Origin of the sequence: Streptomyces sp. NPDC012825, from assembly GCF_042900925.1 — a bacterium.
GTDB lineage: Bacteria > Actinomycetota > Actinomycetes > Streptomycetales > Streptomycetaceae > Streptomyces.
In genome coordinates this window covers 57,473-115,143 of record NZ_JBIBBZ010000016.1, presented here as the reverse complement: position 1 = coordinate 115,143, position 57,671 = coordinate 57,473, and the positions used below count along the sequence as shown (strand labels likewise).

Annotated in this window: 43 protein-coding genes and 1 riboswitch (2 of these 44 running past the window's edge); of the genes, 12 read left to right on the top strand and 31 right to left on the bottom strand. The window is 72.6% G+C overall.

Annotated elements, in window-relative coordinates:
* Positions 1–173, bottom strand: the beginning of a protein-coding gene (locus tag ACFY7E_RS26555; RefSeq protein ID WP_389488968.1) for a GNAT family N-acetyltransferase. The gene continues 2,863 nt to the left of window position 1, outside the view; the window shows 173 of its 3,036 coding nt (coding positions 1–173); the start codon lies at positions 171–173; the stop codon falls past the left edge of the window.
* A 174-nt stretch (positions 174–347) separates the two neighbouring features.
* On the opposite strand from ACFY7E_RS26555, the gene ACFY7E_RS26550 reads away from it, so the two are divergent.
* Positions 348–629 (top strand): HPr family phosphocarrier protein, encoded by a 282-nt coding sequence (locus ACFY7E_RS26550; protein WP_030222698.1) that lies wholly within the window; start codon positions 348–350, stop codon positions 627–629.
* A gap of 166 nt (positions 630–795) precedes the next feature.
* On the opposite strand, the gene ACFY7E_RS26545 is transcribed toward ACFY7E_RS26550, so the two are convergent.
* The 4 genes from ACFY7E_RS26545 to ACFY7E_RS26530 all read right to left on the bottom strand — a co-directional run bounded on the left by ACFY7E_RS26545 (position 796) and on the right by ACFY7E_RS26530 (position 5,723).
* Positions 796–1,479, bottom strand: coding sequence for a GntR family transcriptional regulator (locus tag ACFY7E_RS26545; RefSeq protein WP_389488966.1), 684 nt, complete (start codon positions 1,477–1,479; stop codon positions 796–798).
* A 279-nt stretch (positions 1,480–1,758) separates the two neighbouring features.
* A complete protein-coding gene (locus tag ACFY7E_RS26540) occupies positions 1,759–2,529 on the bottom strand; it encodes a M23 family metallopeptidase (RefSeq protein ID WP_389488963.1) in 771 nt (256 codons plus the stop codon).
* 12 nt (positions 2,530–2,541) lie between these two features.
* Positions 2,542–2,705: riboswitch (cyclic di-AMP (ydaO/yuaA leader) on the bottom strand.
* 277 nt (positions 2,706–2,982) lie between these two features.
* On the bottom strand, positions 2,983–4,350 hold the full coding sequence (locus tag ACFY7E_RS26535; protein ID WP_389489015.1) for a M16 family metallopeptidase: 1,368 nt from the start codon (positions 4,348–4,350) through the stop codon (positions 2,983–2,985).
* A gap of 26 nt (positions 4,351–4,376) precedes the next feature.
* The gene (locus ACFY7E_RS26530; protein WP_389488961.1) at positions 4,377–5,723 is read right to left on the bottom strand and encodes a M16 family metallopeptidase; all 1,347 of its coding nucleotides are present in this window, start codon (positions 5,721–5,723) and stop codon (positions 4,377–4,379) included.
* Between the two features lie 181 nt (positions 5,724–5,904).
* Between ACFY7E_RS26530 and ACFY7E_RS26525 the strand changes: the two genes are divergently transcribed.
* Positions 5,905–8,364, top strand: a complete 2,460-nt coding sequence (locus tag ACFY7E_RS26525; RefSeq protein WP_389488959.1) for a DNA topoisomerase (ATP-hydrolyzing) subunit A — start codon at positions 5,905–5,907, stop codon at positions 8,362–8,364.
* Positions 8,365–8,395: 31 nt separating this feature from the next.
* Here ACFY7E_RS26525 and ACFY7E_RS26520 read toward each other — a convergent pair whose 3' ends face one another.
* Complete coding sequence (locus ACFY7E_RS26520; protein WP_389488957.1) at positions 8,396–9,451, bottom strand: CobW family GTP-binding protein; 1,056 nt, start codon at positions 9,449–9,451, stop codon at positions 8,396–8,398.
* Positions 9,452–9,649: 198 nt separating this feature from the next.
* On the opposite strand from ACFY7E_RS26520, the gene ACFY7E_RS26515 reads away from it, so the two are divergent.
* Complete coding sequence (locus ACFY7E_RS26515; protein WP_389488955.1) at positions 9,650–11,323, top strand: ATP-binding protein; 1,674 nt, start codon at positions 9,650–9,652, stop codon at positions 11,321–11,323.
* Positions 11,320–12,024 carry a response regulator gene (locus ACFY7E_RS26510; protein ID WP_389488952.1) on the top strand — a complete coding sequence of 235 codons (705 nt, stop codon included), beginning with the start codon at positions 11,320–11,322 and terminating at the stop codon, positions 12,022–12,024. The genes ACFY7E_RS26515 and ACFY7E_RS26510 overlap by 4 nt, the downstream gene beginning before the upstream one ends.
* Positions 12,025–12,055: 31 nt before the next feature.
* On the opposite strand, the gene ACFY7E_RS26505 is transcribed toward ACFY7E_RS26510, so the two are convergent.
* The 3 genes from ACFY7E_RS26505 to ACFY7E_RS26495 form a co-directional block, all read right to left on the bottom strand.
* Positions 12,056–13,648: a cation acetate symporter gene (locus ACFY7E_RS26505; RefSeq protein ID WP_383435035.1), complete on the bottom strand. Its 1,593-nt coding sequence runs from the start codon at positions 13,646–13,648 to the stop codon at positions 12,056–12,058.
* Positions 13,645–14,130, bottom strand: coding sequence for a DUF485 domain-containing protein (locus ACFY7E_RS26500; RefSeq protein ID WP_389488950.1), 486 nt, complete (start codon positions 14,128–14,130; stop codon positions 13,645–13,647). The genes ACFY7E_RS26505 and ACFY7E_RS26500 overlap by 4 nt, the downstream gene beginning before the upstream one ends.
* A 201-nt stretch (positions 14,131–14,331) precedes the next feature.
* A complete protein-coding gene (locus ACFY7E_RS26495) occupies positions 14,332–16,449 on the bottom strand; it encodes a type IIA DNA topoisomerase subunit B (RefSeq protein WP_389488948.1) in 2,118 nt (705 codons plus the stop codon).
* Positions 16,450–16,884: 435 nt separating this feature from the next.
* Here ACFY7E_RS26495 and ACFY7E_RS26490 point away from each other — a divergent pair, with 435 nt between their 5' ends.
* Positions 16,885–17,115, top strand: a complete 231-nt coding sequence (locus tag ACFY7E_RS26490) for a hypothetical protein (RefSeq protein ID WP_030211728.1) — start codon at positions 16,885–16,887, stop codon at positions 17,113–17,115.
* 225 nt (positions 17,116–17,340) lie between these two features.
* Here ACFY7E_RS26490 and ACFY7E_RS26485 read toward each other — a convergent pair whose 3' ends face one another.
* Together ACFY7E_RS26485 and ACFY7E_RS26480 are read right to left on the bottom strand one after the other, a co-directional pair.
* On the bottom strand, positions 17,341–18,159 hold the full coding sequence (locus ACFY7E_RS26485; protein ID WP_389488946.1) for a S1 family serine peptidase: 819 nt from the start codon (positions 18,157–18,159) through the stop codon (positions 17,341–17,343).
* Positions 18,160–18,330: 171 nt separating this feature from the next.
* Complete coding sequence (locus tag ACFY7E_RS26480) at positions 18,331–19,875, bottom strand: RNA polymerase sigma factor (RefSeq protein ID WP_389488943.1); 1,545 nt, start codon at positions 19,873–19,875, stop codon at positions 18,331–18,333.
* Between ACFY7E_RS26480 and ACFY7E_RS26475 the strand changes: the two genes are divergently transcribed.
* The gene (locus ACFY7E_RS26475; protein ID WP_356547278.1) at positions 19,808–20,038 is read left to right on the top strand and encodes a hypothetical protein; all 231 of its coding nucleotides are present in this window, start codon (positions 19,808–19,810) and stop codon (positions 20,036–20,038) included. The genes ACFY7E_RS26480 and ACFY7E_RS26475 overlap by 68 nt on opposite strands.
* A gap of 216 nt (positions 20,039–20,254) precedes the next feature.
* On the opposite strand, the gene ACFY7E_RS26470 is transcribed toward ACFY7E_RS26475, so the two are convergent.
* From ACFY7E_RS26470 to ACFY7E_RS26450, 5 genes are all read right to left on the bottom strand, one after another.
* On the bottom strand, positions 20,255–21,142 hold the full coding sequence (locus ACFY7E_RS26470; RefSeq protein WP_389488941.1) for a FadR/GntR family transcriptional regulator: 888 nt from the start codon (positions 21,140–21,142) through the stop codon (positions 20,255–20,257).
* Between the two features lie 160 nt (positions 21,143–21,302).
* The gene (locus tag ACFY7E_RS26465) at positions 21,303–23,138 is read right to left on the bottom strand and encodes an ATP-binding cassette domain-containing protein (protein WP_389488938.1); all 1,836 of its coding nucleotides are present in this window, start codon (positions 23,136–23,138) and stop codon (positions 21,303–21,305) included.
* A gap of 121 nt (positions 23,139–23,259) precedes the next feature.
* Entirely contained in the window at positions 23,260–24,030 is a 771-nt protein-coding gene (locus ACFY7E_RS26460) for an NUDIX domain-containing protein (protein WP_389488936.1), read from the bottom strand.
* 121 nt (positions 24,031–24,151) lie between these two features.
* A complete protein-coding gene (locus tag ACFY7E_RS26455) occupies positions 24,152–26,209 on the bottom strand; it encodes a glycogen debranching N-terminal domain-containing protein (protein ID WP_389488934.1) in 2,058 nt (685 codons plus the stop codon).
* Between the two features lie 115 nt (positions 26,210–26,324).
* The gene (locus ACFY7E_RS26450) at positions 26,325–27,764 is read right to left on the bottom strand and encodes a DUF4192 domain-containing protein (RefSeq protein WP_389488931.1); all 1,440 of its coding nucleotides are present in this window, start codon (positions 27,762–27,764) and stop codon (positions 26,325–26,327) included.
* Between the two features lie 317 nt (positions 27,765–28,081).
* On the opposite strand from ACFY7E_RS26450, the gene ACFY7E_RS26445 reads away from it, so the two are divergent.
* Together ACFY7E_RS26445 and ACFY7E_RS26440 are read left to right on the top strand one after the other, a co-directional pair.
* Positions 28,082–29,197 carry a winged helix DNA-binding domain-containing protein gene (locus ACFY7E_RS26445; protein WP_389488929.1) on the top strand — a complete coding sequence of 372 codons (1,116 nt, stop codon included), beginning with the start codon at positions 28,082–28,084 and terminating at the stop codon, positions 29,195–29,197.
* A 223-nt stretch (positions 29,198–29,420) separates the two neighbouring features.
* Complete coding sequence (locus ACFY7E_RS26440) at positions 29,421–30,956, top strand: ATP-dependent DNA ligase (RefSeq protein WP_389488927.1); 1,536 nt, start codon at positions 29,421–29,423, stop codon at positions 30,954–30,956.
* A 253-nt stretch (positions 30,957–31,209) separates the two neighbouring features.
* On the opposite strand, the gene ACFY7E_RS26435 is transcribed toward ACFY7E_RS26440, so the two are convergent.
* Complete coding sequence (locus tag ACFY7E_RS26435) at positions 31,210–33,369, bottom strand: RecQ family ATP-dependent DNA helicase (RefSeq protein WP_389488925.1); 2,160 nt, start codon at positions 33,367–33,369, stop codon at positions 31,210–31,212.
* 358 nt (positions 33,370–33,727) lie between these two features.
* Between ACFY7E_RS26435 and ACFY7E_RS26430 the strand changes: the two genes are divergently transcribed.
* Positions 33,728–34,357, top strand: coding sequence for a hypothetical protein (locus tag ACFY7E_RS26430; RefSeq protein WP_389488923.1), 630 nt, complete (start codon positions 33,728–33,730; stop codon positions 34,355–34,357).
* A gap of 200 nt (positions 34,358–34,557) precedes the next feature.
* Here the strand turns inward: ACFY7E_RS26430 and ACFY7E_RS26425 are convergent, their stop codons facing one another.
* The 5 genes from ACFY7E_RS26425 to ACFY7E_RS26405 form a co-directional block, all read right to left on the bottom strand.
* Positions 34,558–35,190 carry a hypothetical protein gene (locus ACFY7E_RS26425; RefSeq protein ID WP_389488920.1) on the bottom strand — a complete coding sequence of 211 codons (633 nt, stop codon included), beginning with the start codon at positions 35,188–35,190 and terminating at the stop codon, positions 34,558–34,560.
* A gap of 104 nt (positions 35,191–35,294) precedes the next feature.
* Positions 35,295–36,011, bottom strand: a complete 717-nt coding sequence (locus ACFY7E_RS26420; RefSeq protein ID WP_389488918.1) for a ribonuclease HII — start codon at positions 36,009–36,011, stop codon at positions 35,295–35,297.
* Between the two features lie 376 nt (positions 36,012–36,387).
* The gene (locus tag ACFY7E_RS26415; RefSeq protein WP_383434991.1) at positions 36,388–37,296 is read right to left on the bottom strand and encodes an ADP-ribosylglycohydrolase family protein; all 909 of its coding nucleotides are present in this window, start codon (positions 37,294–37,296) and stop codon (positions 36,388–36,390) included.
* 12 nt (positions 37,297–37,308) lie between these two features.
* On the bottom strand, positions 37,309–37,968 hold the full coding sequence (locus ACFY7E_RS26410) for a histidine phosphatase family protein (RefSeq protein WP_389488916.1): 660 nt from the start codon (positions 37,966–37,968) through the stop codon (positions 37,309–37,311).
* A gap of 72 nt (positions 37,969–38,040) precedes the next feature.
* Positions 38,041–38,646: a YdbC family protein gene (locus ACFY7E_RS26405; protein WP_389488913.1), complete on the bottom strand. Its 606-nt coding sequence runs from the start codon at positions 38,644–38,646 to the stop codon at positions 38,041–38,043.
* 360 nt (positions 38,647–39,006) lie between these two features.
* On the opposite strand from ACFY7E_RS26405, the gene ACFY7E_RS26400 reads away from it, so the two are divergent.
* Positions 39,007–39,537: a TerD family protein gene (locus tag ACFY7E_RS26400; RefSeq protein ID WP_383434982.1), complete on the top strand. Its 531-nt coding sequence runs from the start codon at positions 39,007–39,009 to the stop codon at positions 39,535–39,537.
* A 59-nt stretch (positions 39,538–39,596) separates the two neighbouring features.
* Here ACFY7E_RS26400 and ACFY7E_RS26395 read toward each other — a convergent pair whose 3' ends face one another.
* Together ACFY7E_RS26395 and nrdR are read right to left on the bottom strand one after the other, a co-directional pair.
* Positions 39,597–42,494: a vitamin B12-dependent ribonucleotide reductase gene (locus tag ACFY7E_RS26395; RefSeq protein WP_389488911.1), complete on the bottom strand. Its 2,898-nt coding sequence runs from the start codon at positions 42,492–42,494 to the stop codon at positions 39,597–39,599.
* A gap of 178 nt (positions 42,495–42,672) precedes the next feature.
* On the bottom strand, positions 42,673–43,182 hold the full coding sequence (gene nrdR / locus ACFY7E_RS26390) for a transcriptional regulator NrdR (protein ID WP_383434977.1): 510 nt from the start codon (positions 43,180–43,182) through the stop codon (positions 42,673–42,675).
* 495 nt (positions 43,183–43,677) lie between these two features.
* Between nrdR and lexA the strand changes: the two genes are divergently transcribed.
* Entirely contained in the window at positions 43,678–44,466 is a 789-nt protein-coding gene (gene lexA, locus ACFY7E_RS26385; RefSeq protein ID WP_383434974.1) for a transcriptional repressor LexA, read from the top strand.
* A gap of 93 nt (positions 44,467–44,559) precedes the next feature.
* On the opposite strand, the gene ACFY7E_RS26380 is transcribed toward lexA, so the two are convergent.
* The 5 genes from ACFY7E_RS26380 to ACFY7E_RS26360 form a co-directional block, all read right to left on the bottom strand.
* Positions 44,560–46,533, bottom strand: coding sequence for an ATP-dependent DNA helicase (locus tag ACFY7E_RS26380; RefSeq protein WP_383434970.1), 1,974 nt, complete (start codon positions 46,531–46,533; stop codon positions 44,560–44,562).
* A 37-nt stretch (positions 46,534–46,570) separates the two neighbouring features.
* Complete coding sequence (locus ACFY7E_RS26375) at positions 46,571–48,406, bottom strand: IucA/IucC family protein (protein ID WP_389489013.1); 1,836 nt, start codon at positions 48,404–48,406, stop codon at positions 46,571–46,573.
* Positions 48,407–48,600: 194 nt separating this feature from the next.
* Positions 48,601–49,428, bottom strand: a complete 828-nt coding sequence (locus ACFY7E_RS26370) for a GNAT family N-acetyltransferase (protein WP_389488908.1) — start codon at positions 49,426–49,428, stop codon at positions 48,601–48,603.
* Positions 49,429–49,536: 108 nt separating this feature from the next.
* Positions 49,537–51,489, bottom strand: a complete 1,953-nt coding sequence (locus ACFY7E_RS26365) for an IucA/IucC family protein (RefSeq protein WP_389488906.1) — start codon at positions 51,487–51,489, stop codon at positions 49,537–49,539.
* Positions 51,490–51,530: 41 nt separating this feature from the next.
* Complete coding sequence (locus tag ACFY7E_RS26360; RefSeq protein ID WP_389489010.1) at positions 51,531–52,904, bottom strand: diaminobutyrate--2-oxoglutarate transaminase family protein; 1,374 nt, start codon at positions 52,902–52,904, stop codon at positions 51,531–51,533.
* A gap of 600 nt (positions 52,905–53,504) precedes the next feature.
* Here ACFY7E_RS26360 and ACFY7E_RS26355 point away from each other — a divergent pair.
* Complete coding sequence (locus ACFY7E_RS26355) at positions 53,505–54,680, top strand: trypsin-like serine peptidase (RefSeq protein WP_389488903.1); 1,176 nt, start codon at positions 53,505–53,507, stop codon at positions 54,678–54,680.
* Positions 54,681–54,998: 318 nt separating this feature from the next.
* Here the strand turns inward: ACFY7E_RS26355 and hflX are convergent, their stop codons facing one another.
* Both hflX and ACFY7E_RS26345 read right to left on the bottom strand, forming a co-directional pair.
* Positions 54,999–56,492: a GTPase HflX gene (hflX, locus tag ACFY7E_RS26350; protein ID WP_389488900.1), complete on the bottom strand. Its 1,494-nt coding sequence runs from the start codon at positions 56,490–56,492 to the stop codon at positions 54,999–55,001.
* A 219-nt stretch (positions 56,493–56,711) separates the two neighbouring features.
* Positions 56,712–57,671: the 3' portion of a M1 family metallopeptidase gene (locus tag ACFY7E_RS26345; protein WP_389488898.1), read on the bottom strand. Its footprint extends 552 nt past the window's final position; only the last 960 of its 1,512 coding nucleotides appear in the window; the start codon falls outside the window, past its right edge; its stop codon occupies positions 56,712–56,714.

Here is a 57,671-nt window from a genome sequence, read left to right as displayed (position 1 = left end):
CTGACGAGCCGGTCGGCGTCGTCGGCGGTGATGGGGCGGATGCGCGCGGTGCCGCCGTCGCGGAGCACCACGTCCGCCTCCCAGTGGTCGGGGTAGGCGTGCTCCGGTGGGGCCGGCCGTGCCGGCGTGGTCTGCGGTTCCGCCGCTTCCGACTGCTCCGACGCGCTCTGCATGGGGTCAGCCTACGGCCGCGACACGGCCGGGGCACCGGTCGCGCGGTGCGGGTGCGCGTTGCAAGGTGGGAGAGCCGAGAGGCGGTCCGGTCCGGGCCGGAGGTCGGTGTGAGCACCTCGCATCCCGTGAGAGACTGGTCTAGACAACCCGCTTGAGACTTGAAGGGCAACACCATGGCTGAGCGCCGCGTCAACGTCGGCTGGGCCGAGGGCCTGCACGCCCGCCCCGCGTCCATCTTCGTCCGTGCCGCCACGGCTTCCGGCGTTCCGGTGACGATCGCCAAGTCCGACGGCACCCCCGTGAACGCCGCCTCCATGCTCGCGGTGCTCGGCCTGGGCGCGCAGGGCGGCGAGGAGATCGTGCTCGCGTCGGACGCCGAGGGCGCCGAGGCCGCCCTGGACCGTCTGGCGAAGCTGGTCGCCGAGGGCCTGGACGAGCTTCCCGAGACCGTCTGACCCCGCGCGGTTCCCACACTTCGAAAGGCCGTGCCCGCCGGAATTCCGGCGGGCACGGCCTTTCTCTTTCCCGCCCCCCGGCTCTCTTTCCCATTCCCCGGCGTCCCGTTTCCAGGCAGCACGAAAAGCCCCGTGGAATTCCTCTTCTTTGTATACGGTGCGCGTGTTAATTCCGGGCACTCGTCGTGTTGACGACGTGTTGCGAAACCCTCACACGCCCGTGCTCCGGCCTCTTGAGCCGGTGCAGCGACACCGATCGCTCCGCGTGCAGCGCGGTGAGGGCCCTCGCCCGCTCGGCGTCCCCGCGTGCCACGGCGTCCACGATCGCGCCGTGCTCGGCCCAGGCCTCCACCGGCCGCTCGGGCTGTTCGACGGCGTACATCCAGGCGATCTTGTGCCGCAGCTGGGTGAGCAGCGCCGTCAGCGGCGGGCTGCCGGAGGCCTGCGCGAGCGTCTCGTGGAACCAGCCGCCGAGCGAGCGCAGGTCCTCGCCCCGGCCGCGCCTGGCCCGCTCCTGCCCCAGCCTGACCAGGCCGCGCAGCACCTTGAGGTGGGCGTCGGTGCGGCGCTGCGCGGCCCGCGCGGCTCCCAGCGGTTCGAGCAGCGCCCGCATGTCGAGCAGGTCGGCCGCCTCCTGCTCGGTGGGCTCGGCGACGTGCGCGCCCGCGTGGCGGCGGGTGAGGACGAAGCCCTCGGACTCCAGGGTGCGCAGCGCCTCGCGGACCGGGACGCGGGAGACCCCGTACCGGCGGGCGAGCTGCTCCTCGGTCAGCCGGCTGCCCCGCTCGAAGACGCCGGAGACGATGTCGTCCCGGATCGCCGTGCATACCGAATGCGCGGGAATGCGCATGTCCGACCTCCGCCTTGGTCCGCGCGAGACAATTCGAGCGGCGCCTGTTCTGCGCCTGATCCGCGACTCTATTGCAGCACGGCGGAATTTCCGATGCCCCCATGGAATCCATGGCCGCCTCTTGACGGACGGCGTGCCGAAGAAAAGCCCCGGCTCAGTACGAGCCGGGGCTTTTGCGACGCGGAGACCCCCGGTGGTCGGGGGGGCGCGGACGTCAGGGGTGTGCGGGCGTCAGGAAGGGTGCGCAAACGTCGGGGGCGGACCGGACGGTGACGCGGGTCAGACGGTGACGCCGCGGGAGCGGAGGTAGGAGACCGGGTCGATGTCGGAGCCGTACTCGGCGCTCGTGCGCGCCTCGAAGTGGAGGTGCGGCCCGGTCGAGTTGCCGGTCGAGCCCGAGATGCCGATCTGCTGGCCCGGCTCGACGGTCTGGCCGACGTACACCCCGATGGAGGAGAGGTGACCGTACTGGGTGTACGTGCCGTCGTGCATCCGGATGACGATGTTGTTGCCGTACGCGCCGCCCCAGCCGGCCTCGACAACGGTGCCGGAGCCGACGGAGACGACCTGGCTGCCGTAGGCGGCGTGGAAGTCGACGCCGGAGTGGCTGCCGGAGGACCAGAGCGAGCCGCCGGTCTGGTAGCCGGTGGACACGTAGGAGCCGACGACGGGGAGCTGGAAGGAGTTCAGGCGGCGGCGCTCGGCCTCGCGGGCGGCGCGGGCCCGCTCCTCGCGGATCTCCTTGGCGCGGGCCTCGGCCTTGCGCTTCGCCTCGGCCTCGGCCTTCTGCTGGGCGACGGCCTCGAAGGCCTCCCGGTCCTGGGCGTCGGCCTGGGCGTTGAGCCGGTCGACGAGGGAGTCCTCCGTGATCACCTGGGTGAGGCCGGTGTCCTCGGGGGAGCGGTTGTCCGTGTCGGCGGCGAGCGCCGGGGAGGCCAGGGTTCCGATGACGCCGGTGGTGGCGAGCGTCGCCACGCCCGCGATGCCCGCGCCGCGGCGCGCCATCCGGCTCGGACCACGATGCTTCCCGGTGGCACGGGTGAACGCCATGAAGACGTTGTTCCTTTCCTTCCTTCTCGCCTACCGGGTTAGCTGACGGGTTCGGAGCAGGAAGGTCTCCTACGGGCCCCTCCGTACGGAACGAAGGCGTCCGATTCACCCCAGGGACTGTGTGGGTCCCCGGCTCCCCAGGCTCGCGCCTGACGGGGACTCGGCGATGACTGCCCGGTGCCGCGGATGCGGCGGGTGCAACTGGCGGACAGCCGCACCGACGCTATGCGGACCGCCAGTCGATCACCAACCGAACATGACCTTTTGTAAGGCATGCCACAGGCCAGATGATCACTCTTACCGCCAATACGGACAATTCAGTGGGGCGTCTCCGGTGCGGCTCTCACGCCGACGGACGGAGGACCCCGACGATGCGTCATGTCGGGGTCCTCCGTCCGGTCGGCCGGTCGTCCGGCCGGGCCGTCCGGTCGAGCCGGGCCGGACCGGGTCCAATCAGCCGGTGACGACGGTCACTTCACCGATGCCGAGCGCCCGCACCGGCTCCGCGATCTGCGCCGCGTCGCCCACCAGGACCGTGACGAGCCGGTCCACCGGGAAGGCGCTGACCACGGCCGCGGTCGCCTCGACGGTGCCGGTCTCGGCCAGGCGCGCGTACAACTGGGCCTGGAAGTCGTCCGGGAGGTGCTGCTCCACCTGGTCGGCGAGCGTCCCGGCGACGGAGGCGGCGGTCTCGTACTTGAGCGGCGCCACCCCCACCAGGTTCTGCACGGCCGTCTCCCGCTCGGCGTCCGTCAGCCCCTCGGCGGCCAGGGTCCGCAGCACCTTCCACAGGTCGTCCAGGGCCGGGCCCGTGTTGGGGGTGTCGACGGAGCCGCTGATCGCGAGCATCGCGGCGCCGTTCCCCTCGGCGTCCGAGCGGAGCACCTGTCCGAAGGCCCGCACGCCGTACGTGTAGCCCTTCTCCTCGCGCAGGACCCGGTCCAGACGCGAGGTCAGGGTCCCGCCGAGGCAGTACGTGCCGAGGACCTGGGCCGGCCAGGCGCGGGCGTGCCGGTCGGGACCGATCCGGCCGATGAGCAGCTGGGTCTGGACGGCGCCGGGGCGGTCCACGACGACGACCCGGCCGGTGTCGTCGGCGGTGATCGGCGGCATCGGCAGCGCCTCGCCGGGCTCGCCGGTCCAGGCGCCCAGCGTCTCCGCGAGGACCTTCTCCAGGTCGACGCCGGTCAGGTCGCCGACGACCACGGCGGTGGCCGTGGCGGGCCGCACGTGCGCCTCGTAGAAGGCGCGGACCGCGGCGGCGTCGATCGCCGCGACGGTCTCCTCGGTGCCCTGGCGCGGCCGGGACATCCGGGAGTCGGCCGGGAACAGCTCCTTGGAGAGCTGCTTGGCGGCGCGCCGGGCCGGATTGGCCGTCTCGTGCGGGATCTCGTCGAGGCGGTTGCGCACCAGGCGCTCGACCTCGGTGTCCAGGAACGCCGGGGCGATCAGGGCCTCCGCGAGCAGCCCGAGCGCCTTGGGCAGCCGGGAGACCGGGACCTCCAGGGAGACCCGTACGCCGGGGTGGTCGGCGTGTGCGTCGAGGGTGGCGCCGCAGCGCTCCAGCTCGGCCGCGAACTCCTCGGCGCCGTGCTGGCCGGTGCCCTCGGAGAGGGCGCGGGCCATGATGGTGGCCACGCCGTCGAGGCCGGCGGGCTCGGCGTCCAGCGGGGCCGGCAGGAAGAGCTCCACGGCGACGACCTGCTGGCCGGGGCGGTGGCCGGTGAGGACGGTCAGACCGTTCTCCAGGGTGCCGCGGTCCGGGGCCGGGAAGGCCCAGGGGCGGGCGGTGCCCGGCGTCGGCTGCGGGTGGAACTCCATGCTCGTCAAAGACGCGGCAGTGTCGGTCACCGGTCCGCCCCCTCTTCCTCGTCACTGTCGCTCTGTTCGGTGGCCACCGGCTCGTAGACCAGGACCGCGCGGTTGTCCGGGCGCAGCCGGGCCGCGGCGGCCTCCCGCACCTCGTCGGCGGTGATGTCGAGGACGCGGTCGACGGCGGTGAGGGCGAGCTGCGGGTCGCCGAACAGCACGGCGAACCGGCACAGTTCGTCGGCGCGGCCCGCGACGGTGCCGAGCCGGTCCAGCCACTCGCGCTCCAGCTGGGCCTGCGCGCGCTCCATCTCCTCCGGGGTGGGACCCTCCGCGGCGAACCGGGCGAGCTCCTCGTCGACGGCCGCCTCGATCTCCGGGACCTCGACGCCGCCGGACGTCTTGACGTCCAGCCAGCCGAGCGAGGGCGCCCCGGCGAGCCTCAGCAGCCCGAAACCGGCGGCGACGGCCGTGCGGTCCCGGCGGACCAGGCGGTTGTGCAGCCGGGAGGACTCCCCGCCGCCCAGGACCGTCAGGGCCAGGTCGGCGGCGTCGCACTCGCGCGTGCCGTCGTGCGGCAGCCGGTAGGCGGCCATCAGGGCGCGCGCCGGGACCTCCTCCTCGACGACCTCGCGCAGCTGCTCGCCGATGACGTCGGGCAGCGAGCCGTCGCGCGGGGCCGGCTTGCCGTCGTGGGACGGGATGGACCCGAAGTACTTCTCGATCCAGGCGAGGGTCTGCTCCGGGTCGATGTCGCCGACGACGGACAGCACCGCGTTGTTCGGGGCGTAGTACGTGCGGAAGAAGTTCCGCGCGTCCTCCAGGGTGGCCGCGTCCAGGTCGGCCATGGAGCCGATGGGCGTGTGGTGGTAGGGGTGGCCCTCCGGGTAGGCGAGCGCGGTCAGCTTCTCGAAGGCCGTGCCGTACGGCACGTTGTCGTAGCGCTGGCGGCGCTCGTTCTTGACGACGTCCCGCTGGTTCTCCATGGACTCGTCGTCCAGGGCGGCGAGCAACGAGCCCATGCGGTCCGCCTCCAGCCAGAGCGCGAGCTCCAGCTGGTGGGTGGGCATGGTCTCGAAGTAGTTGGTGCGCTCGAAGCTCGTCGTGCCGTTCAGCGAGCCGCCCGCGCCCTGCACCAGCTCGAAGTGGCCGTTGCCGTGGACCTGCTTCGAGCCCTGGAACATCAGGTGCTCGAAGAGGTGGGCGAGCCCCGTGCGGCCCGCGACCTCGTGGCGCGAGCCGACGTCGTACCAGAGGCAGACCGCCGCGACCGGGGTCAGGTGGTCCTCGGAGAGCACCACGCGCAGGCCGTTCGCCAACCGGTGCTCGGTCGCTGTGAGGCCGCCGGAGCCGGCCTCGGCCGTGGCCGTGTGACCCATGGGCATGTACGTCCCTTCGATGGCGATGTGAAAAAGTCCTGCCACTGTATGCAAGCGCGCCGACACCTGGCGAAGTTCCCGTCCCCGCGAGATGTCCCTCTTCCGGGTCGCGGTCGGCGTTGTCGGTGGCACGGTCCACAATGGTCCGCGTCAGATCAACCTTGTTGGTGAAGGAGCCGCAGCCGCGATGGCCCGCCGCAGCACGAAGACACCGCCGCCGGACGACGCGTACGAGGAGAGGATCCTCGACATCGACGTCGTCGACGAGATGCAGGGCTCCTTCCTCGAGTACGCGTACTCGGTGATCTACTCGCGCGCGCTCCCGGACGCCCGCGACGGGATGAAGCCCGTCCAGCGCCGCATCGTCTACCAGATGAACGAGATGGGGCTGCGTCCCGACCGCGGCTTCGTGAAGTGCGCCCGGGTCGTCGGCGAGGTGATGGGCAAGCTGCACCCGCACGGCGACGCGTCGATCTACGACGCGATGGTCCGCATGGCGCAGCCCTTCTCCATGCGCCTCCCGCTCGTCGACGGCCACGGCAACTTCGGCTCCCTCGGCAACGACGACCCGCCGGCCGCCATGCGGTACACCGAGTCGCGGATGGCCCCGGCCGCGCTGCTCATGACCGAGTCCATCGAAGAGGACACGGTCGACTTCGCGCCGAACTACGACGGCCAGGAGCAGGAGCCGGCCGCGCTGCCCGCCGCCTACCCGAACCTGCTGGTCAACGGCGCGTCCGGCATCGCGGTCGGCATGGCGACCAACATGCCCCCGCACAACCTCGGCGAGGTCGTCGCGGCCGCCCGCCACCTGATCCGGCATCCGAACGCCGACCTCGAGACGCTGATGCGCTTCGTGCCCGGCCCGGACCTGCCGACCGGCGGCCGGATCGTCGGCCTCTCCGGCATCAAGGACGCGTACGCGTCGGGGCGCGGCTCCTTCAAGATCCGCGCCACCGCGACCGTGGAGACCGTCACGGCGCGCCGCAAGGGCATCGTCGTGACCGAGCTGCCGTTCACGGTCGGCCCCGAGAAGGTCATCTCCAAGATCAAGGACCTGGTCGGTTCCAAGAAGCTCCAGGGCATCGCGGACGTCAAGGACCTCACCGACCGCAGCCACGGCCTGCGCCTGGTCATCGAGATCAAGAACGGCTTCGTGCCCGAGGCCGTCCTGGAGCAGCTCTACAAGCTGACGCCGATGGAGGAGTCCTTCGGCATCAACAACGTGGCGCTCGTCGACGGGCAGCCGCTCACCCTCGGCCTCAAGGAGCTCCTGGAGGTCTACCTCGACCACCGCTTCGAGGTGGTCCGCCGCCGCTCCGAGTTCCGCCGCACCAAGAAGCGCGACCGGCTCCACCTGGTCGAGGGCCTGCTCGTGGCGCTGCTCGACATCGACGAGGTCATCCGTCTCATCCGGGAGAGCGAGAACTCCGCGCAGGCCAAGGAGCGCCTGATGGAGCGCTTCTCCCTGAGCGAGATCCAGACGCAGTACATCCTGGACACCCCGCTGCGCCGCCTCACCAAGTTCGACCGGATCGAGCTGGAGGGCGAGCGCGACCGCCTCAACGGCGAGATCGACGAGCTGACCGGGATCCTGGACTCCGACGCGGAGCTGCGCAAGCTGGTCTCGGCGGAGCTGGCCGCGGTCGCCAAGAAGTTCGCCACGGACCGCCGGACCGTCCTGCTCGAATCGGCCGGCACGCCCGTCGCGGCCACGTCCCTCCAGGTCGCGGACGACCCGTGCCGGGTCCTGCTGTCCTCGACCGGTCTGCTGGCGCGTACGGCGACGGAGCAGCTGCCGCCCGCCGACCCGGACGCGAAGCGGGTCAAGCACGACGTGATCCTGTCGGCGGTGGCCGCCACCCAGCGCGGCGACGTCGGCGCGGTGACCTCGGCCGGCCGGCTGCTGCGGATCGCGGTGATCGACCTGCCGCAGCTGCCGGACACCGCGTCCGCCCCGAACCTGGCGGGCGGCGCGCCGCTGTCGGAGTTCCTCTCCCTGGAGGCGGAAGAGACGGTGGTCTGCCTGACGACCCTCGAGGAGGCCTCGCAGGGTCTCGCCCTCGGCACGCTCCAGGGCGTGGTGAAGCGGGTGGTGCCGGACTATCCGGCGAACAAGGAGGAGCTGGAGGTCATCACCCTCAAGGACGGTGACCGGATCGTCGGCGCGACCGAGCTGCGGACGGGCGAGGAGGACCTGGTCTTCATCACCTCCGACGCCCAGCTGCTGCGCTACCCGGCCTCCCAGGTGCGGCCCCAGGGCCGGCCCGCGGGCGGCATGGCGGGCGTCAAGCTGGCCGCGGGCGCCGAGGTCCTCTCGTTCACGGCGGTCGACCCGGCGTCGGACGCGGTGGTCTTCACGGTCGCGGGCTCCACGGGCGCCCTGGACGCTTCCACCGGTACCTCGGCGAAGCTGACGCCCTTCGACCAGTACCCGCGCAAGGGCCGCGCGACCGGCGGCGTCCGCTGCCAGCGCTTCCTGAAGGGCGAGGACGTCCTGATCCTGGCCTGGGCGGGCGCCACCCCGGTCCGCGCCGCCCAGAAGAACGGCACCCCGGTGGGCCTCCCGGAGATCGACCCCCGCCGCGACGGCTCGGGCACGCCCCTGCCGAAGCCGGTGGACGTGCTGGCGGGTCCGGTCGGCTAGGACGCGTCGGGGCCGGGAGCCGGAGGAGACCTTAGAACAGGGTCTCCTCCGGCTCCCGTTCCGTCTGCGGCACGTATCGCAGGACGCCCCACATGCTGGGCTCGTCGGGGACGTCCCGCGGGCCGTTCAGCTCGCAGGCGGCGAGTTCCTCGCGCAGGCCGGCCGCGTCGACGCCGGAGCCGATCAGGACGAGCCGGGTGAGGCGCTCCTCGCCGGCGGGCCAGGGTTCGGGGTAGAAGCGCAGGAAGCGTCCGACGGCGTGCACGGTGTAGCGGTTGGCCGGGTCGGCGGTGCCGAGGTCGACGAAGCCCTTGATCCGGTAGAGCCCCTCGGGGCGGGAGTCGAGGAACGCCATCAGACGGCGCGGGTGGAGCGGCGTCGCGGCCGTCAGCGAGACGGTCTCGTAGGACGCGTGCACGTGCTCGGCGTCGTCGTCGGAGCCGTACAGGACGTCCTCGATCGACATCTGGCCCTCGATCTCGCCGTCCGGCACGACCCGGTCGAAGAGCAGTTCCGGGTCGACGCGGCCGTGGGAGGCCTCGATCACGGCGGCGCGCCCGGCGAGGCCCGCCACCGTCTCCCGTACGCTCCGCAGCTCGTCGGCGGAGACCCGGTCGGCCTTGTTGACGACCACGAGGTCGGCGACGGCCAGGTGCCGGTCGGTCCCGGGGTGCCGCTGCCGGGTGGCCCCGAACTCCGCCGCGTCGACGACCTGGACGAGCCCTCCGTACACGATCCGCTCGTTCTCGCTGGCGAGCACCATGCGGACCAGTTCCTGCGGCTCCGCGAGTCCGCTCGCCTCGATCACGATCACGTCGAGCCGGGACTCGGGCCGGGTCAGGACCTCCAGGTACTCGTCGAGTTCACTGGCGTCGACGGCGCAGCACAGGCAGCCGTTGCCGAGGGAGACGGTGGAGCCGACCTGGCCGGCGACGGTCATCGCGTCGATGCCGATGTCGCCGAAGTCGTTGACCATGACCCCGATGCGGGTGCCCCGGGCACTGCGCAGCAGATGGTTGAGGAGCGTGGTCTTCCCGGCCCCGAGGAACCCTGCCAGGACGACGACGGGGATCTGCTGCGTGGTCAAGGAACGTGCCTCCGGTCGTGCTCGGTCGTGGTCCCCGCGGCGTGCCGCTCCGCGGGAAAGGCCCAGGATAGGCGGGCCGCGGCCCCACGGCGGGCTTCGGTCCCCCGGGCTCTACCCCCGCTCCGGCACCGCACGCCTTCCCGCCCCCGCCCGCCGCTCGTTTCCGGTGCCGGGCCGTGTCCCCGTACCTTTTCGGGCATGACCCCCGTACGGACCGGATCCCCGCGCCCCCTCACGCGCCGTCGGCGGTTCGGGTGGCCCCGGCGGGTGTTCTCGCAGGTCCTGCTGATGCAGCTGGCCGTCGCGACCGGGGTGACCGTCCTCGCCACCGGCCTGTTCCTGGCCCCGCTGAGCGCCCAGCTCGACGACCAGGCCATGCGGCGGGCCCTGGCCGTCGCCGGGACCACCGCGTCGCCCCGGCTCGCCGCGGACCTCACCGGCGGTCCGCCGTCCGCACGGGGCCCGGTGCAGGCGGAGGCCGAGCGGGTCCGGACCTCCACGGGCGCCGAGTACGTCGTCGTCATGGACACGCACGGGGTGCGCTGGTCGCACCCCGACCTCGTGCGGATCGGCCGGCCCGTCTCCACCGACCCGAGCGCGGCCCTGGCCGGGCGGGAGGTCATGGAGATCGACAGCGGCACGCTCGGCCGGTCGGCGCGCGGCAAGGTGCCGCTGCGCGACGCGGACGGGCGGATCGTCGGCGCGGTCTCCGTCGGCATCGCGTACGACAGCGTCCGCGACCGGCTCCTCGGCGCGATCCTCGGCCTCCTCGCCCACGCGGGCGGCGCGCTCGCGACCGGGGTCCTGGCCGCGTACCTGATCTCCCGGCGGTTCCAGCGGCGGACGCACGACCTGGCGTTCTCCGACATCTCCGCGCTCCTGGCCGAACGCGAGGCCATGCTGCACGGCATCCGGGAGGGCGTGGTGGCCCTGGACCGCAACGGTTCCGTGCGGCTCGTGAACGACGAGGCGCAACGGCTCCTCGGCCTCGGCCCCGAGGCGGCGGGCCGGCCGCTCGACGAGGTCCTCGGCCGGGGCCGCACCGCCGACGTCCTCGCGGGCCGGGTCACCGGCGAGGACCTGGTCACGGTCCGGGGGCGCCGGGTGCTGATGGCGAACCGGATGCCCACGGACGACGGGGGCGCGGTGGCGACCCTCCGCGACCGCACCGAGCTGGAGGACCTCGGACGCGAGCTGGACGCCACCCGGGGTCTCATCGACGCCCTGCGCGCCCAGGACCACGAGCACGCCAACCGGCTGCACACCCTCCTCGGCCTCCTGGAGCTGGAGATGCACGAGGAGGCGGTGGAGTTCGTCACCGAGGTGGTCGGGGTGCACCGGGCCACCGCCGAGCAGGTCACCGAGAAGGTCCACGATCCGCTCCTGGCCGCGCTGCTCGTCGGCAAGGCCACCGTCGCCGCCGAGCGCGGCGTCTCGCTGCGGCTCGCACCGGACTCGCTCCTTCCGGACCGGCTGGTCGACCCGCGCGAACTGGTCACCGTCGTCGGCAACCTGGTCGACAACGCCCTGGACGCGGCCGCGGGCACCCCGGACGCCCGTGTCGGCGTCTCCTTCGTCCGCGAGGGCCGTACGGTCGTGCTGCGGGTCTCGGACAGCGGCCCGGGGGTGCCGGAGGAGCGGCGCGAGCCGATCTTCACCGAGGGCTGGACGACGAAGGCCCTCCCGTCCCACGGGAAGCGGGGGCTCGGCCTCGCCCTGGTGCGCCGGCTAGCCGAGCGCCGGGGCGGCTCGGCGACCGTGGCCGCGGGGCCCGACGGAGGAGCCGAGTTCACGGTCGTCCTCCCCGACGCCCTGAGCGACACCCCGGAAAGCCTTCCGTCCGTCCCGGAACCCGCCGAGGAGGCGCGATGAGCGACGACGTGCCCATCGACGTGCTCGTGGTGGACGACGACGTGCGGGTGGCACGGATCAACGCCGCCTACGTCGCCAAGGTGCCCGGCTTCCGGGTCGTCGCGACCGCCCATTCGACCGCCGGGGCGCTCGCCGCCCTGGACGAGCGGCCGGCGGACCTGATCCTCCTGGACCACCACCTGCCGGACGAGAACGGTCTCGCGGCGGTACGGAAGCTCCGCGCGCGCGGCCACCAGTGCGACGTGATCATGGTGACGGCGGCCCGGGACGTGGCCACCGTGCAGGCGGCGATGCGGCACGGCGCCCTCCAGTACCTGGTCAAGCCGTTCAGCTTCGCCGGTCTGCGCGGCAAGCTGGAGGCGTACGCGACGCTCCGCCGCACCCTGGAGGGCGGGGGCGAGGCCGAGCAGGCGGAGGTGGACCGGATCTTCGGGGTCCTGGCGGCGGGTACCGTCGCCCCCGACCTGCCTAAGGGGCACTCCCCCACCACGGCCGGACTGGTCCGGCAGGTGCTGCTCGCCGCCGACGGGCCGCTGTCCGCGCAGGAGATCGCCGAGCGGTCCGGCGTCAGCCGCCAGACCGCCCAGCGCTACCTCAAACTCCTGGAACGGACCGGCCGGGTGCGCCTCTCGCTCCGGTACGGCGAGACGGGCCGTCCCGAGCACCGGTACGCCTGGGTGAGCCCACCGCCCACCGCCTGACGCCTCTTCCCGGCCCCGTGTCCGTGCCCCGTCAGACCGCTCCCGCGCCGGTCAGCGCCCGGACCTCGGTCTCCGCGTGCCGTGCCTCGTCGGGCGGCTCGGTCGAGGTGGCCGTGCCGATCCACCCGGCGAGGAAGCCGAGCGGGATGGAGACCAGGCCCGGGTTCTGCAGCGGGAAGACGTGGAAGTCGACGCCGGGGAAGAGCGACTCCGGGCTGCCGGAGACGACCGGCGAGACCAGGACGAGCAGGACGGCCGGGACGAGCCCGCCGTACACCGCCCAGACCGCGCCCCTGGTCGTGAACTTCCGCCAGAACAGCGAGTAGAGCAGCACCGGCAGGTTGGCGGAGGCCGCGACGGCGAAGGCCAGGCCGACGAGGAAGGCCACGTTGAGGTCGCTGGCCAGCAGCCCGAGGCCGATGGCGGCGGCGCCGATCACCACCGCGGCGACCCGGGCCACGGCCACCTCGCTGTACTGCTTCGCGTGCTTGCGTCGCAGCGAGGCGTACAGGTCGTGGGCGACGGAGGCCGAGGAGGCGAGAGTGATCCCCGCGACGACGGCGAGGATGGTCGCGAAGGCGACGGCGGCGACGACCGCGAAGAGCACCGTGCCCCCGGTGGAGCCCGCGCCGCCCCCGAGGTCGAGTGCGAGCAGGGGTACGGCGGTGTTCCCGGCGGCGTTGGACGCCCGGACCTCGTCGGGACCGATCAGGGCGGCCGCGCCGAAGCCGAGCACGATCGTCATCAGGTAGAAGCTGCCGATGAGCCCGATGGACCAGACGACGGAGCGGCGGGCGGCCCGGGCGGTCGGCACGGTGTAGAAGCGCGACAGGATGTGCGGCAGGCCGGCGGTGCCCAGGACCAGGGCGAGGCCGAGGCTGATGAAGTCGAGCCGGGCCGTCCAGTCCCCGCCGTAGCGGAGTCCGGGAGCGAGGAAGTCGAGTCCGTGGCCGCTGCGTTCGGCCGCGGTGGAGAGCAGGCTGTTCACGTCGCCGTGGAAGCGGAGCAGGACGAGGACGGTGAGCGCGATCGTGCCCGCCATGAGCAGGACCGCCTTGACGATCTGGATCCAGGTGGTGGCCCGCATGCCGCCGAGCGACACGTAGATCACCATCAGCGCGCCCACTCCGATCACCGTCCAGGAGCGGGCCGCCTCGCCGGTGCCGCCGAGGAGGAGGGCGACCAGGCTTCCGGCTCCCACCATCTGCGCCACCAGGTACAACACGGAGACGGCCACCGAGGACGTTCCGGCGGCGATCCGCACGGGGCGCTCGGCCATCCGCGCGGCGACGACGTCGGCCAGTGTGAACCGTCCACAGTTGCGGACCAGTTCGGCGACGAGGAGGAGGACGACGAGCCAGGCGACGAGGAATCCGACGGAGTACAGCATGCCGTCGTAGCCGTAGAGGGCGATCAGGCCGGAGATGCCGAGGAAGGACGCCGCCGACATGTAGTCGCCGGCGATGGCGAAGCCGTTCTCCATGGGCGAGAAGAGGCGCCCCCCGGCGTAGAACTCCTCCGCCGAACCTTGCCGGCTGCGGCTCACCCAGGTGGTGATGCCCAGGGTCACGGCGACGAAGACGCTGAACAGCACGAGCGCCAGGGTCTGGTGGTCTCCGGTCACCGGTGCGCCGCCCCTCGGGTCATCTCCTGCGTGTCCCAGCGCAGTTCCAGCGCCGCCCGGTCCCTGCGCAGCCGCGCGTGACGCGCGTACGCCCAGGTCAGCAGGAAGGTGGTGAGGAACTGGCCGAGGCCCGCGACCATCGCCACGTTCACCGCTCCGGCGACCGGCCGGGCCATGAGCCCCGGCGCGGCGGTCGCCGCGACGACATAGGCGAGGTACCAGGTCAGGAAGGCGAAGCTGGCCGGGAAGACGAACCGGCGGTAGCGGCCGCGCACTTCCTGGAAGGCGGGGCTCCGCTGGACCTCCAGATAGATCTCCGCCGCGCTGGGGACGCGCTGTCGCGGCACCGCACCCGTACGACCGTCGCCGGTCGCCCCGGCTTCCGTCCGCCCGTCCCGGCCGGAGGCCGGCGCGTCGTCCCAGGGGTCGTCGGCCGGCACCGCCGAAGCGCCGCGCCCCTTCTGCTTCTCCACCTGCTCCACCGGTCCAAATCTCCTTGTCAGCGAACCGTTTCGGCCGCGTGCGCACAAGGATGGACAGAGCGGGAAGTTCCCGGACTCTTCTCCTCCCTCACTTCACCTCATCAGGTGACTCTTCTCCCGGGTGGCCTGACAGAACCGTGCTGATATGCGTACCGCACGGCCCGTGGGCGGAGGGTACGGCTCCGCCCACGGCCGGGTTTCTCAGGCGTCGATGCGCGAGCGGTCGAGAGTCGCCGCCGAGCTGGTGATGAACTCCTTGCGGGGCGCGACGTCGTTGCCCATGAGGAGGTCGAAGACCTGCTCCGACGCTTCCAGGTCGCCGATGTTGATCCGGCGCAGGGTGCGGTGGCGCGGGTCCATCGTGGTCTCCGCGAGCTGGTCGGCGTCCATCTCTCCCAGGCCCTTGTAGCGCTGGATGGAGTCCTTGTAGCGGACGCCCTTGCGCTGGAACTCGAGGAGGGTCTGCCGCAGCTCGTTGTCCGAGTACGTGTAGACGTACTTGTCCTGGCCGCGCTTCGGCTGGACGAGTTCGATGCGGTGCAGCGGGGGAACGGCCGCGAAGACCCGCCCCGCCTCGACCATGGGCCGCATGTACCGCTGGAAGAGCGTGAGCAGCAGTGTACGGATGTGGGATCCGTCGACATCGGCGTCGGTCATCATGATGACCTTGCCGTAGCGGGCCGCGTCGATGTCGAAGGTACGGCCCGAGCCCGCCCCTATGACCTGGATGATCGCGCCGCACTCGGCGTTCTTGAGCATGTCCGCGACGGACGACTTCTGGACGTTGAGGATCTTGCCGCGGATCGGCAGCAGGGCCTGGAACTCGCTGTTGCGGGCGAGCTTGGCCGTGCCGAGGGCCGAGTCGCCCTCGACGATGAAGAGCTCGCTGCGCTCCACGTCGTCGCTGCGGCAGTCGGCGAGCTTGGCCGGCAGGGAGGAGGTCTCGAGCGCGGTCTTTCTGCGCTGCGCCTCCTTGTGCTGGCGGGCCGCGATCCGGGTCCGGGCCGCGGCGACGGCCTTCTCCAGGACGGCGCGGGCCTGCGCCTTGGCGTCCCGCCTGGTGGAGGTGAGGAAGGCCTTGAGCTCCTTGCTCACCACGTTCGCCACGATGCGGCGGGCGGCGGAGGTGCCGAGGATCTCCTTGGTCTGGCCCTCGAACTGCGGCTCCGCGAGGCGCACGGTCACGACGGCCGTGAGCCCCTCCAGGGCGTCGTCCTTGACGATGTCGTCCTCGGCGACGCGCAGCATCTTGGCCGAGCGCAGCACCTCGTTCACCGTCTTCGTGACGGCCTGCTCGAAGCCGGAGACGTGGGTGCCGCCCTTGGGCGTGGCGATGATGTTGACGAAGGACTTGACCGCGCTGTCGTAACCGGTGCCCCAGCGCAGGGCGATGTCGACGGCGAGCTCGCGGGTGACCTCGGTCGGGGTCATGTGGCCGCGCTCGTCGAGGACCGGGACGGTCTCCTTGAAGGTGCCCTGCCCGGTGAGGCGCTGGATGTCGCAGACGGCCTTGTCCTGCGCGAGGTACTCGCAGAACTCGCTGATGCCCCCGTCGAAGCGGAAGGTCTCCTCGCTCTTGCCGACCCCGGCCAGGTCCCGCTCGTCGCGGACGACGATGGTGAGGCCGGGCACGAGGAAGGCGGTCTGCCGGGCGCGCTGGTGGAGGGTCTCCAGGGAGAGCTTGGCGTCCTTGAGGAAGATCTGCCGATCCGCCCAGTAGCGGACGCGGGTGCCGGTGCGGGTCTTGGGGATCCGCTTGCCCTTGCGGAGGCCGTTGGCCGGGTCGAAGGGGCTGTCGGGGCCCTGCTCGGTGAAGACGCCGGGGACGCCGCGGCGGAAGCTGATCGAGTGGACCGCGCTGTTCCGGTCGACCTCGACGTCGAGGCGGGCCGACAGGGCGTTGACCACGGAGGCGCCGACGCCGTGCAGACCGCCGGAGGCCGCGTACGAGCCGCCGCCGAACTTTCCGCCGGCGTGCAGCTTGGTCATGACGACCTCGACGCCCGAGAGGCCGGTCTTCGGCTCGACGTCGACCGGGATGCCCCGGCCGTTGTCCCGGACCTCGACGGAGCCGTCGTCGTGGAGGACGACCTCGATGTGGTCGCAGTAGCCGCCGAGGGCCTCGTCGACCGAGTTGTCGATGATCTCCCAGATGCAGTGCATGAGGCCGCGGCTGTCGGTGGACCCGATGTACATGCCGGGGCGCTTGCGGACCGCTTCGAGCCCTTCGAGTACGAGCAGGTGCCGCGCGGTGTAGTTGGAACCGTCACGGTCTGCGGTCAGCAGCGCACTGGACGGCACGGACGTCTCGGCGGTCACGCGGTTCGCTCCTCGCTGAATTTGAAATCTGGCCCGATGGGTAAGGCCCGGCGTCGGTCACCGGCTTCAGAGGGTACCGATGCCTGGTAGAGCCGTTGTCACGCCACCCTCCCCGGTTCCTCATGCTAGTCCAGAGTCGCATGCATGTTCGATCCCTCGATCGGGTGACGTGAACATCACGTTCCCTTCGAGGCATGAACCATTTAGGCTCCGGGCACGTCCTCATGAACAACCGGCAACCACGCCGGGAGGGCCTGACCGAGACAAGCAATGCGAAATCCGTAGAGCGACGCAATACGGCTCATTCGCCGCCAACCGGCAGCAGACAGCCACCTTGGGAAGAAGTTTCAAGGAAAAGCCACGAGCGGGAACGTTTTCGGCCTGGTTGGATGTTGACCCTGGTACGACAGCTCGTCGAGCTAGAGAAGAGGCGACGTGACTACTGTTCTGACCCCCGCGAGCCCCCTGACGGCCGCTGACCGCTGCGACCGCTGCGGCGCCCAGGCTTACCTGCGTGTCGTCCTGACCAGCGGAGGTGACTTGCTCTTCTGCGCCCACCACGGACGTAAGTTCGAGCCGGAACTCAAGAAGATCGCCGTTGAGATACAGGATGAGACGGACCGGCTGACGGACGTGCCGGCCCGCACGGTGGGCGACGAGCACTGACGCCCCGCATCCACGACGAGCCCAGGGCCGGTCGCTGACCGGACGGCGGGCGGTCACCCCCCGCGCTGCGGGGGGTGACCGCCCGTTCTCGTATTCGGAGGACTCCCGAAGACGTTTCCGGGCCCCGCTCCGGAGGGGGCTTCCGGCAGTCCTTCCGAAAGCCCCCTCCGGAGCCCGTCCCGGCGCCTTCACGGCCCCGGCCCCGAGCCTCTGCCGAAGCGCTCCTCAGAAGCGCTCCGGCAGCACCGCCGAAACGCGCGTGTAGACACCCGGGTTCTCCGCCTCCCCGCAGCCGCTGCCCCAGGACACCAGGCCGATGAGGCGCCCCTCGGCCACCAGCGGACCGCCGCTGTCCCCCTGGCACGCGTCCCTGCCGCCCCGCGGGTCGCCCGCGCACACCATCGTGTCGCCCCGGTACCGGGCGCCGGAACCGCCCGGGTACGCCCGCTCGCACGCCGTGTCCGGCAGCACCTGGACGCGCGCCGTCCGCAGCGCCGAGGCATAGCTCCCCCTGCCCGTCGTGTCCCCCCAGCCGTAGACGTCCGCCGCCGTGCCGGGCGCGTAGGCGGCGTCTCCCGCGCGGGCGACACCGATCACGTACGACTCCGGAAGCGCGCTCGCCAGCGTCAGGACCGCGAGGTCACCCGAGTTGGTGGTCGGGTCGTAGTCGGGGGCGACCCACGTCTCGGAGACCCGGACCTCCTGGCCTCCCTGGCCGCGCAGCGAGGCGCGGCCGGCGATGACCGCGAAGTCGCGCACCTCCTGCGGCTCGCCGCCGAGCACCTCCCGGCCCAGGCAGTGGGCCGCGGTGAGCACCTTGGTGGGCGCGACCACCACGCCTCCGCAGAACTGTCCCGCGCGCGTACCTCCGAACCGGTCACGACTGGACAGCGCCACGACCCACGGCGCGTCCGTGATCCCGACCTGGCGGCCGCCCACCACGACGCTGTCGGCGACCACGGGGGCGGCGAGGGCGAGGTGTCCCGCCGCCGCGGTGATCAGTCCCAGGGCACCCGTCAATGCTCGAGTGAGGGAACCACGCATGGAGCCTCCTGACTCTCCGGTGATGTCGGTTCACCCAGCGTCCAGCACCCGGGGCCGTGGCGCACACCCGAAGGGCCCGGCTCCCCCTTTCGGGGAACCGGGCCCTTCGGTGTACCGCTCCGCGCCTCGTACGGATCCACGGACCGACCGAGGCAGGGCGTACCGGTCGCGTCAGTCGAGGTAGTCGCGCAGCACCTGCGAACGCGACGGGTGACGCAGCTTCGACATCGTCTTCGACTCGATCTGGCGGATCCGCTCACGCGTCACGCCGTAGACCTTGCCGATCTCGTCCAGCGTCTTCGGCTGGCCGTCGGTGAGACCGAAGCGCATCGAGACGACACCGGCCTCGCGCTCGGAGAGCGTGTCGAGGACGGAGTGCAGCTGCTCCTGGAGGAGCGTGAAGCTCACCGCGTCGGCCGGGACGACCGCCTCGGAGTCCTCGATCAGGTCGCCGAACTCGCTGTCGCCGTCCTCGCCCAGCGGGGTGTGGAGGGAGATCGGCTCGCGGCCGTACTTCTGGACCTCGATGACCTTCTCCGGGGTCATGTCGAGCTCCTTGGCCAGCTCCTCCGGGGTGGGCTCGCGGCCCAGGTCCTGGAGCATCTGGCGCTGCACGCGCGCGAGCTTGTTGATGACCTCGACCATGTGCACCGGAATACGGATGGTGCGGGCCTGGTCGGCCATGGCGCGGGTGATCGCCTGACGGATCCACCAGGTGGCGTACGTGGAGAACTTGTAGCCCTTGGTGTAGTCGAACTTCTCGACGGCGCGGATCAGACCGAGGTTGCCCTCCTGGATGAGGTCCAGGAAGAGCATGCCGCGGCCGGTGTAGCGCTTGGCGAGGGAGACCACCAGACGGAGGTTGGCCTCCAGGAGGTGGTTCTTGGCCCGGCGGCCGTCCTCGGCGATGATCTCCAGCTCGCGCTTGAGCTTGGGAGCCAGCTTGTCCGAGTTGGCGAGCTTGTCCTCGGCGAACAGGCCGGCCTCGATGCGCTTGGCGAGCTCGACCTCCTGCTCGGCGTTGAGCAGCGGGACCTTGCCGATCTGCTTGAGGTAATCCTTGACGGGGTCGGCGGTGGCACCGGCGACCGCGACCTGCTGCGCCGGAGCGTCGTCCTCGTCCTCGTCGGACAGGACGAAGCCCTTGGCCTCGCCCTCGGTCTCCTCTTCCTCGCCCTTGCCGGGAGCCACGTCCTCGAGGAGCTCCTCACCCTCGACGAGCTCGTCGGCGTCCTTCTTGGACGCGGTCTTCTTGGCCGCCGTCTTCTTGGCGACGGTCTTCTTGGCCGCCGTCTTCTTGGTGGCGGTCTTCTTCGCTGCCGCCTTCTTGGCGGTCGAGCCGGCCTCGTCGGCCGGGTCGGCGCCTTCGGCGGCGGGGGCCGCGGCCGGGACGGCGGACTTCGTCACGGTCGCCCTGGCGGTGACGGTCTTGGTGGCGGTGCGCTTGGCCGGGCTCTTCGCTGCGACGCTCTTGCGGGCGCGCTTCGGCGACTCCGCTGCACTGACCATCAGCGTCACACCCTCTTCCTCGAGGATCTGATTGAGGCTGCGCAGAACATTCTTCCACTGGGTTGGCGGAATCTGGTCAGCCTCGAAGGCCCGACGCACGTCATCGCCGGCGATCTGCCCATCAGCCTTTCCCCGCTCGATGAGCGCCATCACAGACTCGGACTCGGCGATCTCCGGCGGGAGCGTACGGGATGTGCTGGCCGACACGAACAACCTCTCGGAACGATGGAAACGGCTTCCGGCCCCGCCCTGGATCGGGCTGGAGCCGACGACCGTCGACGGGGGATGTGCCGACGGCGCGGGCTGGACCGGGGAACTGCACAGCGCCTCCGTCGGCTGCTGTATTCCTTCCTCGGCCGTCACCTCTTAGGTCATCGCACGGCTCGGAGGAGTGTTACGCCCAATCTTCGTGGCCCGAGTCACACCTCATTCGCGACGAAACGTCCAGACCGTCCGATCGGCGTACATTCGCGCCGTCGGGACCCGGGCGCCGCTCGGGGGCGGCCCTGCCGGGCTCCCCGGACGGCGCCCGGATCCGGCGGCACGCGGTGTGGGCGCTTCCTCGCTCCCGGCCACGGTCCGCGAGTCAGTGTTCGCGGGGAGCCGGGACGACGCGCTCCACCTCGGGGTGGACCGTGAGCAGCTGCCGCATGGCCGTCTCGGCACCCTGCGCGTCACCGGCGGCGAGCGCGTCCACGATCCGGGAGTGGTGGGCGAGGCAGGCCTCGCTCGGCCGGTCGCAGCCGGTGACGGGGCCGCCGGAGACCTGGAGCGCGGCGGCGACGATGCCGGAGAGGTGCTCCAGCATGCGGTTCCCGGCGAGCTGGATGAGGAGGGAGTGGAACTCGGCGTCGGCCCGGGAGAAGGTGATGCCGTCTCCCTGGGCGAACGCGTGGCCCATGATCTCGACCATGTCGGCGAGGCGCTGTTGCACGTCCTCGCGGCCGTGTCCGGCGGCGAGGCGGGCGGCCAGGGGCTCGATCGTCCAGCGCAGGTCGTTCAGCTCGCGGCGCTGGTCGTCCCGCTGCGGGCCGAAGGCACGCCACTCGATGATGTCGGGGTCCAGGAGGTTCCAGTCGCTGACGGGCCTGACCCGGGTGCCGACGTTGGGGCGGGCGCTGACGAGCCCCTTGGCCTCGAGGACGCGGAGCGACTCGCGCACGACGGTGCGTGAGACCTCGAACCGCTGGCCGATCTCCTCGGGAACGAGCGGACGGTCGGCTCCGAGGTCGCCGGAGACGATCATCTGGCCGAGCTGCTGGACGAGCTGGCCGTGCAGCCCGCGCCCCCGGTTGCCGGCGCTCCTGCGACCGACGCGGCCGAGGTCGGTGTCCACCCCCTCCCAGGAGGAGGGGGCCGCGCGGCCGGTGACGGGAGCCTCCGCGTAGGGGTAGCGGTCGAGATCGCCCGGGGTGCCGAGGCCGGAGTCGACGGAGCGGGCGGCGGTCATCATGGTGTGCGCAAGGGTACTCACGCATCCTTTGTCGGCGCTGCCTCCACGGCCCTTGAGGTCTTTGGTGAAAAGCACACGAAAGGGTGATCAGCACCCCTTACGCAATTGACGATCAATCGGACATAAGCCTCATATCACCTGCCAGTTGATGTCGACTCGGAGGCTTTCGGTCCGCGTGCGGTCACCAACGGGCTCTGCGACGAAGGCCGGTGAACACATAAGCGCAGAACAGCCCCGTCAACGTCAGGGAGAGCGCCACTCCTGCGGGCTGCCCCAGCACCCGCAGTCCCCCGGACAGCCAGCGGTCCGCGGCCGGGGACCAGTACGGGCCGGCGAACTCGCGCAGCCGCGCCGGGAGTCCGGCGGCCGACCGCACCGACGGCCCCGTCAGCACCTTCTGCAACAGCGGGACGAGGGCGACCGGTACGGCGAGCACCGCCGCCACCCCGGCCGCGGCGGCCCGGAACACCCCGGCACCGAGCACCCCGGCCCAGGCACAGCCGACGAGCAGACCCAGCCAATTCGCGCAGAGAACCGGCCACTTCCCCGGCACGGGGATCAACTCGCCGCCGTAGAAGAGCCGCAGGGCCCCCAGGTCGACCGCCACGACGAGCACCCCGAGCGCGAGGGCGACGGCCGCCGCCACGGCGAGTTTCGCGAACAGCAGGCCCGGCCTGCGGGGCACGGTCCCGCGGCCCGTGGTGAGCGCGGGATAGCGGTACTCCTCCGCGAAGGAGACGGCGCCGAGCAGTCCGGCCCCCAGGGCGGCGGGCGGCAGCGGGGAGATCGCGGGCCAGCCGGCGACGACGGCGGGCAGCGCGGCGCGACCGCCCCGCCCGAGGAGCAGGGCGAGCGTCACGGAGACGAGGAGGACGCCCGCCACGACGAGCGGCGTGGACGGCACGCCCAGCAGCCGGTGGACCTCGTAACGGAGCGGACGCAGGGGCGAGCGCATCGGTCGCCGGGCGGTGACCGGCCGCTCCGCCGAGACGTCGCGGGCGGTGCCCGGAGGAGCCGGTTCGACGCGCCGCGACACGGCCGTGGTGGCGTGCGGTCCGCCGGCGGGACTCCCGGGGACGCCGCCCTCCCGCTCGGTGTCCTGCCCGGTCCCCGCACCGGTGCCGGCGCCGGTCGTACCCGTCGCACCGGTGTCGCCCGTCTCGTCGGCGAGGCGGTGGACCGGTACGCCGTGCCGGAAGGCCGTGTCGCCGACGGACGCGCAGTCGCTGCCGTAGACGGACAGCCGGTTGCCGTCCTCCGCGACCACCTCGACCGGTCGACGGGCGGCCCTCGCCTCCTGGGTCACGGCCGCGGCCAGGCGCGCGGCGTGCGGCGTGCGGACGGTGACCCGGGGACGCAGCCGGGTACGGGCGAACTCGGCCGCCTCCTGCACGGCGACGAGCCGACCGGCGTCGAGGGTGACGACCCGGTCGGCGTTGCGGACGGCGTCCTTGGGGTCGGCCGTGGTGTAGAGCACCGTGCCGCCCCCGGAGGCATGGGCGCGCAGGAACTCGTACAGCCACACGCTCTCGGACGCGGAGAGACCGGCACCCGGCTCGTCGAGCAGGAGCGTGTGGGGGTCGCCCAACAGGGCGGAAGCCAGGCCGAGTCGGCGGTCCGCGCCGATCGGCAGGGTCCCGATCGGACGGCGCTCCAGGCCCGCGAGGCCCGTGCTCCGCAGCAGTTCCTCGGCCCGCGAGGAGGGAACCCCCGTGGCGGCACAGAGCATCCGGAGCTGGCCCCGGAGCGTACGGGAGGGATGGCCGGGGACGTCGCCGAGGAGCACGCCCACCTCGCGGGCGGGGTGGGCGACGCGGTGCAGCGGCCGACCGCGGAAGTAGGTGATCCCGCGGCCCGGCTCGAGTTCGAGCATGAGGCGGAGGGCGGTGGTCTTGCCGGAGCCCGAAGGTCCGACGAGAGCGGTCACGGCGCCCGGCCGGGCCTCGAAGGTCAGGTCGTCCACGGCGGGCGGGCGATCGCCGCGGGGGGTGCTGGTCAGTCCGATTGCCTGGAGCATCGCTTCTCTCGCGGTAGGTGACACCGCTCCGCGGCAGGGCGGCGCTACCGCAGCAAGATAACGCTACATTTCGGACTTTCCATGCAGGATTGGCGCTCTGGGGCGCCGGATGTCCCCGCCCTCAGACCTCGGGGCGCAGCATGGGCGGATTGAGGAGGGTGGCCCCGCCCGCCCTGAAGAGCTGGGCCGGACGCCCTCCCTGACGGGTCGTGGTGCCACCGGCCGGGACCAGGAAGCCGGGCGTGCCGGTCACCTTGCGGTGGAAGTTGCGCGGATCCAGGGCCACGCCCCAGACGGCCTCGTAGACGCGCCGCAGCTCTCCGACCGTGAACTCCGGCGGGCAGAAGGCCGTGGCCAGGGAGGAGTACTCGATCTTGGAGCGGGCGCGCTCCACCCCGTCGGCGAGGATCCGGGAGTGGTCGAAGGCGAGCGTCCCCGCTCCCCCGCCGTCGGCACCGGCGGCCGCGTCCTCCCCGAGCAGCTCCTCGACGGGAGCCCAACGGGCACTGTTGGCGTCACCGCCCGCCCGGGGGGCGGGCAGGTCCGGGGCGAGGGCCAGGTGCGCGACGCTCACCACGCGCATCCGGGGATCGCGGTCGGGTGCCCCGTACGTCGCCAGCTGCTCCAGGTGCGCGCCGTTGCTCGGCACGGGAGGCGGGGCGGCCGGGTCGTACGCGCAGAGGCCGGTCTCCTCGACCAGCTCGCGCGCCGCCGCGCCGCCGAGGTCCTCGTCCGCCCGCACGAAACCGCCGGGCAGAGCCCAACGTCCCTGGAACGGAGCCTCCCCCCGCCGTACGACCAGGGTGCAGAGCGCGTGGCTCCGCACGGTGAGCACGACCAGATCGACGGTGACGGCGAAGGGCGGGAAGGCCGACGGGTCGTAGGGAGGCATGCCGCGATCATAGTCGTCTTCCTGACGATAAACACGCCCCGTGGAATCTTCGGCGACGACTTCACCGACGTGTTCCCCGGCGCGCCGCGCGGCTTCCCTCGTGTCCGTGTCCGCCATCCCGTCACACCCCCAGTTGAAGGCCCTCCGCGGCCTCCTCGACCATACCGAGACCCAGCCTGCTCACCCGCACGGCGAACGGCTCGCCCGCGACCACGAGCCCCGACAGGCGGATCGCTCCGAGGGGCGCGGAGGACAGCGGGTGCACCGAGACGGACCGACCGGGCACGTCGGGCCGGACTCCGGCGAGGGCGAGAAGGGCGTGCACCGCTCCGGCGGCCGCGACGGCAGCCGGTCGGCACGCGGCCGGGTGGGGCACCGGACGTCCGCCCGCCGTCCGCTGCGTGCCCGCGTACATCTCGGGGAGGCGGTGGTCGAAGGCCTCCGCCGCGTCGAGCAGTCCCCGCAGCAGGGAGGCGGCCTCCTTCTCGTGTCCCGCGGCGGCGAGGCCGGCCACGGCGACCGCCGTCTCGTGCGTCCGGACCGTGCCCGTGCGGTGGCCGAAGGGGTTGTGGTCCGGTTCCTTGGCGGCCAGGCCGCGCAGCCCCCAGCCGGAGTCGAGGTCCGGGGTGCCGAGCAGCCGGGCCACCCGCTCGGTCTCCGCCCCGTCCAGCAGGCCCTGCGCGTACCGGCCGCCGCCCAGCAGCCCGGTGTCGAGGAGATGCGCCGCCCAGCCGCCCGGCCGGGCCCAGGTCCTGCCGTCCGGCGTACGGGCGAGGGCGGGGCGGCCCCCCGCCCGGTCGTCGATCCAGAGCTCGTGCCGGAACCGCCGACGCATCGTCCTCGCCGTGTCGCGCAGCACGTCGCCGCCGGGTCTCCCGCAGGCGTCGAGGAGGTCCGCACCGAGCAGCGCCGCCCGGTGGGCGTGCGCCTGCGTCTCGGCCCGCCGGGCTCCGGCGGGCCACGGGTCCGGCACGAGGCCGTCCGCGTCGGCGGCACGGCGGAGCCAGTCGAGACAGCGCTCCGCGACGGGAAGCAACTCCTCCAGGTCCGCCGGTGGCAGTCCCCAGCGGCGGGCCTCGGCGAGCACCACGGGGAAGCCGAGCGTGGCCTCGATGCCCGTGCAGCGGGGCGGAAGGTGCGGGCCCGCGTCCCTGAGGGGTCCCGGGATGCGGCCGGACTCGGCTCCTTCGCCGGTGCGTTGGGTGCGGCCGAGGGCGCGCAGGGTGGTGGCGGCGAGCCGGGTGCCGAGGGGAAGGGCCATGCGGGCCGCCCAGAGCGCCTCGGCGGTGACCGGTCCGCAGCGCCAGGGGACGCCGGCGGCGAGGTACACGTCCGCGGGGTGTTCAGGGGCGCGCTGGAGCAGGGCCCGCAGGTCCTCGACGGACGCGCGCAGCAGTTCGCCGGGACGGGGATCGTCGGCCTCGGCCCGGACCTCGGCGAGGAGGTGGCCGCCCGGCCGTCCGGTGCCCCCTCCCGGGGAGCCCGTGGGGCGGCCGGCTGCCTCCCCTCGCACCCGGAGCCCGATCGTGAAAGCGGCTCCGGGAGCCACCTCGGCCTCCCAGCGCAGGACTCCCGCCGCCGCCAGGGAGTCCGTGGGTGCCGGGTCGGCGGTGACGGTGGCGGAGCGTCCGTCGCTACCCGTCCAGCGCAGTCCGGTTCCGTGGACGCTCGCCGTGAGCTCGGCTCCGGGCCTGCCGGTCGCCACCGTGCCCAGGTCCGCGAGATCCGTGCCCAGAGCGATTTCCACGGGGAGCCGGAGGGGCCGGGCGGCGGCGCTCCGCAGGGTGATCCGCTCGGTGCCGTCGGCGCTCCGCGTGCGTTCGACGGTGAGACCGGGATCGGGTCCCGCTTCTCCGGGGACGCGCAGGACGCCGAGGAACACCGCCCGGTCGGCACCCGCCATACGGCCCTGGAGGGCGACGGGCTCCCGGCCCGCCACCCGCAGGACGCAGCGGGAGAGGAGCCGCCGCCCCGCCGCGTACACACCCTCGGCTCCCTCGCCGGTGAGCTGGCCGTGCTCGGGGCAGACGGCGAGGGCGGGCAGGGCGACGCAGACGAGCGCGCCGTGCACCGGGGGAAGTTCCACCGGGCGTGCCGCGCGCGGGAGCGCGGTGCTGGAGGCGTGTCCGACCGTGGGACGGGCGGGGCGGCCGGGGGCCGGAACGGGGCTGGGGGCCATGGCGGGTGCGAGGTGCTCTCTGTGCGGACCGGGCGGCCGGCGGAGTGTCGGCGGCACGGTTCGTACGTCTCCGCCGGAAAGCTGAACGCGTCCGCGGGCGGCCGGGTCACGGTCGTCATCGTCCACTCCTGCTGCCGCGCTGTCCGCCGTGGCGCGGGGAGCCGCCTCCCGGCCGTTCGGCGGCGGGCCCGCCGGGCCGGACTCCGGCCGCCGCACGCCGGTCCCGCGTCCCGGGAACCCGTCCGGCCCTGCCGAGGGCCGGACGGGTTCCCGGCCGCTGGGAGGCACGCGTCCGGAGCCGGCGGGAGGGCGCCGGGGCGGTCTGTTGCGGGGCGGCCCGTGAGTCCCGCTCGCTCCTCAGGCAGGAGCGGAGCGACTCGGGGTCGAGGCCCTCGTTGCACGCCTGGTGGAGCAGTTGGGCGAAGACGTATTCGGGGTCGGCGTCGAGTGCGAGTCCGAGGGCGACCCGGGCCGTCGGTTCGTCACCGGTGGACCAGGCCGTCCAGCCCACGAGGGTGAGGGGTGCGGCGGCGTGCTCCTGGTAGGGGGTGACGCAGCGCCGGGCCAGGACGCGCCAGAGCCGCAGGGCGGCCGTGCCCTCCCAGCCCTCCATCCATTCGGCTGCGCGGTCCCGGGTGATCCGGTCCTGAAGGCCGAGGATCAGCGCGGCGGCCTCGTCGGAGGTGATCAGGGCGTCGTCGGCCGTGTCACCCCCGGTCGTGTCGGCGACGGCCCTTCCGGGGATCGTCGCACCCGTCGGGTTCGCCGCGCCCGCCGATGCCTTCGGGAGCTTCGGGGTCTTCGGATTGGTGAACCTGCGGAGGATCGCGCGGGCGAGGCGCAGGGTCTCCTCGCGTACCTCGACCCGTCCCCGGTCCTCGGAGCCTTCGAGGATGCGGGGGACGATCGAGGCGGCGGCCGCGTCGAGCGCGGCACGCTGCTCCTCCTCCCCCGGGCCTCCGGCCGGCTTCAGCCGGGCCTCCATGTCCCGCAGGGAGCCCCGCACCCGCACGCCGGCGTACGCGGCGGTCGCCGCCATCACCGTCGTACCGCTGAGCGCGAGCGGGGTGCCGTCGGGCGGGCAGCAGCGGGCGTCGGGGCAGCAGTAGGAGAAGTAGAGGCCGTCGGAGATGCAGAGGGCTTCGTAGACGGGGATGTCGAGAGCGCCGCAGGCGGTGCGCAGCCGCTGTGCGAAGGGGCGCAGCCGCTCCATGACGCGGCGGCCCGTCTCGCCGGGGGCCGGGTCCTGGCAGAGGAAGACGACGATGCCGTCCGGTCGGGCGCCGGTCCGGGCGCCGGCCCGGGCGCCTCCCTCGACGAGGCATTCGGCGAGGTGGTCGGCGGTGGACGCCCATTCACGGGGCGAGCCCGGGATGCCGAGCCTGACCCGGCCGCCGAAGCGGCCGCTCTCACCGTGGAGGGCGACCAGGACGACGGAGTCGGTGGGGTGGAAGCCCAGCATGAACGGCAGGGCGTCGGCCAGTTCGGCCGGGCCTCGCAGGGTGATCTGCTGGGTACGGGAGGGTCCGCTGGTTTCGTGGCGATTCGCGTTCATGGTCAGGACGGTCTCGTGTTCTTCCGAAATCCGAAACCCCTGTGGATAACTCACGGATCGCTCCATCCGCCGGTCTTTCGAGTTATCCACAGATTCGGACGCAGGTGCCCACGATGTCCGAGGTGCCGGGTTGCATGGGGGCATGACCCACACGATTTTCTCGAAGGTCCGATCATGCTGCGAGGCGGCGCGGGCCGCGTTCGTCCGGTGCCGCCGGGGCGGCCGGACTCGCGTCTCTCCCCGGATGAACGGACAGGCTGCGACGCGCCGTTCGGGCAGGATGGCAGGCTATCTGCGGCCTACCCGGAGGAGTGCTCATGCAGGTGACTCAGGATCAGGTACTCGCCTGGCGACTGCGGCAGCAGGGCTTCGTCCCCCGACGGACGGTTTCTGTCGCGGAGCTGGTGCGAGAGCTCGCGGGGGTGCAGGCGCAAGTGGCCTCGTCCGCGGAGCTCGCCCTCGCCACCCGGCAGCGGAAACCGAGAGCCGGTGCCGTGGAGAAGGCCCTGGAGGCCCGCGAGGTGGTCAAGACCTGGGTGATGCGGGGCACGCTGCACCTCGTGGCGGCCGAGCACATGGCGGCCTACCTGTCGCTGATGGCGGCGGCACAGACCTGGGAGAAGCCCGCCTGGCAACGGACGTTCGGAGTCACCCCGACGGAGATGGCGGCTCTCGGCGAGACCGTCGACGGCATTCTCGCCGGCAAGATCCTGACTCGTCAGGAGCTCACCGAGGCCCTGGTCGCCGATGGCAGGTTCGCCGCCCTGGAGGCTCAGCTGACGTCCGGGTGGGGGATGGTGCTCAAGCCGCTGGCCTGGACGGGGAAGCTGTGCCACGGTCCGAACCAGGGCAACCGCGTCACCTTCGCCTCTCCCCGCGACCGGGTGCCCGGCTGGTCGGGGACGATCGAGCCGGAGGAGGCGGCCCGGACCGTGATCCCCGCGTATCTCGGGGCACACGGGCCGGCGACCCCGGAGACCTTCGACGCCTGGCTGACGCGCAACGCGCACCGCAAGACGGTGGTGCGCGGTTGGTTCACCTCGCTCGGCGAGGAGTTGACGAAGGTGGAGGTGGACGGAACGACGTGTTACATGCGCACCGAGGACGTGGACGCGCTGGCGGCGGCGGAACCGTCGGAGGAGGTACGGCTGCTGGCCGGGTTCGATCAGTACGTGCTGGGGCCGGGCACGTCAGACACGCGCGTCCTGCGGGCGGAGCGGCGCAAGGCGGTGAGTCGTACGTCCGGCTGGATCACGCCCGTGGTGGTGCACCGGGGGCGGGTCGCCGGGGTGTGGGAGATCAACGACGGGACCGTGGACGTGCAGTTGTTCTCCGAGAGCTCCGAGGTACCGAAGGACGCGTTGGAGGCCGAGGTCGGGCACTTGGAGGTGTGCAACGGGCGTTCGTACGCAATGTCGGTACGGACGATCTGAGGCCCGTTCGAGGCGCGCGGAGGCCGGGAAGACGTGGGTGCGCCGCTTTCTCACCACCCTGTTCGAGTCCTCGTCTCCGGCGCCGTGAGCGTGGGCCGCCCGTGCGAGGGCCGGCGGCCGGAACGGCGGGATGCCGAGTGGTTCGGTGTGCCGCGGCGCGGCGCACGGGCTCGGGTGAGCAGACTGCGCGGGCAGGGTCGTACCGACTGAGAGGGCTTTCCGCATGAGACTCGCCGACATCGCACGGGCGTCCCGGGACATCGGCGCCGCCTCCGCGCGGACGGAGAAGGTCGCGCTGCTGGCCGAGTTGTTCCGGGCGACCGACCCCGCGGATGCCCCCGTCGTGATCATGTATATGGGCGGGCGGCTGCCCCAGCGCAGGATCGGTGTCGGCTGGAACACCCTCAAGGAGCGGCGGGAGCCCGCTCCCGAACCTCGGCTCGGGGTGCGGGAGGTCGACGCCCTCCTCACCCGGATCGCCGCCGTGTCCGGCAAGGGCGCGCAGGGCGAGCGGAAGAGGCTCCTCGATGAACTGATGGGCGCGGCCACCGAGGAGGAGCAGCTGTTCCTCGTTCGGCTGATCAGCGGTGAGCTGCGGCAGGGTGCCCTCGACGCCGTGGCCGTTGAGGGGCTCGCCTCGGCGGCCGGGGCGCCGGTCGCCGACGTGCGGCAGGCGGTCATGCTGAGCGGTTCGCCGGCCGCCGTCGCCGAGGTGCTGCTCTCCCGGGGCACGGCCGCCCTCGCCGGGTTCCGGCTCACGGTGGGGCGTCCGGTCCTGCCGATGCTGGCCCACACCGCCAAGGACATCGACGAGGCCCTCGCCCGGACGGGCCCCTGCGCTCTGGAGGAGAAGCTCGACGGCATCCGCATCCAGGTGCACCGCGACGGCGACGACGTGCGCGTCTTCACCCGTACGCTCGCCGACATCACGGCCCGGACCCCCGAGGTGGTGTCGCTGGTGCGCGCGCTGCCGGTGCGCCGGGTGGTGCTGGACGGGGAGTTGCTGGCCTTCGACGAGCGGGGACGGCCGCGGCCGTTCCAGGAGACGTCCGGACGGACCGGATCCACTCTCGACGTGGCGGGCGCGCGATCGGCGGTGCCGCTCTCCCCGGTGTTCTTCGAGGTGCTGTACGCCGACGGCGAGGACCTGCTCGCCACCCCGGCCGCCGAGCGGCGCGCGCTGCTCGACCGGCTGGTGCCCGAGGCGCAGCGCGTGCGCCGCCTCGTGGTGGCGGACCCCGCCGATCCGGAGGAGCGCGCGGCCGCGGTGGCCTTCGCCGCGGAGGCGCTCGAACGGGGCCAGGAGGGTGTCGTCGTGAAGTCCCTCGACGCGGTCTACAGCGCCGGGCGCCGGGGTGCCTCCTGGCTGAAGGTGAAGCCCGTGCACACCCTGGACCTGGTGGTCCTCGGCGCCGAATGGGGCCACGGCCGGCGCACCGGAACGCTCTCCAACCTGCATCTGGGCGCACGGGCGGCCGACGGCTCTTTCGCCATGCTGGGCAAGACGTTCAAGGGCCTGACCGACGCCCTGCTCGCCTGGCAGACCGATCGCCTGCGGAAACTGAAGGTCGCGGAGGAACCCTGGGGCGTCACCGTGCGCCCCGAGCTGGTCGTCGAGATCGCCTTCGACGGCGTCCAGCGCTCCACCCGCTATCCCGCGGGCGTCACCCTCCGCTTCGCCCGCGTGATCCGCTACCGCGAGGACAAGCTCCCCGTGGACGCGGACACGGTGGAGTCCGTGACGGCCCTCCTCCCCTGACCGGAAGCGCCCGCCCGGCTCGATCCGTTCCTCTCCGGCCCGGGGCGCCCGCCGGGGCCGGAGAGGTCGCAGAGTCGGTATGCGGGAACGGAGCTTCCGGGTGTGGGCTCGGGAACACGGCCGGACTCCGAAACCGTCCGGGGCCGTCAGGGCTACGTCCACCGCCCGGCGCCGTCGGGGCCGCGTCCGGCGCTCCCGACGCCTGCCCGTGCGGCACCCCGCCCGGTCGGCGGCCCACCGAGGGCCGGGGAGGTCAGCCGGCCGCGGCGAGGACCAGGGGGAGCACCTGCGCGGCGCCCGCACGGCGGAGCAGGCGGGCGGCGACCGCGAGGGTCCAGCCGGAGTCGGTGAAATCGTCCACGAGCAGCACGGGGCCGGGGGCGGCCGCCAGGGCGCCGGACAGCTCCTCGGAGACGGCGAAGGCACCGGAGAGCGCCCTGAGGCGCTGTGCGGAGTTGCTGCGGCGCACCGCGTGCGCGCCGTCCGGTCCGGTGTACGCCAGGGCCCCCAGGTAGGGGAGACGGCCGATGTCCGCGATGCCCCGGGCGAGGGAGCCGACCAGGTGCGGGCGGGCCAGGGACGGCACGGCGACGACTCCCACCGGCCGGGCGGAGGCGTCCGGTACGCCCGGCGCCCAGCCGCCCGGGGAACGGGCCCAGTCGGCGAGGACCGTCACCGCCGCCTTGAGGACGTCGTCCGGGACCGGCCCGTCGGGCGCGTTCTCGGCGAGGAGAGGGCGCAGGCGGTTGCCCCAGCCGATGTCCGAGAGCCGGCCCAGGGCCCTTCCGGTGGAGCACTGCTCGCCGGCCGGGATGCGGCCCTTGAGTTCGATCCCGAGGGCGGGCATTCCGGTCGGCCACATCCGGCGCGGCTCCACCTCCACGCCCGGGCGGTCCAGCTCCCTGGTCGCGCCCGTCAGCGTCTCCTGAGACACGGAGGTGTCGGCCCAGGCGCCCGCGCAGTTGTCGCAGCGGCCGCACGGGGCCGCGCCCTCGTCGTCCAGCTGTCGGCGCAGGAACTCCATCCGGCACCCGGAGGCGCTCACGTAGTCGCGCATGGCCTGCTGCTCGGCGGCCCGCTGCCGCGCCACCCACGCGTACCGCTCGGTGTCGTACGTCCAGGGCCGTCCGGTGCTCTCCCAGCCGCCCTTCACCCGCCGCACGGCGCCGTCCACGTCGAGGACCTTGAGCATCGTCTCCAGGCGGGTGCGCCGCAGGTCCACCGCGGCCTCCAGGGCCGGCACGGACAGCGGTCGTCCCGCGTCGGCGAGGGCCGCCAGGGTCTGGCGGACCTGTGCCTCGGGCGGGAAGGCGGTGTCGGCGAAGTAGCGCCAGATCGCCTCGTCCTCCTTCCCCGGCAGCATCAGCACCTCCGCGTGCTCGACGCCGCGGCCGGCCCGGCCCACCTGCTGGTAGTAGGCGATCGGGGAGGACGGCGAACCGAGGTGGAGCACGAAGCCGAGGTCGGGCTTGTCGAAGCCCATGCCGAGGGCCGAGGTCGCCACGAGCGCCTTGACCCGGTTCTCCTGGAGGTCGGCCTCGGCCTGGAGCCGGTCGGCGTTCTCCGTGCGGCCCGTGTACGAGACGACCGCGAAGCCGCGCTGCCGCAGGAAGGCCGTGGCCTCCTCGGCGGCGGCGACCGTCAGCGTGTAGACGATCCCGGAGCCCGGCAGTTCGTCCAGGTGCTCGGCGAGCCAGGCCAGCCGGTGCGCGGCGTCCGGCAGCCGGACCACGCCGAGCCGCAGGCTCTCCCGCTCCAGGGAGCCGCGCAGCACCAGCGCCTCGCCGGCCCCGGTGCCGAGTTGCTCGGCCACGTCGGCGGTCACCCGGGCGTTGGCGGTCGCGGTGGTGGCCAGGACCGGTACCCCGGGGGCGAGTTCGGTGAGCATGGTGCGCAGCCGGCGGTAGTCGGGGCGGAAGTCGTGGCCCCAGTCGGAGATGCAGTGCGCCTCGTCGACCACCAGGAGACCCGTGGTGGCCGCGAGTTTGGGGAGCACCTGCTCGCGGAAGTCCACGGAGTTGAGGCGCTCCGGGCTCACGAGGAGGACGTCGGTCTCGCCTCGCTCGACCTCGTCGTAGATCGTGTCCCACTCCTCGGGGTTGGCCGAATTGATGGTGCGCGCCCGGATGCCGGCCCGCTCCGCCGCCCCGACCTGGTTCCGCATGAGCGCGAGCAGCGGCGAGATGATCACGGTGGGGCCCGAGCCGCGGCGGCGCAGCAGGGCGGTGGCGACGAAGTACACCGCGGACTTGCCCCAGCCGGTGCGCTGCACCACCAGGGCCCGTCGCCGCTCCTCCACCAGGGCGGCCACCGCCAGCCACTGGTCCTCCCGCAGCCGCGCCGTCCCCTCGGGGGCGCCGACCAGCTCGGCGAGAACGGCATCGGCTTCGGCGCGGAGCTCCAGGGTGTCCATGCCTCCCATGCAACCCGATGCCACTGACAAACGGCGAACTCACCCAGCGTGACGTCCGGTCCACGAACGGAAGGGAGGTTTCCGCTCGTGTCCACCCGGTGTCCACCCCGTGCCGGTCACCCCGAGGTGAAACCGGCAGACGAACGGGGAGTGAACAATGGGCAACTGGGCAGGGATATGAGTGGCATACCAACGCATTCCCGTCAGCGGCCTCAATTGCTCATTGCCGCTCGCGCACGGGCCCGCAAGAATTGGACCACCGCCCCACAAGGCCCGTCAGCGGTCCGGAAGGACTGTGCCGTGGTGCGCCCCCACCCGACCTTGCCCGCCCAGCGGGCGCGTATCCGAAGGGAGGACCGTGACCCTCGGATTCGCTCCGCCCACAGCCGCCTCGCTCAGATCGTCGTCCGGGTCCGCCAGCCGTCTCGCCCGGATACTCGAACCCTCCGAGTGGGCCGCGGCCGGAGTCCCCCTGCTGAGCAATCCGCGCGAGGTCGTCGGCGGCCTGCACTCCCGTCACGCGCCCGCGCCCGCGACGGCGGTCCTCGCGGTCCTGGACCACGAGGAACGGATCGCCGCCAGCGCCTCGTTCGCCCGCCGCTCCGCACCGGCGGACGGCTGGGAGTTCCGCAACGCGCTCCTGGCGCACCTGCGGCGCGTCATTCCGCACGACCTGCGGAGGCGTGCGCCCGTGCGGACCGCGGTGCTGCTGTACTGCCGCGAGGGGGACGAGCGCTGGACGGAGGAGGACGGAGCCTGGATGTGGGGGCTCCGGGACGCCTGCACGCTGCACGGGCTGCGCTGCGGCGCGTACATCACGCTGACCCGAGGGGGCTGGCAGGTGCTCGGCGAGGGCCGAGGAGGCCGTCGGCCGAGTTCCGACTCGCTTCCCGTGCCGCTCGGCGACGGGCCGGCCGAGTTCGACCGGGTCACGCCGAGGACCGCGAGCGGAGCGGTCGAACCGCTGCGCCGGGCCGCCGCGCGCTGAGCACACGGACGGCACACAAACACAGCGTACGGACTCAGCACTCAGCACTCAGCACTCAGCACTCAGCACTCAGCACTCAGCACTCAGCAGGCGAACGACGCGCAGGCGCCGTTCGCCCCATCCGTCCCACCCGCCCCGCCGGGCCCGGTAGGACCCCGCGGAGGAACGGCCGGTCGGCCGATGGGCGGGGGGGCTGCCGGTCAGACGCCGGCGCCCGCTCCGAGGACCGCCGTGATGCGCTGCGGGTCGCCGCAGACGACGAGCAGCGTGCCCGCACGGGCCATCGCCGTCGGCAGGGCGCGGGCGGTCGCCTCGTCGTCCCCGCCGTTGACGGCGACGATCACCACGGGACGGGAGGCGGCACGCTCCACGGCGGAGGCGTCGGCGAAGAACACGTCGTCGCCGGTGTCCTGCTGGGCCCAGTAGGCGGCTTCGCCGAAGGACAGCTCGTGCGCCGCCCACGGGTGCTGCTCGCCGGTGGTGAGCACCAGGACCTCACCGGGAGCCCGGCCGCTCTCCAGGAGCAGGTCCAGGGCCTCTTCGGCGGCGTCGAGCGCGCCGTCGACGGGGGCGGGGATCAGCTGGAGCTGCGGGGCGGACCGCTGGTCGGAACGATTCTCCGTGCCACCGGCCGGAGACCTGCCGGCTGCGGGGCGCGGCTTCGGCGGCGCGGGCCGGGCGGGTCCGGGGACGGGGTGTCCGGGGCGCGGGGAGGCCGCGGAACGCGGACCGGGTACGGGACGGGGGGTCGACGCGGGGCGGCCGGTGGCCGCGGTGGCGCGGGGACCCTGGGCGCTCTCGTGAATCTGAGGCTCCTCGGGGATGAGAGGCATGGGTGGATGTCTATCAAACGCCGCTGCGCGGGGCATCGGCGGGTGGGCACGCAAGTGCACCCCGGGCGCGTGAGCGGCCCTTCGGCGGCTCCGTGACCGGAAGTTCAGAAGTCGAAGCCGAGTTGGCCCCCGCTTTCCAGCGCGGCCGCCTCGACGGAGAGGCGGACCTTCTTGAGGTGGCGCCACCGGGGCAGCGCGTCCAGGTAGGACCAGGAGAGCCGGTGGTGCGGGGTGGGTCCCAGCTCTTCGAGGGCCGCCCGGTGGACCGGCGAGGGGTAGCCCGCGTTGGCACCGAAGGCGTACGGCACGTACTCCCCCGCCCCGGTACCGGCCTCCAGCTCCGCCATGAGGGTGTCCCGGCGGACCTTCGCGAGGACGGAGGCGGCGGCCACGGCGATGCAGGACTGATCGCCCTTGATCACCGTACGGACCCGCCAGGGGCCGCCGAGGTAGTCGTGCTTGCCGTCGAGGATCACCGCGTCGGGCCGCACGGGCAGGCCTTCGAGGGCTCGGACCGCCGCGAGTCGCAGCGCCGCGGTCATCCCGAGGTCGTCGATCTCCTGCGGAGAGGCGTCGCCGAGCGCGTACGCCGTGACCCACCGCTCCAACTCCACCGCGAGGGAAGCACGGCGCCTGGGGGTGATCAGCTTGGAGTCGGTGAGTCCTTCGGGAGGCCGGCGCAGTCCGGTGACGGCCGCGCAGACCGTGACGGGACCGGCCCACGCCCCGCGCCCGACTTCGTCGACTCCGGCGACGATCCTGGCGCCGGTGGTGGCGCGGAGCGATCGCTCGACGGTGTGGGTGGGGGGTTCGTACGGCATGGCGCCAGACAGGTTACGCCGCCCGGCACCGCCCGCGATACCCGGATTCCCGCCAAGCTCCCGAAAAGCCCCGCCGCTCCACCGCCCGGCCCCTTCACCGCCGCGCCTCGGCCACCTTCGGATTCACTTCCGCACACATGAACCAGTGTGTCATCGCGCGGGGAGCCCCCACGAAAGCCGAACAGTCACCCGCCTCGTACAAGTCATACAGAGAAGAGCGTCGGAGAAGGAAGAAGGGCCGAGGGCCGAACCACCCGAAGGGACCGGCCACAGCCCCGCCACCCCACAGCAAGTCGCACACGCGAAGGCACGGGGTGGAGAAGGCCGCCGGGTCCGGCAGGCATCGCCCCCGGCCCGGCGACACCGGATCACGGTGTCAGGAGACCGTGGCGGGGACCCACTCCGGAAGTTCCTCGGTCTGCCCCAGCCAGTCCGCCGGGGGCGCGCCGGCCGCCGTGGCGGCCACCACGCCTCCCGCGATGGCACAGGTCGTGTCGACGTCCCCACCGACCTGCGCGGTCGTCCAGAACATCTCCTCGAAGTCGCCGAGCGCCCGCGCGGCCGACCAGAGGGCGAAGGGGACCGTGTCGTGCGCGCTCGTACGCCGCCCGCTGCCGAGCACGGCGGCCACCGTGCCGGGGTCGCCGTAGTCGAGCATGTCGCGGGCCCTGCGCAGGCCCGCCCCGACCGCGCTGCGCGGCACCAGGGCGATCACCCCGTCGAGCAGCGCCTCGGGCGTGGGCGGCCCGGCCGGGTCGGCGGCGAGGGCGGCCGCGGCGGCGACGGCCATGGCTCCCACCACGGCCTCGCGGTGCTGGTGCGTCGTGTACGCGGAGATCTCGGCCTGGTGGGTCGCCTGCTCCGGGTCGTCCGCGTACCAGGCTCCGAGCGGGGCGATCCGCATCGCGGCGCCGTTTCCCCAGGAGCCCTGCCCTTTGAAGAGGGCGGCGGCCAGTTCCCGCCAGTCGCCGCCCTCCCGGACGAGTCTGAGCATCCGGTTGACCGCGGGGCCGTAGCCCCGGTCGAAGTCGTGGTGGTGCGCGAAGGACAGGGCCAGGGCGTCCTGGTCGATCCGGTCGTGTCGCGCGAGGACGGCCAGGACGGAGCAGGCCATCTCGGTGTCGTCGGTCCACTGCCAGGGTCCGGGGGGCAGCTCGCGCCGCTTCAGGAGGGGGTAGTGGACGGGTACGAAGAACTGGGAGCCCAGGGCGTCTCCCACGGCCAGCCCGCGCAGGCTGGCCAGGGCGCGGTCGAAGCGCCGGTCGGGTGAGGAGTCAGCGGTCATCGGTCTGCCACTCTATCCGGTGCGGCCGTACGGTTCCGGGGTACGCCAGCGTTCGAACGGCCTGTCCAGACGGTATCTCCCGTCCTCGCCGAGCAGGAGGATCCGCGTCTCGGCGTTGCCGGGGTTGGACAGCGACTCGAAGTCCGCGACCGTCCAGTGGAACCAGCGCATGCAGAAGAGGCGCATGGTCAGCCCATGGGTGACGATGAGGACGTTGGGCGGGTGGTCGGGCGCCTCGAAGCTGCGGTACAGGCTCTCCAGGAAGGCCCCGACGCGGTCGTAGACGTCCGCGCCCGACTCCCCCTGGGCGAAGCGGTAGAAGAAGTGCCCGTACGCGTCGCGGTAGGCCTTCTGGAGGCGTACGTCCTCCCTGTCCTGCCAGTTGCCCCAGTCCTGCTCCCGCAGGCGCGGCTCCTCGCGCACCCGGACCCGCTCCGGGGGGAGCCGGAAGGCGCGGAGGGTCTCGTGGGTGCGCCGGTACGGCGAGACGTAGACGCTGACCGGCTCCTCGCCGAAGAGCTCCCGCAGCCGCTCCCCCGTCTCCTCCGCCTGCCGCCACCCGGCATCGGTGAGCCGCAGGGCGTGGTCGGGCTCCCGTTCGTACACCGTGTCATCGGCATTGCCCTCGGACTCTCCGTGCCGTACGAGGACTATGCGCCGTGGTCGTGCCATACCCCGACCCTAGATCGCCGCTCCCCGGGAGGCTCGGCCGAGGGGTCCACCGGCGGGGAGGGCGGGGTGTCCTCAGACCGTCCAGGAGGGTTCGAGCCGCACCACGTCCCCGTTCAGCGCCGCCACGTCGGCCGCGGTGCGGGCCCGCAGCCCGAGCCTCTCCACCCGTTCCTCCCGGTACTTGCCGTGCTCGGCGGTGGACTGCCACATCGAGAGGACCAGGAACTCGCTGCCGGGCGCCTCCCCGAACATGCCCCGGAGCATGCCGGGGGACCCGGCCATCGCCGGGTTCCACACCTTCTCCTGCATGAGCGCGAAGTGTTCGGCGCGGTCCTCGTGGACACGGCAGTGCGCCACCCGTGCCACGTCGGCGTCGGAGAAACGCGGCTCGAACCCCGTCTTCACGTCGAAGCGGTGGTCGAACAGCTTGACCTGGCCGTTCCGGAACGTGCCCACCTGCGACGCCGCGAGCCGGTCGTGCGACCGCGCCATGAAGGAGTCGTAGAAGGCCCGGCTCTCCCAGAACGCGAAGACGTGGGCGACATCCGGCCGACTTCGGCTCCACCCGCCGCCCTGCCCCCGGAATCCCGGCTCACCGAGCAGCCCCGCCCATTTCCGCTGTCCCCGCTCGAACCCTCGACGGTCCACCACGGTGCAGCGAATCCACTTGACCAGCACCGCGCCATCGTACGGGGCCGGAGAGCGCCCCGGCAGTCCCCGGCGGGCGCACGCGCTCCGGGCCCGCGACCTGGCCGGCCCCGGGTCGGAACGCCCCGGGCACGCGCCCGGTGAGGGGCCGTCAGGACCCTTGTGAAGAAGGGGGATTCCTCGCCCTCCCACCGGCCCGACCGATTCGAGCCAGACAGGCGTCGAGATCCGGCTCGTCGCCCTCCTCCCCCTTCAAGGGCCGGCCCCTCTGTCACAGGGGCGTGACACCATGAGTGATCGGCAGGCGACCGAGGGCTCCGGCCGAGGGACTTCGACGGGGTCGACGGTACGAGGCGAGGCGCGCGGGGGCGCGCGGAGAGGGGAAGCACCATGAGCGGACTCAACAAAGGGGTGGGGCGCGTCGAGGTGGCGCTCAAGTGGGACCCCGCCCCGACGGGTTCCCCGGTCCACGACCTGGACCTCGTCGCCGGCGTCTTCACCGCAGACGACCCGCACGGCGCTCCGGCCCAGCTGGTGCACTTCGGCAGCCGCTCCCCCGACGGCACGATCACGCTCCAGCGGGACAGCCGTACGGGCCAGGGGTTCGGCTACGACGAGGCCATGACCGTGGAGCTGGACCGTCTCGCGCCGAGGTACGCGCGCGTGGTGGTGGGCGTGGCCATACAGCAGAGCGGCGGGCGGCTCTCCTTCGGCGACATAGCGGGCACGGGCGTACGGGTCCGCGAGGGCTACACCGACCTCCTGACCCACGACTTCGCGGACGTCCCGGACGCCCTGTCGGCGACGATCGTGGAGTTCACCCGCACCGGACCGGACAGCTGGACGTACCGCCCGGCTCCCCGGGGCTTCGACGCCGACCCCCAGACCTTCGGCACCCTCCTGGGCACCGCGGTCTCCTGACCCGCCGGGCGCGCGAAAGGGGCGCCGACCTGTCGGTCGACGCCCCTCTCACGGACGGATCAGCTGCAGCCGCTGGTGGAGCCGCAGCCCTCGCAGATGTAGCAGGAGCCGGCACGCTGCATCTTGGTGCCGCAGGAGAAGCAGAGCGGGGCGTCGGCGCTGATGCCGAGCTGCATCTCGACGAGCTCCGCCGAGGTGTGCGCCTGCTTCGGGGCCGGGACCTCGGCCTTCGGGGCCGGGGCGGTGGCGACGGCCTTCAGCTCCGGGGTGCGGGGCGCCGACTGGGCCAGGCCCTCGACGTCGACCTCGTCGTCCTCGGGCTGCTCGTACGAGCCGGTGTCCAGGTGGCGCTGGCGCTCCTCGGCCGAGTGGATGCCGAGGGCGGACCGGGTCTCGAAGGGCAGGAAGTCGAGCGCCAGGCGGCGGAAGATGTAGTCGACGATCGACTGCGCCATCCGCACGTCCGGGTCGTCCGTCATGCCGGCCGGCTCGAAGCGCATATTGGTGAACTTCGAGACGTACGTCTCCAGCGGGACGCCGTACTGGAGGCCGACGGAGACGGCGATGGAGAAGGCGTCCATCATGCCGGCGAGGGTCGAGCCCTGCTTCGACATCTTCAGGAAGACCTCACCGAGGCCGTCGTCCGGGTAGGAGTTGGCGGTCATGTAGCCCTCGGCGCCGCCGACGGTGAAGGAGGTGGTGATCCCCGGGCGGCCCTTGGGCAGGCGCTTGCGGACCGGGCGGTACTCGACGACCTTCTCGACGGCCTCGCGGATCGTCGCCTCGGACTTCGCGGTGACCTGGGCCTTCTCGTCCTCCTTCTTCTTGGCGGAGAGCGGCTGGCCGACCTTGCAGTTGTCGCGGTAGATCGCGAGCGCCTTGACGCCCATCTTCCAGGCCTCGAAGTAGACCTCCTCGACGTCCTCGACCGTGGCCGTCTCCGGCAGGTTCACGGTCTTGGAGAGGGCGCCCGAGATCCACGGCTGGATGGCGGCCATCATGCGGACGTGGCCCATCGCGGAGATGGAGCGCTCGCCCATGGCGCAGTCGAAGACCTCGTAATGCTCGGTCCTGAGGCTCGGGGCGTCGATCACGTTGCCGTGCTCGGCGATGTGGGCGACGATCGCCTCGATCTGCTCCTCCTGGTAGCCCAGGCGGCGCAGGGCCTGCGGGACGGTGCCGTTGACGATCTGCATCGAGCCGCCGCCGACGAGCTTCTTGAACTTGACCAGGGCGAGGTCGGGCTCGAGGCCGGTGGTGTCGCAGGACATCGCGAGACCGATGGTGCCGGTGGGGGCGATGACCGAGGCCTGGGCGTTGCGGAAGCCGTTCTTGGCTCCGAGGCGGATCACGTCCTGCCAGGCCTCCGTGGCGGCGGCCCAGATCGGAGAGTCCAGGTCGTCCACGCGGACGGCGGTGGTGTTGGCGTCGGCGTGCTGCTTCATGACGCGCTGGTGCGGCTCGGCGTTGCGGGCGTAGCCGTCGTACGCGCCGACGACCGCGGCGAGTTCGGCGGAGCGCTTGTACGAGGTGCCGGTCATCAGGGAGGTGATGGCGCCGGCGAGGGCGCGGCCGCCGTCGGAGTCGTACGCGTGGCCGGTCGCCATCAGGAGGGCGCCGAGGTTGGCGTAGCCGATGCCGAGCTGGCGGAAGGCGCGGGTGTTCTCGCCGATCTTCTGGGTGGGGAAGTCGGCGAAGCAGATGGAGATGTCCATCGCGGTGATGACGAGCTCGACGACCTTGGCGAAGCGCTCGACGTCGAAGGACTGGTGGCCCTTGCCGTCGTCCTTGAGGAACTTCATCAGGTTCAGCGAGGCGAGGTTGCAGGACGTGTTGTCCAGGTGCATGTACTCGCTGCACGGGTTCGAGCCGTTGATGCGGCCGGACTCGGGGCAGGTGTGCCAGCGGTTGATCGTGTCGTCGTACTGGATGCCCGGGTCGGCGCAGGCCCACGCGGCCTCGGCCATCTTGCGGAAGAGCGCCTTGGCGTCGACCTCCTCGATGACCTCGCCGGTCATGCGGGCGCGCAGGCCGAACTTCCCGCCGGTTTCGACGGCCTTCATGAACGCGTCGTTCACGCGGACGGAGTTGTTGGCGTTCTGGTACTGGACGGACGTGATGTCGTCGCCGCCCAGGTCCATGTCGAAGCCCGCGTCGCGGAGGGCGCGGATCTTCTCCTCCTCCTTGACCTTGGTCTCGATGAAGTCCTCGATGTCGGGGTGGTCGACGTCGAGGATGACCATCTTGGCCGCGCGGCGGGTGGCGCCGCCCGACTTGATCGTTCCGGCGGACGCGTCGGCGCCGCGCATGAAGGAGACCGGGCCGGAGGCGTTGCCGCCGGAGGAGAGCAGCTCCTTGGAGGAGCGGATGCGGGAGAGGTTCAGGCCGGCACCGGAGCCGCCCTTGAAGATCATGCCCTCTTCCTTGTACCAGTCGAGGATGGACTCCATGGAGTCGTCGACGGACAGGATGAAGCAGGCGGAGACCTGCTGGGGCTGCGGGGTGCCGACGTTGAACCAGACCGGCGAGTTGAAGCTGAAGATCTGGTGCAGGAGGGCGTAGGCCAGCTCGTGCTCGAAGATCTCGGCGTCGGCGGGCGAGGCGAAGTAGTCGTACTCCTCGCCGGCCTTCGTGTAGGTCTTCACGATCCGGTCGATGAGCTGCTTGAGACCGGTCTCGCGCTGCGGGGTGCCGACCGCGCCGCGGAAGTACTTGCTGGTGACGATGTTGACCGCGTTCACCGACCAGAAGTCGGGGAACTCGACGCCACGCTGCTCGAAATTGACCGAGCCGTCGCGCCAGTTGGTCATGACGACGTCCCGGCGCTCCCACGTCACCTCGTCGTACGGATGCACGCCGGGGGTGGTGTGGATGCGCTCGATGCGCAGGCCCTTGCTCGCCGACTTGGCTCCCTTGGTGCGGGAACCACGTGCCGGGCCGCTCGCCGTCTCTGTCATGCCGCCTCCCATATACGGGCAAAACACACTTTGGCGCCCAGATAGTCCCAGGGCACCGTCTTCTGGTACGTCGTTCAGTACTGCTGCCACGAGGGCCGTGAGGCCGTTCGGGGCACGTCTGCCGGGCCGCGCGACGGCGGCCGGTTGCGCCGGGCCGCCGTGCGGCCCGGACCGCCGGTCAGTCGGCGGCGGTGGCGGGAACGGGGACCTCTGGGGTCGCGCCGGTCCCGGGGTTCTCGACGGGAGGCCGCACGCGGAGCTCCGCGATGGCGGCCTCGAAGTCCTCCAGGCTGTCGAAGGCCTTGTAGACGGACGCGAAGCGCAGGTACGCGACGAGGTCGAGTTCCCGCAGGGGGCCGAGGATGGCCAGACCCACGTCGTGGGTGGTCAGCTCGGCGCTGCCGGTGGCGCGCACCGCCTCCTCGACCCGCTGGCCGAGCTTGGCGAGGGCGTCCTCGGTGACCGGTCGCCCCTGGCACGCCTTGCGCACGCCGGAGATGACCTTGGTACGGCTGAAGGGCTCGGTGACGCCGGAACGCTTCACCACCATGAGGGAGCAGGTCTCCACCGTCGTGAAACGACGGGAGCAGTCGGGACACTGGCGACGGCGTCGGATGGACGTCCCGTCGTCGGTGGTGCGACTGTCGACGACACGGCTGTCGGGGTGCCTGCAGAAGGGGCAGTGCATTGGTTCCAGAGCCTCCCTCACGGCACGACTGACAAGCCTCGCGCGGCCCGTCAAGGCCCTGCGAAGCGACCACCAGCATAGGTGATGCGAGCACCCCCGGCAGACCGGGACCACTACCCCTGGGCGGCCGGTGACATCCAACCACTAGATCTTGGGTCGGAGGTGATTTCCGGGCCTTCCGCGTGTCGCGGCGCGCCCGCTCCCGGGATTCCGCCCCGGCGGGTGTGACACTAAGGGCGCCGCCATAAGAATCGCAGGCGGGCGCGGGCGATCGACAGGTGATCACGGGTGATCCACGACCCAGCGGCGAAGGCTACCGGACGGCCCGATCCGGGGTGGCGGCGCGGTGGCTCCGGGCGGCTGAACGCATACACCTCTCCCCAGACAGGCGTAAGGCAATCCGCGAATTTTCACTCGAACGTGTGTTTGGCGCAACCTTTCGAAAGCTACTACCGTTGTGCCAGCCAGGGAGACCATTCGAGAGGGGCCGACGACGTGACCACCACCGCAGACAGTGCCACCATCACCGCCCAGGACCGCTCCCAGGGCCGACTCGAGGCGGTGCACGCCATGAGTGACGTAAGCATGAACGGCGAGGAGCCCGGGCGCCCCGCCCGCGCCCTCCCCGGGCGACCTCCCGGCATCCGGGCCGACAGCTCCGGCCTCACCGACCGGCAGCGCCGGGTCATCGAGGTCATCCGTGACTCGGTCCAGCGGCGTGGCTACCCGCCGTCGATGCGCGAGATCGGGCAGGCGGTGGGCCTCTCCAGCACCTCCTCCGTGGCGCACCAGCTCATGGCGCTGGAGCGCAAAGGCTTCCTCCGCCGCGACCCGCACCGCCCCCGGGCGTACGAGGTGCGCGGCTCCGACCAGCCGAGCACCCAGCCCACGGACACCACCGGCAAGCCCGCCGCCTCGTACGTCCCGCTGGTCGGCCGGATCGCCGCCGGCGGCCCGATCCTGGCCGAGGAGTCCGTCGAGGACGTCTTCCCCCTCCCCCGGCAGCTGGTCGGCGACGGCGAGCTCTTCGTCCTGAAGGTCGTCGGCGACTCGATGATCGAGGCCGCCATCTGTGACGGCGACTGGGTCACCGTCCGCCGCCAGCCCGTCGCGGAGAACGGCGACATCGTCGCCGCGATGCTGGACGGCGAGGCCACGGTCAAGCGCTTCAAGCGCGAGGACGGCCACGTCTGGCTGCTGCCGCACAACGCCGCGTACCAGCCCATCCCCGGCGACGAGGCCACCATCCTCGGCAAGGTGGTGGCGGTGCTGCGACGGGTGTGACCGCACGCCGTCGGCTCTGACGGGGCCCCGGAATCCCTGCGCCGGTTCCGGGGCCCTGCCGTGTCCGGGCCCGTTTCCCCACGGGCCCGGCTCTCAGACGCTCGCCGCCTTCGAGGCGGCGTCGATGGCCGCGAGCGACTTCCGCACCTGGTTGCGGTCGGTGGTGTACCAGAAGTCGGGCAGCGAGGCCTTGAGATAGCTGCCGTAACGGGCCGTGGCGAGCCTGGGGTCGAGGACCGCCACGACGCCCCGGTCGCCGGTGGCCCGCACGAGACGGCCCGCGCCCTGGGCCATCAGCAGGGCCGCGTGGGTCGCCGCGACCGCCATGAAGCCGTTGCCCCCGGCCTCTTCGACGGCCTTCTGCCGGGCGCTCATCAGCGGGTCGTCCGGGCGCGGGAACGGGATCTTGTCCATGACGACCAGCTGGCAGCTGGGGCCCGGGACGTCCACGCCCTGCCAGAGCGACAGCGTGCCGAAGAGACAGGTCTTGGGGTCGGCGGCGAAGTTCTTGATCAACTCGCCCAGGGTGTCCTCGCCCTGGAGCAGGATCGGCAGCTCCGGCATCCGGGTCCGCAGCTCCTCCGCCGCCTGCTGCGCCGCGCGCATGGAGGAGAAGAGGCCCAGGGTCCGCCCGCCGGCCGCCTGCATCAGCTCGGTCAGCTCGTCGAGCATGTCGCCCCGGTCCCCGTCGCGCGCGGGACGGGAGAGGTGCTTGGCGACGTACAGGATGCCCTGCCGGGGGTAGTCGAACGGCGAGCCGACGTCGAGCCCCTTCCAGACGGGCAGGTCGTCGCCGGTGGTGCCCTCGGGCGCAAGGCCGAGCGAGGCCCCGACGCCGTTGAAGTCGCCGCCCAGCTTGAGCGTGGCCGAGGCGAGCACCACGGACCGCTCGGTGAACAGCTTCTCCCGGAGCAGACCGGAGACGGTGAGCGGCGCGACCCGCAGCGAGGCACCGAAGCGGTCGTGCCGCTCGTACCAGACGACGTCGTACTCGGACCCCTGGGTGATCCGCTCCGCGACTCCGTGGACGGTCTCCACGGAGGCCATGGCCTGCTTGCGGACGGCGTCCTCGTCCTGCACGGCCCGGTCGCGGGTCGAGCCCAGGGCCGTGATCACGGCGCGGGCCGCGTCCCGCAGCGCCATCAGGGCGTACGCGAGGTCCTCCGGGATCTCCTCCAGGCGGCCCGGCAGCGCCAGCTCCATGACCCGCTCGAAACCTTCGGCTGCGGTCTGCAGCTGATCGGCGATCTTCTCGTCCACGAGCTTGGCGGCCCGTCGCACCGCCCGATTGACCTGGCCCGGGGTGAGTTCGCCGGTGGCGACGCCGGTCACGCGGGAGACCAGCTCGTGGGCTTCGTCGACGATCAGCACCTCGTGCTGCGGGAGCACCGGGGCGCCTTCGATGGCGTCGATGGCGAGCAGGGCGTGGTTGGTGACGACGACGTCCGCGAGCTTGGCGCGCTCGCGGGCCGCCTCGGCGAAGCACTCCGCCCCGTACGCGCACTTGCTCGCGCCGAGGCACTCCCGGGAGGAGACCGAGACCTGGGCCCAGGCCCGGTCGGAGACGCCCGGCGTCAGGTCGTCCCGGTCGCCGGTCTCCGTCTCGTCGGACCAGTCCCGCAGACGCATCAGGTCCTGGCCCAGCTTGCTGCTGGGAGCGGCCGCCTCGAAGGGGTCGAAGAGCCCCTCCTCCTCGTCCTGCGGCACCCCTTCGTGGAGGCGGTGCAGGCAGAGGTAGTTCGACCGGCCCTTGAGCATGGCGAACTGGGCGCGCCGGCGCAGTTGCGGGTGCAGCGCGTCGACCGTCCGGGGGAGGTCGCGCTCGACGAGCTGGCGCTGCAGCGCCAGCGTGGCCGTGGCCACCACCACCCGCTCTCCCTGGGCCAGCGCCGGCACGAGGTAGCCGAGCGACTTGCCGGTGCCGGTGCCGGCCTGGACGAGGAGGTGGGAGTTGTCGTCGATGGCCTCGGCCACGGCCTCGGCCATGGCGACCTGGCCGGGCCGCTCCGTGCCGCCGACGGCGGAGACGGCGGCATGGAGGAGGTCGGGGAGGGATGGCTTCGTCATAGCGCTCCCACCCTAAGGGGCGGTACCGACAGCCCGGTTACGCGAGCGGGTTGGGAACGGTCCCGTGGACGGCCGCGTGGGGGCGCTCGGACCGATCCCGGTAGCCGTCCAGGTGCAGACGGTTGCGGTTGAGGCAGAGCCGCTCGATACGGGGGGTGAGGAGGTCGAAGAGCTCGAAGCGCTCCTTCAGCTCCGGGAAGCGCGCCTGGTGGCGCAGGATCTCGGCGCGGACGAGGGCCCAGAAGTCCCGCTCGGGCACTCCGAGTTGCTCCTCGCAGAGCGGCGCCAGGTAGCGGAAGACGCCGACGAAGAGCCCCGAGTGGATGAACTGGGTCAGGAAACCGGGCTCCTCCGTCAACAGGACGCCGCGGACGTCGTCCGGAAGGGTGGCGTGTTCGGGAAGAGGGTGGGCACTGATGTTCACATCGTCGACGAAGTCCTTGATCGCCAGGCGTACGGGGACGTCGTCGGCGTCGTACACGACGATGGCGTTCTCGCCGTGGGGCGAGAAGACCGTGCCGTAGCGGTAGAGGAAGTGCAGCAGAGGAGGGAGCAGAGCGGTGAAGAGGTGCTGGAGCCAGTCGGCGGGGGCGAGGCCCGAGCGCTCGATGAGTTCGGTGACGAAGGCCCGGCCGGCCGGGTCCGTGTGGAGGAGGGCGGCGAGGGTGCGGGCGCGTTCGCCCGGCGGCAGTCCCAGGGGCTCGCGCCAGATCGCGCCGAGCAGCTCCTTGTACTGGTAGGGGACTTCGGGCAGCCGGTCGTACAGCGGGTGCTCGACGGTGACGGAGGCCACCTCCCCGAGGAGGATCACCCGGCACTCGTCCCGCAGGAACGGGTCGGTGTCGCGCAGTCCGTGGACCCAGGAGGTCACGGCGGGGGCGGCGAGGGTGCGTTCGGTGGGCAGTCCGCGCCAGACGAGGGTGTTGAGCACGGAGAGGGGGAGCTTGACGGTGTGCCGGTCGGGGCGGCTGGTGTTGAGGAAGGTACGGACGGACTGCTGCGGCAGGCGGAGGTCTCCGTCGGTGGGGAGGGGGACGATGTCTCCGGAGGCGACGGCCGGCGCGTAGAGCGGGAGCAGGATCTCGTCCCACTGCCAGGGGTGGACGGGGAGCAGGAGGTAGTCGTCGGGTGCGTGGCCACGGGCGCTGAGGGCGGTGCGGAAGGCGGCACGGACCTCGGGGTCGAGTTCCCGGGCGTAGAGGAGATCGGGGGTTTCGAGGCCGGGGACGCCCCGGTAGGCGGCGAGGCGGTTGCTGACGGCGATCCACGGCAACCGGACGGGGCGGCGTGCCTCGGGGGCCCAGCGGGCGGTGTCGGAGGCGGAGAAGCCGATGCGCCCCTTGTTGAGGACGAGCCAGGGGTGGCCGGTCTGGTGGCCTTCGAGCTCCGTGTAGGGGAGGTCGGCCAGCTCGTTCGCGGTGAGGGCCGTGTGGTCGAGGCGGGTGTCGGCGGCGAGGGTGGCGGAGAGTTCGCGGATGAGGTGGCCGAGGGTGGCGCCGTCGAGCCGGAGGAGACCGCGGGCGCGGACCAGGAGGTCGAAGGGGTCGGTCAGGGGGCGGCCCTCGTGGGTGATCGAGTCGGCGGCGACGCGCCAGCTGCCGTAGGCGCCACGGCGGGCGCGGAAGGTGAGCGTGGTGCCGTCGTCCAGCCGCAGCGCGTAACGGTCGGGGTCGCCGTCCTCGTCTCCGTTCTTGTCCACGTCCTCGACGGGGACGGGTTCGAGGACCTCTTCGTACGCGAACTCGGCGAGGAGCTTGGCGAGGAGACGGGAGGAGGCACGGGTCCAGGCGGCGGCGTTCAGCTCGGGGGGCGCGAGCAGTTCGGGCGCGGGGGCAGGAGCGCCGGACGCGGGAGCCGGGGAACCGGTCGGCACGCGGATCGGGGCGCCGGGTGCGGAGGCCGGGGTGTCGGGCGCGAGGGCGGGAGCCGGGATGGAGGAGGGAGCGGAAGTCGGGCCGGAAGGGGTGGATGGTGCGGAGTCGTGGGGTGCAGGGGATGTCGACACGAGGACTCCTCGGGGTGGGGACCGCTGTGGGACGAGCGGTGTGCACAAGGGAGGGGGTTTGTTCAGAGGACGTGCCGCAGGGCGCGGTCACGGATCATGAGGGCGGCTCTCTTGTCGGGAAGGTCGACTTCCGCCGCGTAGCGGAAGCCGCCGCCGAGGAAGGCCGAGACCGAGGGGGTGTTGCGGAGGTCGGGTTCGGCGACGACGCGGGTGCACCGCGGCCGGTGGTCGAGGACCAGGTCGGCGACGGCCCGCAGGAGTGTGGTGCCGACGCCCCGGCCCCGGTCGGTGGAGCCTCCGATCAGCAGGTGGACGCCCGTGTCGTGGGGGCGTGCCGGGTAGTGCCGGGCGAGCGGGTCGAGGTCGGCGCGGTAGATCTCGAAGTAGCTCATGGGCGTGCCGTCGAGCAGGCCGAGGCAGGGGACGCTCCGGCCGTCGCCCTCCAGTTGGGCGCGGAGGTGTTCGGCGGTCACGGTCTCGGGCCCGGCGAGCTCCCAGAAGGCGGCGACGGCGGGGTCGTTCATCCACCGGGTGAGGAGCGGCAGGTCCCGTTCGGGCCGGACGGGGACGAGCCGGAAGGAACCGGCCGGGGTGGTGGCGGGGCTCCAGGAGGTGACGGAGTCGAGCAGGTCGCCGTCGAGGAGCTCGCGGTGCGGGCGGTCGCCGCGGAAGAGGACGCCGGCCGGGGTGCCTGCGCCTGTGTCGGTGCCGGTGCCGGTATCGGTGGCAGGGAGGGCGGAGGCGCCGGTGGTAGGGGGGTCCGTGGTGGGGGCGCCGGTGGCAGGGGACTGTGGCGGCGCTCCCCGGGTGAGGAGGGCGATCAGGTCGTCGACCCTCAGGTCGAGGGTGTCGTCCCCCGGTGGGTCGACCGGGGGGTGGGTGGGTGACACGGTGTCGCTCTCCTCTCGGCGGTGCGGTCGGGACGTGGGGCCGCCGGCTGGGATCGGGGCGGAAGAGGTCCGGCGTGGAAGGGCGGGGACGGCAGGGGGACGGGGAGGTCAGGGGGCGGGGGTGGCGAGTGCGGAGAGGTGGGCGCGGAGGGGGTTGGTGATGGTGACGTAGACGGACTGGGTGTCGACCGGGCCGACGAGTTCGTCCAGGCCGTGCAGGCGGGTGAGGAGGTTGGCCTTGCTGCGCAGGGTCGCGGCTTCCAGGAGGCGGTGCGGGAGGGGCGAGCCCAGACCGGTGGAGGAGGTGAGGAAGCTGCGGAGGGCGGCGAGCAGGACGCGTTCGTCGGCGAGGTGCTGGGCGCCGAAGGCGCCGATCAGGCCGAGGACGTTGTTGATGCCGAGGTAGTAGGCGAAGCGCTCGTCGGTGACCTGGTCGGAGACGAAGGTGTCGCTGTGGGCACCGATGCCGGGGAGGCGGCTCTCCAGTTCGCTCCGACGGGACTCGCGGAAGTAGTAGCCCTGGTTGTCGCGGTAGCGGCCGCCGACCGGCCAGCCGTCCGGGTCCAGGAGCACCAGGGTGTTCTGCTGGTGGGCCTCCAGGGCGATGCCGGCGTGTCCGTCGAGCCAGAGGACGGGGCGGACGACGTGGTCGAGGTAGCGGAGGAACCACTCGGTGGCCACGGCCGCGGCGGGGCGGCCGGTGCGGGCGGAGAGCCGGCCGATGACGTCGGCGAGCCGGGAGCGCACGGCGGTGGCCCCGGGCCAGGGGCGGGGGGTGGTGAGGGCGGCGATGCAGACGGCGTCGTCGCCGGGGCCGAAGGGGTTGTGGCGGATCATGACGTCGAGGCCGGGGACGGGGGTGCCGTCCGGGGCGTCGACGGCCAGCCAGGCGGGGTCGCGGACGATGTCGAAGCCCGGGTGGGCGGCCTGCCACTCGTCGACGAGACCGGTCCGGAGCAGCCGGTGGACCTCGACGCCTCGGTGGAGTTCCTTGCGGAGGTTCTCGCGGCGGGAGTTGGTGATGCGCAGGCCGAGGGAGAGCTTGAGCATGGCCGGGGCACCGGGCCGGTGCACGGTGCGGATGGAGGAGGTGGGGTGCCAGGGGGCGCCATGAGGGCCGAGGTCGTGGAGGAGGCCGCCGTCGAGGAGGGCGCGGACGTCGGGGCGGTGGCGGAGTTCGCGGGCCTGCCAGGGGTGGAGGGGCAGGGGGACGGTGCCGGCGGGGAGCGCCGGTCCCTCCGCGAGGTCGAGGGCGAGTTGCTCGGCGGTGACGGGCCGGCCCTGTTCGGTCCAGGCGGAGTCGGAGGCCAGGACGGAGGTGTCGACGGCGAACCAGTGGAGGGGGAAGGCGCCGTGCAGTTCGGGTGAGTAGAGGCGGTTCTCGGCCTCGGTGAGGCCTTCCCGGCTCTTGGGGGTGGGGTGGAGGGGGTGGCCGAGCAGGAGGGACTGTTCGGCGGCGAGGAACAGGTCGGCGTCCGGGTGCGGCTGGGGCCGGTGGCGGCGCGCGGCGATGAAGTCGGCGGTGCGGCGGGCGGAGTCGGCGACCCGGCCGACGAGTTCGGTGCCCTCGGGGCGGCCGGTCTCCCGGCTGAGGAGGGCGGCGACGGTGACGGCGTCGACGGGCGGCGCCGAGGAGGGGAGCCCTTCGAGGACGGGAGCGCCGAAGCGGTGCCAGCCGGTGGGCGACCAGTAGAGGACGGGGACGAGGAGGGCGGTGCCGCTGGAGTCGAGGGGGACGCGCAGGGTGGCGGAGCCGGGGTCGGGGAGGTTCTTCTCCCGGACCCAGCAGCGCAGGAGGTTCTCGACCGCGGCCGTGTCGGCGGCGCGCTCCGGGGCGGGGTCGTCCAGGGGGTCGGCGGCCGACCGGGAGGACAGGGGGCCGTGCGGTCCGGCGTGCTGGCGCGGGACGGTGGGGTCACCGGAGTCGGGGCGCCCGGAATCGGGGTGCTCCGGGCCGGGGTGCTCGGCGCCGGGTGCACCGGGGGCGAAGGTTCCGGACCCGAGGGGCTCGGTGGCGGGGAGGGGGGCGGCGGGCGCCGGGGAGGTGGGCGTGGCGTTCACGGGCTTCCTTGGGGGGTGGGGCCGGGGGCGCGGTCCGAGGGTCAGGGGGACGGCGGTCGGTGGGGCGGCCCGGGGGCGGGCGTGGGGGCCGGGGCCCGGCGGGAGGAGGGCGGGTGGACGGCGCGGGCCCGTTCGGCGGCGGCGAGGGCGTCGGCGAAACGGTCCAGGACGGCGGTGGCCTGCTCGTCGGTGAGGGTGAGCGGCGGCAGGAGCCGTACCACCGCGGAGTGGCGGCCGCCGAGTTCGACGATGAGTCCCCGGGCCAGGCACTCCTGCTGGACGGCGAGGGCCAGGGCGGGGGCGGCGGGCGGGACGGTGTCGTCCGGGCCGGCCGCGTCGGGGTCGACGAGTTCGACCCCGATCATCAGGCCGCGGCCCCGGACGTCGCCGACGCACGGGTGGGTCGCGGCGAGGCCTTCGAGCTGCCCGAGCATGCGGGCGCCGAGGGTGCCGGCCCGTTCGGCGAGCCGGTTCTCGCGGACGTACGCGAGGGTGGCCGTGCCGGCGGCCATGGCGAGCTGGTTGCCGCGGAAGGTGCCGGCGTGGGCGCCCGGTTCCCAGGCGTCGAGTGCGGAGCGGTAGACGACGACGGCGAGGGGGAGGGAGCCGCCGATGGCCTTGGAGAGGACCATCACGTCGGGCACGACGCCGCTGTGTTCGACGGCCCAGAAGGCTCCGGTGCGGCCGACCCCGGTCTGCACCTCGTCGACGACGAGGGGGATGCCGCGGTCGGCGGTGACGCGGCGCATCCGGCGCATCCAGTCGTCGGGGGCGGGGATGACGCCGCCCTCCCCCTGGACGGCCTCGACGATCATTCCGGCGGGGGTGGTGACACCGCTCTTGGGGTCGTCGAGGAGGCTCTCGGTCCAGCGGGCGGAGAGCTCCGCGCCGCGTTCGCCGCCGACGCCGAAGGGGCAGCGGTACGGGTACGGGTAGGGCAGCCGGGTCACGCGGACGTCGGGGGCTCCGCCGGAGGCGGCGAGGGCTCCGGCGGTCATGCCGTGGTAGGCACCGGTGAAGGCGAGGACGCCGTCGCGGCCGGTGGCGGTGCGGACGAGCTTGAGGGCGGCCTCGACGGCGTCGGTGCCGGCCGGTCCGCAGAACTGGACGCGGGCGTCGTCGGCGAGTTCGCCCGGGAGGGTGGCGAACAGTTCGGAGGTGAAGGCGTCCTTGACGGGGGTGGCGAGGTCGAGGACGTGGAGGGGGGCGCCCGAGTCGAGGACCTTCTTGACGGCTTCGAGGACCACGGGGTGGTTGTGGCCGAGCGCGAGCGTCCCGGCGCCGGAGAGGCAGTCCAGGTAGCGGCGGCCGTCGGCGCCCTCGATGGTCAGCCCCCGGGCCCGCACGGGCACGATCGGCAGGGAGCGGGCGTAGGTGCGGGCGGCGGACTCGCGCAGGGACTGGCGGCGCAGGATCCCCTCGTATCCGGTTCCCCGTACCGTCCGCCCCGACGGAGACGCCTGCCCGAGTCCCGACGGAGACGCCTGCCCGGACCCGGACGGCTGCCCGGACCCGGACGGCTGCCCGGATGCGGATGCCCGCCCCGACACCGGCGCCAGTCCCTCTTCGTACCCTCCAGCGGTCTCGTCCGTTTCGCCCGGTGCGGTCGTCGGGGTCGGCGGGGCGTGCGGCTCCGCCGGGACGGCCGGAGCTGGTTCGGTCACGGCCACGGCTCGGTGTCCTCCCGCGGTAACAGTTGCGTTGCACATCGGGGCGTCGTGGAGCGGCCGCAAGGACCGTTCCGGGCGCCTCCGTTGTGTCCCCCGTACGTACCAACGACGGGAACTCCCCGGGATCACGGGCCGGAGGCAAGATCTTGGCGTGTCCCGGATCACGGCACGGCAACGGCCGAACGGTGCCCGGAACCACCGGTGGGGCGCGTACCGTCCCCTCCGGCACCGGCATAGTGGAGGCCGTCGGCCGCGGTCCGCCGGGATCCGGCCGCGAACAGGTCCGTGAAAAGGCCCGTGAACAACGAGCTGTACAAGTTGACGTAGTCCCAGGGGGATCACGAGATGCGATCGATTCGTCCGTTGCTGACGGCGGCCTCCGCCGTCGCGGCGCTGACGCTCACCGTTACGTCCTGCGGGCCGAGCGAGGAGAACGCGGGGGACAAGCCCAGTGCCCCCACGAGCCTGAGCCCGGCCGAGAAGATCAAGATTCCGGAGGAGCTGAAGGAGCGCCTGAAGGAACACGGGATCGACCTCGACAGGTGGCGCGACGGCGAGTGGAAGAACTGGGACCGCGACAAGTGGCTGCGTGAGGCCAAGGACTTCGTCAACCCGATCATCGAGGACCTCTGGAACCCGGACCGGATGCGGGAGGCCGAGCGCCCCGACAAGCCGGTCGAGGAGGAGGACATCTCGGGCGACGAGGGCGTCACCGACCCGTCCCCGGACCCGGTGCGGGCGAAGGCCGTGGACGCGAAGTACCACGACAACGCCCCCGAGTCCGGCAAGGTCTTCTTCGACGGTCCCGAGGGCTCGATGGTCTGCTCGGCCACGGTCGTGCAGGACCCTGCGCACCCGGGCAAGTCCAACATGGTCTGGACGGCCGGTCACTGCGTGCACAAGGGCAAGAAGGGCGGTTGGTACCGCAACATCGCCTTCGTGCCCTCGTACAACGACTCGGCGCTGGCGACCTCCGACCTGGAGAAGGCGACGCGGGAGCAGATCGCCCCGTACGGCGTGTGGTGGGCGGAGTGGGTCAAGACCTCCGACCAGTGGATCGCCGAGGGCGCGAGCACGGGCGGCGCGGGCGCTCCCTACGACTTCGCGGTCATCAAGGTGACCCCGGAGAAGGGCTCCCCCGCCAGGTCCCTGGAGGAGACGGTCGGTTCGGCGCTGCCGGTGGAGTTCAACGCGCCCGCCGTGCCGAAGGTCGCGAGCCTGACGGCGACCGGTTACCCGGCGGCGGCGCCGTTCGACGGCCAGAAGATGTTCCAGTGCCAGGACAAGCCGGGTCGGCTGTCCCTGAAGGCGGACCAGCCGACGATGTACCGGATCGGCTGCACCATGACCGGCGGTTCGTCGGGCGGCGGTTGGGTGGCCGAGGGCAGCGACGGCAAGCCGGCGCTGGTGTCGAACACCTCGATCGGCCCGTCGACGGCGGGCTGGCTCGCGGGGCCGCGCCTCGGCCCGGAGGCCAAGGGCATCTTCGACTCGGTCAGCAAGAAGTACGCCGGCCAGTAGGTCCGGCACGGAGGCGGGGCCCCGGGAGGGGGTCCCGCCTCCACCCGTGTCGCCCCCGTCCCGCAGGGCGCGCCGGACCGCGGCCGGCCCCGGCACGGGACGCGTACCCGGCCCGTGCGGGCGCAGCGCGAGAAGGCGCCGTGCCACCGCGACGCGGCCCCGGTCGGCGAGATCTTCTGCGACGCGGCGCCGGGGCGGCCCGCGAGACGGTCGGCGAGAAGTACGTCCGCTGATCCGTCCGCGCCACGGAACGGACGAAGGCGCCGACCCCTTCCCGAAAGGGAGGAGGCCGGCGCCTTCGTCTCGCGGACGGGCCCGTCAGTGCGCGGCGGGCACGAACGGCACCAGGAGCGACGCCAGTTCCTCGTGCACCCTGGCCTTGATCAGGGTGCCCTCGGGGGTGTGCTCCTCGGACTCCAGCTCGCCCTCGGCGTGCACCCGCGAGACCAGACCGCCCTGCGTGTACGGCACGAGGGCCTCGATCTCGACCTTCGGCCGCGGCAGCTCGGCGTCGATGAGCGCGAGCAGCTCGTCGATGCCCCGGCCCGAGCGGGCCGAGACCGCGATGGAGTGCTTCTCCGTGCGCAGCAGCCGCTGGAGGACCAGCGGGTCCGCCGCGTCCGCCTTGTTGATCACGACGATCTCCGGCACGTTCACCGCGCCGACGTCCCGGAAGACCTCGCGCACGGCGGCCAGCTGCTCCTCCGGGGCGGGGTGCGAGCCGTCCACCACGTGCAGGATGAGGTCGGAGTCGCCGACCTCCTCCATGGTGGAGCGGAACGCCTCGACCAGGTGGTGCGGAAGGTGCCGGACGAAGCCGACGGTGTCGGCCAGGGTGTAGACCCGGCCGGTGGGCGTCTCGGCCCGGCGGACGGTCGGGTCGAGCGTGGCGAACAGCGCGTTCTCCACGAGGACGCCCGCGCCCGTGAGCCGGTTGAGCAGGGAGGACTTACCGGCGTTGGTGTATCCCGCGATGGCGACCGACGGCACGTTGTTGCGGCGCCGCTCCTGCCGCTTGATGTCGCGGCCGGTCTTCATCTCGGCGATCTCCCGGCGCATCTTCGCCATCTTCTCGCGGATGCGGCGCCGGTCGGTCTCGATCTTGGTCTCACCGGGACCGCGGGTGGCCATGCCGCCACCGCCGCCGCCACCCATCTGCCGGGAGAGCGACTGGCCCCAGCCGCGCAGCCGCGGCAGCATGTACTGCATCTGCGCGAGCGCGACCTGCGCCTTGCCCTCTCGGGACTTGGCGTGCTGGGCGAAGATGTCGAGGATGAGGGCGGTCCGGTCGACCACCTTCACCTTGACGACGTCTTCGAGGGCGATGAGCTGGCCGGGGCTGAGCTCGCCGTCGCAGACGACGGTGTCGGCGCCGGTCTCGACCACGATGTCCCGCAGCTCGCGTGCCTTGCCCGAACCGATGAAGGTGGCCGGGTCCGGCTTGTCGCGGCGCTGGATCACGCCGTCGAGCACGAGGGCGCCCGCCGTCTCGGCGAGGGCAGCGAGCTCCGCGAGGGAGTTCTCCGCGTCCTGCACGGTCCCCGAGGTCCAGACGCCGACCAGCACGACGCGCTCCAGGCGCAGCTGGCGGTACTCGACCTCGGTGACGTCCTCGAGCTCGGTGGAGAGGCCGGCGACGCGGCGCAGGGCCGCGCGCTCGGAGCGGTCGAACTGGTCGCCGTCCCGCTCTCCGTCGATCTCGTGGCTCCAGGCGACGTCCTCTTCCATCAGGGCATCGGCCCGAAGGCTCTCGGTACGGCTCGTCTCCGCGAAGCTCTGGTTGTCCTGGGAAGGGGATGAAGAGGAGGTCATTGGATCCTTACGTCTGAGGAGAAAGAGGGTGTGACGGTGACAACGCACGCGGGCGCCGGAAGATTCCCGGACCCGGCCGCGTCGCCGACCGGACGATGGTGACACGGTCCGCGGGGGCCCGTCACCCGGGTTTCGCGGCATTCGCGGGGCCCGTCACCCGGGTTTCGTGACGTCCGCCGTGCCGTGGTCCGGGGCCCGGAGCGCCCGCGCCCGGACCCCTCACCCGGCCTTCGGCGCGTCCCCCGCGCCCCGGACCGGGTTGCTGCGCCAGTCCGGGTGCCCCGGCATGGGCGGGGTCTTCTCCCCGTACAGCCAGTCCCGGAGGAAGCCGGTGAGGTCGCGTCCGGCGGTCCGGCCGGCCAGGGCGACGAAGTCGGCGGTGGTGGCGTTCGCGTCGCGGTGCCGGGCGACCCAGGCACGCTCCAGGCGCCGGAAGGCGTCGGTGCCGATCTCCTGGCGGAGCGCGTAGAGGACGAGGGAGCTGCCGTCGTAGACGATCGGCCGGAAGAGGCTGATCTTGTGGTCCGGCGAGGGCGGCTCGGGGGCCGCCGGGGGCCCACCGGCCGCCCGCCACCCGTCGGAGGCGGCGTAGGCGGCCTTCATGCGCTTCTCCAGGGGCCTGCCGGCGGTCTCGTCGGCGTACAGGGCCTCGTACCAGCTGGCGTGTCCCTCGTTGAGCCACAGGTCGGACCAGCTGCGGGGCGAGACGCTGTCGCCGAACCACTGGTGGGCCAGCTCGTGGACCATGATCGAGTCGACGTACCACTCGGGGAGGGCCGGCTCCGTGAAGAGGCGGCGCTCGAAGAGCGAGAGGGTCTGGGTCTCCAGCTCGAAGCCGGTGGCGGCGTCGGCGACGAGCACGCCGTACGTCTCGAAGGGGTACGGGCCGACCTGCCGCTCCATCCACTCCACGTGCCCCGGCGTCCTGCGGAGCCAGGGTTCCAGGAGCTCCCGGTCGGCGGTGGGGACCACGTCCCGCAGGGGCAGCCCGTGGGGGCCCGCGCGGTGGACGACGGTGGAGCGGCCGATGGAGACCTGGGCGAGCTCGGTGGCCATGGGGTGGCGGGTGCGGTAGGTCCAGGTGGTGTGGGAGCCGTGGCGGACGCGGCCGGCGGGCAGGCCGTTGGCGACGGCGGTGAGTCCGTCGGGGACGGTGATCCGGAAGGTGAAGTACGCCTT

What these genes read in the sequence shown, in the direction of transcription:
- ACFY7E_RS26530 (WP_389488961.1), bottom strand. Translation starts at nt 5,723, where the DNA reads ATGCCCATGGGTCACACGGCCACGGCCGAGGCCGGCTCCGGCGGCCTC.
- ACFY7E_RS26440 (WP_389488927.1), top strand. Translation starts at nt 29,421, where the DNA reads ATGAGACTCGCCGACATCGCACGGGCGTCCCGGGACATCGGCGCCGCC.
- ACFY7E_RS26525 (WP_389488959.1), top strand. Translation starts at nt 5,905, where the DNA reads ATGGCCCGCCGCAGCACGAAGACACCGCCGCCGGACGACGCGTACGAG.
- ACFY7E_RS26535 (WP_389489015.1), bottom strand. Translation starts at nt 4,350, where the DNA reads ATGGAGTTCCACCCGCAGCCGACGCCGGGCACCGCCCGCCCCTGGGCC.
- ACFY7E_RS26460 (WP_389488936.1), bottom strand. Translation starts at nt 24,030, where the DNA reads ATGCCTCCCTACGACCCGTCGGCCTTCCCGCCCTTCGCCGTCACCGTC.
- ACFY7E_RS26550 (WP_030222698.1), top strand. Translation starts at nt 348, where the DNA reads ATGGCTGAGCGCCGCGTCAACGTCGGCTGGGCCGAGGGCCTGCACGCC.
- ACFY7E_RS26445 (WP_389488929.1), top strand. Translation starts at nt 28,082, where the DNA reads ATGCAGGTGACTCAGGATCAGGTACTCGCCTGGCGACTGCGGCAGCAG.
- ACFY7E_RS26380 (WP_383434970.1), bottom strand. Translation starts at nt 46,533, where the DNA reads ATGACGAAGCCATCCCTCCCCGACCTCCTCCATGCCGCCGTCTCCGCC.
- ACFY7E_RS26450 (WP_389488931.1), bottom strand. Translation starts at nt 27,764, where the DNA reads ATGAACGCGAATCGCCACGAAACCAGCGGACCCTCCCGTACCCAGCAG.
- ACFY7E_RS26415 (WP_383434991.1), bottom strand. Translation starts at nt 37,296, where the DNA reads ATGACCGCTGACTCCTCACCCGACCGGCGCTTCGACCGCGCCCTGGCC.
- ACFY7E_RS26475 (WP_356547278.1), top strand. Translation starts at nt 19,808, where the DNA reads ATGAGCGCCATCACAGACTCGGACTCGGCGATCTCCGGCGGGAGCGTA.
- nrdR (WP_383434977.1), bottom strand. Translation starts at nt 43,182, where the DNA reads ATGCACTGCCCCTTCTGCAGGCACCCCGACAGCCGTGTCGTCGACAGT.
- ACFY7E_RS26510 (WP_389488952.1), top strand. Translation starts at nt 11,320, where the DNA reads ATGAGCGACGACGTGCCCATCGACGTGCTCGTGGTGGACGACGACGTG.
- ACFY7E_RS26425 (WP_389488920.1), bottom strand. Translation starts at nt 35,190, where the DNA reads ATGCCTCTCATCCCCGAGGAGCCTCAGATTCACGAGAGCGCCCAGGGT.
- ACFY7E_RS26395 (WP_389488911.1), bottom strand. Translation starts at nt 42,494, where the DNA reads ATGACAGAGACGGCGAGCGGCCCGGCACGTGGTTCCCGCACCAAGGGA.
- ACFY7E_RS26420 (WP_389488918.1), bottom strand. Translation starts at nt 36,011, where the DNA reads ATGCCGTACGAACCCCCCACCCACACCGTCGAGCGATCGCTCCGCGCC.
- ACFY7E_RS26485 (WP_389488946.1), bottom strand. Translation starts at nt 18,159, where the DNA reads ATGCGTGGTTCCCTCACTCGAGCATTGACGGGTGCCCTGGGACTGATC.
- ACFY7E_RS26435 (WP_389488925.1), bottom strand. Translation starts at nt 33,369, where the DNA reads ATGGACACCCTGGAGCTCCGCGCCGAAGCCGATGCCGTTCTCGCCGAG.
- hflX (WP_389488900.1), bottom strand. Translation starts at nt 56,492, where the DNA reads ATGACCTCCTCTTCATCCCCTTCCCAGGACAACCAGAGCTTCGCGGAG.
- ACFY7E_RS26515 (WP_389488955.1), top strand. Translation starts at nt 9,650, where the DNA reads ATGACCCCCGTACGGACCGGATCCCCGCGCCCCCTCACGCGCCGTCGG.
- ACFY7E_RS26455 (WP_389488934.1), bottom strand. Translation starts at nt 26,209, where the DNA reads ATGGCCCCCAGCCCCGTTCCGGCCCCCGGCCGCCCCGCCCGTCCCACG.
- ACFY7E_RS26540 (WP_389488963.1), bottom strand. Translation starts at nt 2,529, where the DNA reads ATGGCGTTCACCCGTGCCACCGGGAAGCATCGTGGTCCGAGCCGGATG.
- ACFY7E_RS26355 (WP_389488903.1), top strand. Translation starts at nt 53,505, where the DNA reads ATGCGATCGATTCGTCCGTTGCTGACGGCGGCCTCCGCCGTCGCGGCG.
- ACFY7E_RS26465 (WP_389488938.1), bottom strand. Translation starts at nt 23,138, where the DNA reads ATGCTCCAGGCAATCGGACTGACCAGCACCCCCCGCGGCGATCGCCCG.
- ACFY7E_RS26400 (WP_383434982.1), top strand. Translation starts at nt 39,007, where the DNA reads ATGAGCGGACTCAACAAAGGGGTGGGGCGCGTCGAGGTGGCGCTCAAG.
- ACFY7E_RS26545 (WP_389488966.1), bottom strand. Translation starts at nt 1,479, where the DNA reads ATGCGCATTCCCGCGCATTCGGTATGCACGGCGATCCGGGACGACATC.
- ACFY7E_RS26410 (WP_389488916.1), bottom strand. Translation starts at nt 37,968, where the DNA reads ATGGCACGACCACGGCGCATAGTCCTCGTACGGCACGGAGAGTCCGAG.